Origin of the sequence: Vibrio ponticus, assembly GCF_009938225.1 — a bacterium.
Classification (GTDB): domain Bacteria; phylum Pseudomonadota; class Gammaproteobacteria; order Enterobacterales; family Vibrionaceae; genus Vibrio; species Vibrio ponticus.
In genome coordinates this window covers 2,075,617-2,132,920 of the sequence record NZ_AP019657.1, presented here as the reverse complement: position 1 = coordinate 2,132,920, position 57,304 = coordinate 2,075,617, and the positions used below count along the sequence as shown (strand labels likewise).

General features: G+C 45.1%; 58 protein-coding genes (2 of these 58 running past the window's edge). 22 read left to right on the top strand and 36 right to left on the bottom strand.

Translation table 11 applies throughout. The annotated features are described in order from the left end of the window. The 8 genes from GZN30_RS09445 to leuS form a co-directional block, all read right to left on the bottom strand. Positions 1–362, bottom strand: the start of a protein-coding gene (locus tag GZN30_RS09445; RefSeq protein WP_075651092.1) for a septal ring lytic transglycosylase RlpA family protein. The gene continues 496 nt to the left of window position 1, outside the view; only the first 362 of its 858 coding nucleotides appear in the window; it begins with the start codon at positions 360–362; its stop codon lies beyond the left edge, outside the window. A 3-nt stretch (positions 363–365) separates the two neighbouring features. Beyond that, entirely contained in the window at positions 366–1,487 is a 1,122-nt protein-coding gene (gene rodA, locus GZN30_RS09440) for a rod shape-determining protein RodA (RefSeq protein WP_075651094.1), read from the bottom strand. Beyond that, positions 1,487–3,379, bottom strand: coding sequence for a penicillin-binding protein 2 (gene mrdA, locus GZN30_RS09435; RefSeq protein ID WP_075651096.1), 1,893 nt, complete (start codon positions 3,377–3,379; stop codon positions 1,487–1,489). Before mrdA ends, rodA begins: the two co-directional genes overlap by 1 nt. 6 nt (positions 3,380–3,385) lie before the next feature. After that, positions 3,386–3,856 carry a 23S rRNA (pseudouridine(1915)-N(3))-methyltransferase RlmH gene (rlmH, locus tag GZN30_RS09430; RefSeq protein ID WP_075651098.1) on the bottom strand — a complete coding sequence of 157 codons (471 nt, stop codon included), beginning with the start codon at positions 3,854–3,856 and terminating at the stop codon, positions 3,386–3,388. Between the two features lie 3 nt (positions 3,857–3,859). Next, positions 3,860–4,177 carry a ribosome silencing factor gene (rsfS, locus tag GZN30_RS09425; protein WP_075651100.1) on the bottom strand — a complete coding sequence of 106 codons (318 nt, stop codon included), beginning with the start codon at positions 4,175–4,177 and terminating at the stop codon, positions 3,860–3,862. A 77-nt stretch (positions 4,178–4,254) separates the two neighbouring features. Further along, on the bottom strand, positions 4,255–5,268 hold the full coding sequence (gene holA, locus GZN30_RS09420; RefSeq protein ID WP_075651102.1) for a DNA polymerase III subunit delta: 1,014 nt from the start codon (positions 5,266–5,268) through the stop codon (positions 4,255–4,257). Positions 5,269–5,292: 24 nt separating this feature from the next. Then, positions 5,293–5,940 carry an LPS-assembly lipoprotein LptE gene (locus tag GZN30_RS09415; RefSeq protein ID WP_075651104.1) on the bottom strand — a complete coding sequence of 216 codons (648 nt, stop codon included), beginning with the start codon at positions 5,938–5,940 and terminating at the stop codon, positions 5,293–5,295. Positions 5,941–6,113: 173 nt separating this feature from the next. Next, on the bottom strand, positions 6,114–8,687 hold the full coding sequence (leuS, locus tag GZN30_RS09410; RefSeq protein ID WP_075651106.1) for a leucine--tRNA ligase: 2,574 nt from the start codon (positions 8,685–8,687) through the stop codon (positions 6,114–6,116). Between the two features lie 245 nt (positions 8,688–8,932). Between leuS and GZN30_RS09405 the strand changes: the two genes are divergently transcribed. Next, the gene (locus GZN30_RS09405) at positions 8,933–9,403 is read left to right on the top strand and encodes a zinc ribbon-containing protein (RefSeq protein WP_075651108.1); all 471 of its coding nucleotides are present in this window, start codon (positions 8,933–8,935) and stop codon (positions 9,401–9,403) included. A 45-nt stretch (positions 9,404–9,448) separates the two neighbouring features. Here the strand turns inward: GZN30_RS09405 and lnt are convergent, their stop codons facing one another. From lnt to miaB, 5 genes are all read right to left on the bottom strand, one after another. Continuing rightward, entirely contained in the window at positions 9,449–10,963 is a 1,515-nt protein-coding gene (gene lnt, locus GZN30_RS09400; protein ID WP_075651110.1) for an apolipoprotein N-acyltransferase, read from the bottom strand. Positions 10,964–10,992: 29 nt separating this feature from the next. Next, entirely contained in the window at positions 10,993–11,892 is a 900-nt protein-coding gene (corC, locus tag GZN30_RS09395) for a CNNM family magnesium/cobalt transport protein CorC (RefSeq protein ID WP_075651112.1), read from the bottom strand. 101 nt (positions 11,893–11,993) lie between these two features. Further along, the gene (gene ybeY, locus GZN30_RS09390) at positions 11,994–12,458 is read right to left on the bottom strand and encodes an rRNA maturation RNase YbeY (RefSeq protein ID WP_075651114.1); all 465 of its coding nucleotides are present in this window, start codon (positions 12,456–12,458) and stop codon (positions 11,994–11,996) included. Then, on the bottom strand, positions 12,458–13,552 hold the full coding sequence (locus GZN30_RS09385; protein ID WP_075651116.1) for a PhoH family protein: 1,095 nt from the start codon (positions 13,550–13,552) through the stop codon (positions 12,458–12,460). The genes ybeY and GZN30_RS09385 overlap by 1 nt, the downstream gene beginning before the upstream one ends. A 70-nt stretch (positions 13,553–13,622) precedes the next feature. Continuing rightward, complete coding sequence (gene miaB / locus GZN30_RS09380) at positions 13,623–15,047, bottom strand: tRNA (N6-isopentenyl adenosine(37)-C2)-methylthiotransferase MiaB (RefSeq protein ID WP_075651118.1); 1,425 nt, start codon at positions 15,045–15,047, stop codon at positions 13,623–13,625. Positions 15,048–15,339: 292 nt separating this feature from the next. Between miaB and GZN30_RS09375 the strand changes: the two genes are divergently transcribed. Next, entirely contained in the window at positions 15,340–16,488 is a 1,149-nt protein-coding gene (locus GZN30_RS09375) for a 2-octaprenyl-3-methyl-6-methoxy-1,4-benzoquinol hydroxylase (protein WP_075651120.1), read from the top strand. A gap of 67 nt (positions 16,489–16,555) precedes the next feature. Here GZN30_RS09375 and crr read toward each other — a convergent pair whose 3' ends face one another. From crr to cysZ, 5 genes are all read right to left on the bottom strand, one after another. Beyond that, positions 16,556–17,065, bottom strand: a complete 510-nt coding sequence (gene crr, locus GZN30_RS09370) for a PTS glucose transporter subunit IIA (protein ID WP_075651122.1) — start codon at positions 17,063–17,065, stop codon at positions 16,556–16,558. Between the two features lie 206 nt (positions 17,066–17,271). Beyond that, positions 17,272–18,996, bottom strand: a complete 1,725-nt coding sequence (gene ptsI, locus GZN30_RS09365; protein ID WP_075651124.1) for a phosphoenolpyruvate-protein phosphotransferase PtsI — start codon at positions 18,994–18,996, stop codon at positions 17,272–17,274. Positions 18,997–19,134: 138 nt separating this feature from the next. Continuing rightward, positions 19,135–19,392 (bottom strand): HPr family phosphocarrier protein, encoded by a 258-nt coding sequence (locus GZN30_RS09360; RefSeq protein ID WP_011078325.1) that lies wholly within the window; start codon positions 19,390–19,392, stop codon positions 19,135–19,137. A 303-nt stretch (positions 19,393–19,695) separates the two neighbouring features. After that, entirely contained in the window at positions 19,696–20,664 is a 969-nt protein-coding gene (gene cysK, locus GZN30_RS09355) for a cysteine synthase A (protein WP_075651126.1), read from the bottom strand. 258 nt (positions 20,665–20,922) lie between these two features. Beyond that, complete coding sequence (gene cysZ, locus GZN30_RS09350; RefSeq protein WP_075651128.1) at positions 20,923–21,660, bottom strand: sulfate transporter CysZ; 738 nt, start codon at positions 21,658–21,660, stop codon at positions 20,923–20,925. Between the two features lie 201 nt (positions 21,661–21,861). Between cysZ and zipA the strand changes: the two genes are divergently transcribed. The 4 genes from zipA (at position 21,862) to GZN30_RS09330 (ending at position 27,284) form a co-directional block, all read left to right on the top strand. Beyond that, positions 21,862–22,797 (top strand): cell division protein ZipA, encoded by a 936-nt coding sequence (gene zipA / locus GZN30_RS09345; RefSeq protein ID WP_075651130.1) that lies wholly within the window; start codon positions 21,862–21,864, stop codon positions 22,795–22,797. Between the two features lie 115 nt (positions 22,798–22,912). Continuing rightward, the gene (gene ligA / locus GZN30_RS09340) at positions 22,913–24,922 is read left to right on the top strand and encodes an NAD-dependent DNA ligase LigA (protein ID WP_075651133.1); all 2,010 of its coding nucleotides are present in this window, start codon (positions 22,913–22,915) and stop codon (positions 24,920–24,922) included. Between the two features lie 556 nt (positions 24,923–25,478). After that, on the top strand, positions 25,479–26,579 hold the full coding sequence (locus tag GZN30_RS09335) for a porin (RefSeq protein WP_075651135.1): 1,101 nt from the start codon (positions 25,479–25,481) through the stop codon (positions 26,577–26,579). A 72-nt stretch (positions 26,580–26,651) separates the two neighbouring features. Further along, entirely contained in the window at positions 26,652–27,284 is a 633-nt protein-coding gene (locus GZN30_RS09330) for a YccT family protein (RefSeq protein WP_075651137.1), read from the top strand. A 50-nt stretch (positions 27,285–27,334) separates the two neighbouring features. On the opposite strand, the gene GZN30_RS09325 is transcribed toward GZN30_RS09330, so the two are convergent. The 6 genes from GZN30_RS09325 to GZN30_RS09300 all read right to left on the bottom strand — a co-directional run bounded on the left by GZN30_RS09325 (position 27,335) and on the right by GZN30_RS09300 (position 32,216). Further along, positions 27,335–27,523 (bottom strand): hypothetical protein, encoded by a 189-nt coding sequence (locus GZN30_RS09325; protein WP_075651139.1) that lies wholly within the window; start codon positions 27,521–27,523, stop codon positions 27,335–27,337. Between the two features lie 232 nt (positions 27,524–27,755). Beyond that, entirely contained in the window at positions 27,756–28,208 is a 453-nt protein-coding gene (locus GZN30_RS09320) for an NfeD family protein (RefSeq protein WP_075651596.1), read from the bottom strand. 8 nt (positions 28,209–28,216) lie between these two features. Continuing rightward, positions 28,217–29,131, bottom strand: a complete 915-nt coding sequence (locus GZN30_RS09315) for an SPFH domain-containing protein (protein ID WP_075651600.1) — start codon at positions 29,129–29,131, stop codon at positions 28,217–28,219. A gap of 152 nt (positions 29,132–29,283) precedes the next feature. After that, the gene (locus GZN30_RS09310; RefSeq protein ID WP_075651594.1) at positions 29,284–30,138 is read right to left on the bottom strand and encodes a co-chaperone YbbN; all 855 of its coding nucleotides are present in this window, start codon (positions 30,136–30,138) and stop codon (positions 29,284–29,286) included. Between the two features lie 286 nt (positions 30,139–30,424). Beyond that, positions 30,425–31,252 carry an SDR family oxidoreductase gene (locus tag GZN30_RS09305; protein WP_075651592.1) on the bottom strand — a complete coding sequence of 276 codons (828 nt, stop codon included), beginning with the start codon at positions 31,250–31,252 and terminating at the stop codon, positions 30,425–30,427. Positions 31,253–31,301: 49 nt separating this feature from the next. Beyond that, a complete protein-coding gene (locus tag GZN30_RS09300; RefSeq protein ID WP_075651590.1) occupies positions 31,302–32,216 on the bottom strand; it encodes a TIGR01777 family oxidoreductase in 915 nt (304 codons plus the stop codon). Positions 32,217–32,547: 331 nt separating this feature from the next. Between GZN30_RS09300 and GZN30_RS09295 the strand changes: the two genes are divergently transcribed. From GZN30_RS09295 to yfcE, 5 genes are read left to right on the top strand one after another with little or no spacing between them, the layout of a single operon-like run. After that, complete coding sequence (locus GZN30_RS09295) at positions 32,548–33,252, top strand: DUF1538 domain-containing protein (protein ID WP_075651598.1); 705 nt, start codon at positions 32,548–32,550, stop codon at positions 33,250–33,252. Next, positions 33,249–34,040, top strand: coding sequence for a DUF1538 domain-containing protein (locus tag GZN30_RS09290; protein WP_075651588.1), 792 nt, complete (start codon positions 33,249–33,251; stop codon positions 34,038–34,040). Before GZN30_RS09295 ends, GZN30_RS09290 begins: the two co-directional genes overlap by 4 nt. Next, the gene (locus GZN30_RS09285) at positions 34,030–34,380 is read left to right on the top strand and encodes a P-II family nitrogen regulator (protein WP_075651586.1); all 351 of its coding nucleotides are present in this window, start codon (positions 34,030–34,032) and stop codon (positions 34,378–34,380) included. Before GZN30_RS09290 ends, GZN30_RS09285 begins: the two co-directional genes overlap by 11 nt. Continuing rightward, a complete protein-coding gene (locus GZN30_RS09280; RefSeq protein WP_075651584.1) occupies positions 34,377–34,784 on the top strand; it encodes a CBS domain-containing protein in 408 nt (135 codons plus the stop codon). The genes GZN30_RS09285 and GZN30_RS09280 overlap by 4 nt, the downstream gene beginning before the upstream one ends. 47 nt (positions 34,785–34,831) lie before the next feature. Further along, positions 34,832–35,380 carry a phosphodiesterase gene (gene yfcE, locus GZN30_RS09275; RefSeq protein WP_075651582.1) on the top strand — a complete coding sequence of 183 codons (549 nt, stop codon included), beginning with the start codon at positions 34,832–34,834 and terminating at the stop codon, positions 35,378–35,380. A 71-nt stretch (positions 35,381–35,451) separates the two neighbouring features. Here yfcE and GZN30_RS09270 read toward each other — a convergent pair whose 3' ends face one another. The 4 genes from GZN30_RS09270 to GZN30_RS09255 form a co-directional block, all read right to left on the bottom strand. Further along, entirely contained in the window at positions 35,452–35,730 is a 279-nt protein-coding gene (locus GZN30_RS09270; protein WP_075651580.1) for a SelT/SelW/SelH family protein, read from the bottom strand. Positions 35,731–35,749: 19 nt separating this feature from the next. Beyond that, complete coding sequence (locus GZN30_RS09265; protein WP_075651578.1) at positions 35,750–36,505, bottom strand: sulfite exporter TauE/SafE family protein; 756 nt, start codon at positions 36,503–36,505, stop codon at positions 35,750–35,752. Between the two features lie 61 nt (positions 36,506–36,566). Continuing rightward, positions 36,567–37,082, bottom strand: a complete 516-nt coding sequence (locus tag GZN30_RS09260) for a regulatory protein ToxS (RefSeq protein ID WP_075651576.1) — start codon at positions 37,080–37,082, stop codon at positions 36,567–36,569. A gap of 8 nt (positions 37,083–37,090) precedes the next feature. Next, positions 37,091–37,957: a winged helix-turn-helix domain-containing protein gene (locus tag GZN30_RS09255; protein WP_075651574.1), complete on the bottom strand. Its 867-nt coding sequence runs from the start codon at positions 37,955–37,957 to the stop codon at positions 37,091–37,093. 260 nt (positions 37,958–38,217) lie between these two features. On the opposite strand from GZN30_RS09255, the gene htpG reads away from it, so the two are divergent. The 3 genes from htpG (at position 38,218) to hemH (ending at position 42,190) form a co-directional block, all read left to right on the top strand. Next, positions 38,218–40,122 carry a molecular chaperone HtpG gene (htpG, locus tag GZN30_RS09250; RefSeq protein ID WP_075651572.1) on the top strand — a complete coding sequence of 635 codons (1,905 nt, stop codon included), beginning with the start codon at positions 38,218–38,220 and terminating at the stop codon, positions 40,120–40,122. 311 nt (positions 40,123–40,433) lie between these two features. Beyond that, the gene (adk, locus tag GZN30_RS09245) at positions 40,434–41,078 is read left to right on the top strand and encodes an adenylate kinase (protein WP_075651570.1); all 645 of its coding nucleotides are present in this window, start codon (positions 40,434–40,436) and stop codon (positions 41,076–41,078) included. 149 nt (positions 41,079–41,227) lie between these two features. Further along, positions 41,228–42,190: a ferrochelatase gene (gene hemH / locus GZN30_RS09240; RefSeq protein ID WP_075651568.1), complete on the top strand. Its 963-nt coding sequence runs from the start codon at positions 41,228–41,230 to the stop codon at positions 42,188–42,190. 55 nt (positions 42,191–42,245) lie between these two features. On the opposite strand, the gene GZN30_RS09235 is transcribed toward hemH, so the two are convergent. Continuing rightward, a complete protein-coding gene (locus GZN30_RS09235) occupies positions 42,246–42,689 on the bottom strand; it encodes a DUF411 domain-containing protein (RefSeq protein ID WP_075651566.1) in 444 nt (147 codons plus the stop codon). A gap of 8 nt (positions 42,690–42,697) precedes the next feature. Then, positions 42,698–45,403 carry a heavy metal translocating P-type ATPase gene (locus GZN30_RS09230; protein ID WP_075651564.1) on the bottom strand — a complete coding sequence of 902 codons (2,706 nt, stop codon included), beginning with the start codon at positions 45,401–45,403 and terminating at the stop codon, positions 42,698–42,700. A gap of 222 nt (positions 45,404–45,625) precedes the next feature. Here GZN30_RS09230 and gltX point away from each other — a divergent pair, with 222 nt between their 5' ends. Together gltX and GZN30_RS09220 are read left to right on the top strand one after the other, a co-directional pair. After that, positions 45,626–47,050, top strand: coding sequence for a glutamate--tRNA ligase (gltX, locus tag GZN30_RS09225; RefSeq protein ID WP_075651562.1), 1,425 nt, complete (start codon positions 45,626–45,628; stop codon positions 47,048–47,050). A gap of 361 nt (positions 47,051–47,411) precedes the next feature. Further along, complete coding sequence (locus tag GZN30_RS09220) at positions 47,412–48,374, top strand: OmpA family protein (protein WP_075651560.1); 963 nt, start codon at positions 47,412–47,414, stop codon at positions 48,372–48,374. A 103-nt stretch (positions 48,375–48,477) separates the two neighbouring features. On the opposite strand, the gene GZN30_RS09215 is transcribed toward GZN30_RS09220, so the two are convergent. Both GZN30_RS09215 and GZN30_RS09210 read right to left on the bottom strand, forming a co-directional pair. Next, positions 48,478–48,984: a Fe3+-citrate ABC transporter substrate-binding protein gene (locus tag GZN30_RS09215; protein ID WP_075651558.1), complete on the bottom strand. Its 507-nt coding sequence runs from the start codon at positions 48,982–48,984 to the stop codon at positions 48,478–48,480. Positions 48,985–49,442: 458 nt separating this feature from the next. Then, positions 49,443–50,579, bottom strand: coding sequence for a flagellar assembly protein FlgT (locus tag GZN30_RS09210; RefSeq protein ID WP_075651556.1), 1,137 nt, complete (start codon positions 50,577–50,579; stop codon positions 49,443–49,445). Between the two features lie 161 nt (positions 50,580–50,740). Here GZN30_RS09210 and GZN30_RS09205 point away from each other — a divergent pair, with 161 nt between their 5' ends. Beyond that, entirely contained in the window at positions 50,741–51,376 is a 636-nt protein-coding gene (locus GZN30_RS09205; protein WP_075651554.1) for a FlgO family outer membrane protein, read from the top strand. Positions 51,377–51,384: 8 nt separating this feature from the next. Continuing rightward, on the top strand, positions 51,385–51,816 hold the full coding sequence (flgP, locus tag GZN30_RS09200; protein WP_075651552.1) for a flagellar assembly lipoprotein FlgP: 432 nt from the start codon (positions 51,385–51,387) through the stop codon (positions 51,814–51,816). 67 nt (positions 51,817–51,883) lie between these two features. Here flgP and GZN30_RS09195 read toward each other — a convergent pair whose 3' ends face one another. The 3 genes from GZN30_RS09195 to flgA all read right to left on the bottom strand — a co-directional run bounded on the left by GZN30_RS09195 (position 51,884) and on the right by flgA (position 53,501). Further along, on the bottom strand, positions 51,884–52,309 hold the full coding sequence (locus tag GZN30_RS09195) for a flagella synthesis protein FlgN (RefSeq protein WP_075651550.1): 426 nt from the start codon (positions 52,307–52,309) through the stop codon (positions 51,884–51,886). A 12-nt stretch (positions 52,310–52,321) separates the two neighbouring features. Continuing rightward, complete coding sequence (gene flgM / locus GZN30_RS09190) at positions 52,322–52,636, bottom strand: flagellar biosynthesis anti-sigma factor FlgM (RefSeq protein WP_075651548.1); 315 nt, start codon at positions 52,634–52,636, stop codon at positions 52,322–52,324. A gap of 118 nt (positions 52,637–52,754) precedes the next feature. Then, positions 52,755–53,501, bottom strand: coding sequence for a flagellar basal body P-ring formation chaperone FlgA (gene flgA / locus GZN30_RS09185; protein WP_075651546.1), 747 nt, complete (start codon positions 53,499–53,501; stop codon positions 52,755–52,757). Positions 53,502–53,575: 74 nt separating this feature from the next. On the opposite strand from flgA, the gene GZN30_RS09180 reads away from it, so the two are divergent. Next, complete coding sequence (locus GZN30_RS09180; RefSeq protein ID WP_075651544.1) at positions 53,576–54,502, top strand: chemotaxis protein CheV; 927 nt, start codon at positions 53,576–53,578, stop codon at positions 54,500–54,502. Between the two features lie 10 nt (positions 54,503–54,512). Next, positions 54,513–55,340 (top strand): protein-glutamate O-methyltransferase, encoded by an 828-nt coding sequence (locus GZN30_RS09175; protein WP_075651542.1) that lies wholly within the window; start codon positions 54,513–54,515, stop codon positions 55,338–55,340. Positions 55,341–55,383: 43 nt separating this feature from the next. Here GZN30_RS09175 and GZN30_RS09170 read toward each other — a convergent pair. Beyond that, a protein-coding gene (locus GZN30_RS09170; protein ID WP_408646766.1) for an IS3 family transposase occupies positions 55,384–56,621 on the bottom strand; the annotation gives its coding sequence in 2 pieces (ribosomal slippage) (positions 55,384–56,247 and positions 56,250–56,621; 1,236 coding nt in all). A 272-nt stretch (positions 56,622–56,893) separates the two neighbouring features. Between GZN30_RS09170 and flgB the strand changes: the two genes are divergently transcribed. Together flgB and flgC are read left to right on the top strand one after the other, a co-directional pair. Then, positions 56,894–57,289: a flagellar basal body rod protein FlgB gene (gene flgB, locus GZN30_RS09165; protein WP_075652495.1), complete on the top strand. Its 396-nt coding sequence runs from the start codon at positions 56,894–56,896 to the stop codon at positions 57,287–57,289. Between the two features lie 5 nt (positions 57,290–57,294). Then, a protein-coding gene (gene flgC, locus GZN30_RS09160) for a flagellar basal body rod protein FlgC (RefSeq protein WP_075652496.1) crosses the window boundary here: on the top strand, positions 57,295–57,304 show its beginning. 407 nt of this gene lie beyond the right edge of the window; 10 of the gene's 417 nt are visible here — the first part of the coding sequence; the start codon lies at positions 57,295–57,297; its stop codon lies beyond the right edge, outside the window.

Sequence of the window (57,304 nt, the reverse complement as noted above, 5' to 3'; positions counted from 1 at the left end):
AAGTGACCATGAAATTTTTTACCATACCAAGACGCTTGTCCTTTTTCTTTAAAGCCTTTCGGATCTTTAATCACTTGGTAGCTCTTGCCGCGAACGGTGTAATTTCTATTACCGCCTCGGCTGTATGGTTCATATTGCGGTGTAATTTCTTCAATATGTTCCACCGACATCGGTTTTTCGGGTGCGACATCATTTTTGAGTTCGTAACGCTCTTCTTGGTAGCGATCAGAATCAGAAAGCGGTGGCGTTGTTGGTTCCGTTGGAGTCGTAGGAGCTGTCTCCGGTTCTGAAGGCGAAGAGGAACAACCAACCATAACGCTACTGATGAGTGCTAGGGCTGCGAGTTTATGGATTGTATTCATTAATTAGTTTGCCTTCGAGAACGCTTTTCTATGTGTGTGTATAGACATTAAAATACCAAAACCGGCCATTAAGGTAACCATTGAGGTACCGCCGTAACTGACTAATGGTAGGGGTACACCAACCACTGGGAGGATACCACTAACCATACCTATGTTTACAAATACGTAAACAAAAAAACTTAATACAATACTGCCTGCCATCATGCGACCAAATGCACTTTGGGCACGGCTAGCGAGGACTAAGCCCCGCCCAATTATAAACAGATAGAGGCAGAGTAGTATTAAAATTCCGATTAATCCCCACTCTTCAGCGATAACCGCAAAGATAAAGTCAGTGTGGCGTTCGGGAAGAAATTCCAACTGCGACTGAGTGCCTTGGAGCCAACCTTTACCACCGACACCACCGGAGCCAATCGCGATTTTACTTTGAATAATATGATAACCCGCGCCAAGCGGATCGGATTCTGGATTAAACAGTGTACGCACTCGTACCTTTTGATACTCGCGCATCAAGAAAAACCACAGTACTGGGAGAAATGCGCTCAGAGTTATTAATGCTGCTGTGATGATTTTCCAGCTAATGCCTGCCAGGAAAATCACGAATATTCCCGATGCGGCAATTAGGATAGAGGTGCCGAGGTCGGGTTGTTTGGCAATTAATATGGTTGGCACCATGACCATGACAAGCGACATAACGATGGTTTGAAAGGTCGGAGGCAAAGAGCCTCGACCGATATAGCGCGCAATCATTAATGGCACGGCAAGCTTAAGTAATTCTGATGGTTGGAAACGAACAAACCCGAGGTTTAACCAACGCTGCGCCCCCTTAGATGCTTCACCAAAAAAGAGCACCCCAAGTAGCAGCAACACACCAACAAAAAACATTAATGGCGCTAACGATTCATAGGTTCTTGGCGGTATTTGCGCGAGTAAGATCATGACACCAAGCGAGAGTCCCATGCGCATCGCTTGGCGATCCATCATAGCGAAGCTTTGCCCACTTGCGCTGTACATCACCACTAAGCCAAACCCCATTAAAACTAGGATTCCTAGTAATAGGGGTAAATCGATGTGAAAACGTTCAAACAGCGATCGGTTTTGGCCTGTGGGGTGGGCAAAGTCCATTACTCTTCCTTGTTTTTAACTATATTCTTCTCAACTAACATGCGATCAAATACTTTACGAACCACTGGCGCACCATTGCTTGAACCGCCACCGGCGTTTTCAAGTACCACGGTGACGATCAACTGAGGATCGTCAATCGGTGCAAATCCAGTATACAAGGCATGGTCGCGTAGGTGCTCGGCAATTTCATCGGCGTTGTATTCTTCATCTTCGCCTAGACCAAATACCTGGGCAGTACCCGATTTACCCGCCGTCATGTATGGCGTACCAGCAAATGCACGGCGCGCAGTCCCTTTTCTACCGTGGTTAACTAATCGCATACCTTCGATGGCAATATCCCAATACTGATCTTTGACACCAGTAATAGGTGGATAAGTGACGATTTCTGCCATTGAGTTGGTAGTGAAATCAGCACCGTTATCAATGGTAGCTCGCAATAGGTGGGGAGCGATCACCTTACCATGATTGACGACAACAGAGGTTGCTTTGGCAATCTGCATTGGGGTTGCTGTCCAGTAGCCCTGACCAATACCTACGGGAATGGTGTCACCTTGATACCAAGGAGTACGGTGACGTGCCATCTTCCAATCGCGGGTTGGCATGTTGGCTTTACTTTCTTCATGAATGTCGATGCCAGTATAGTCACCGAAACCAAACATCATCATCCATTGCGAAATGCGGTCGATTCCCATGTCATAAGCGACTTGGTAGTAGAAAGTATCGACCGATTCTTCAATCGATTTAATCACATCCACTTTACCATGTCCCCAGCGTAGCCAGTCGCGGAATGGTTTGGTCTTTGAATTTGGAATCTTCCAGTAACCCGGATCGTTTCGGGTGGTGTTTGGTGTTATCACCCCTTCCGTTAGCGCCGCGACTGCCATCATAGGTTTGATTGTCGAAGCGGGCGGGTAAATGCCCAGCGTTGCGCGGTTTACCAGTGGACGGTTTTTGTCGTTAAGTAATGCGCGATAAGCTTTACCAGAAATACCGTGAACAAAGGCGTTCGGATCGTAACTTGGGCTTGAAACCATGGCGAGCACGCCATTATCGTGTGGGTCGAGCACAACCGCACTGCCGCGGCGACCTGCGAGCAGTTTGTGAACGTACATCTGCAAGTCGATATCAAGGTTGAGAACCAAATCTTTACCAGGGATTGGCGGCACGTATTTCAGAACACGGATAATGCGCCCGCGGCTGTTGACTTCGACTTCTTGATAACCGGCCGTGCCATGGAGCAAATCTTCATAGTAACGCTCGATACCCAACTTACCGATATCGCGAGTGGCTTGATAGTTCGCGTCTTTTTCTTCACGGACCAGACGCTGCATATCGCGGTCATTGATGCGGGATACGTAACCAATAACGTGCGTTAATACTTCGCCGTAAGGGTAGTAACGTTTGAGGTTAGCATTGACTGCAACCCCAGGGAATTTATGTTGATTGACTGAGAACTTAGCCACTTGCTCTTCAGTCAACTGGTTCAGGATTGGCACAGATTTAAAGCGTCGCGTTTGGCGACGCTCTTTTTGAAAGCGCTCAACTTGCTCTGGAGTGATTTCGAGGATCTCTTGGAGACGCGCAATCGTGTCATCCATATCTTTGATTTTCTCAGGTGTGATCTCAAGGCTAAAAACCGGACGGTTTTCAGCTAAAAGTACCCCATTACGATCGTAGATAAGACCACGGTTGGGTGCAATAGGCACCACTTTAATGCGGTTATCGTTAGAGCGAGTTTTGTAGTCTTGATATTGGTTTACTTGTATGTTGTACAAGTTAGCCACTAACAGTCCCATCATCACGACAATACCAAGAAAAGCGACAATTGCACGGCTGGCGAACAGACGTGATTCCGCTTGGTAGTCTCTGATTTTGGTGCGCTTCCTTAACATGTACGCTTATTCTCGATGGTATGGGTGGTTAGCGGTAATACTCCAAGCGCGATATAGGCTTTCTGCCATAACGATTCGCACAAGTGGATGAGGTAGGGTCAAGGCTGAAAGTGACCAGCTTTGGTCTGCGGCAGCTTTACAAGCTGGAGCGAGACCTTCAGGGCCGCCAATTAAAATTGATACGTCACGACCATCGAGCTTCCAACTTTCAAGTTGTTCAGCGAGCTGTGGTGTGTCCCACTTCTTACCCGGTATGTCGAGAGTAACAATTCGATTGCCTTTAGGCACGGCTGCAAGCATTGCTTCGCCTTCTTTTTGCAGAATTCTTGCAATGTCGGCATTTTTACCGCGTTTACCTGCTGAAATTTCAATCAACTCTAGTGGCATGTCATGTGGAAAGCGGCGTTTGTATTCTTGAAAGCCTTCTTCGACCCACTTTGGCATCTTAGTGCCGACGGCAATTAACTGTAACTTCATTGCTTAGCCCCATAGCTTCTCAAGCTGGTACATTTCGCGTTGTTCTTCTTGCATCACATGCAGAATGGTATCGCCCATATCAACTACCACCCATTCCCCTTCAACTTCACCGTCGATCGCGAGTGGCTCAAAGCCTGCGAGTTTTGCTTCACGAGCAACGTGATCAGCAATGGAAGCAACGTGACGCTTAGAAGTACCGGTACATACGATCATGAAATCTGTGATGCTTGATTTGCCTTGCACGTCGATAGTTTGAATATCTTGTGCTTTCATATCGTCTACTTTGTCTACTAAAAATGCGTTGAGTTGTTGGTGTTGCAAGTTGATATCCTCAATGACACTCAGCTTGGTGTCGTAGTTGTTAGAACAAAAATGGGTGGCGGATTATAGCACGCTTTTTAGAGCTTAACTTGTGGCAAGCAAAGCTCGACACTTAGTTGGTGTAATAGTGGCCAGCTTGGTTGATCATATTGCGTCTTAGTTAAGATTTCTGCTTGTGCTAAAAGTTGCATTAATTTTTGCAGGCGCAGAATGTTTAAACGTTGCAATGCCGCTGAGTAGAGGGGGCGTTTACTTTGCCAGATACGATAGCTATCGAACACTTGGGCTATCGAACTCTGTTGCGCCTGTTGCTGCATTTGTAACAACTGGGTGAGTTCTTTTTGTATCGTTCTCACTAAGATCACCACTTCAACCCCTTCGGCTTCCAATTGACGCAAAATACGCTGGGCACGGTTGCCTTTGCCCGCGAGCAAAGCATCAACCCAATGGAATGCGGTAAAGTGATTGTGACGGCTTAGAGATTCCTCCAAGCGCACTAATGTCAGTTGCCCGTCAGGGTAGAGCAGTACTAATTTTTCTAGGCTTTGGCTAAGGGCAAACAAGTTACCTTCATGCCATTGCGCTAGCATTTGCACGGCTTCTGCGTCAGGTTTAAGCCCTAACGCTCGGCAACGTGCTTGGACAAACTGAGGTAGGCGCTGCAGATCTGGTGATAAGCAGTTTACCCAACAGCCTTGGCTGCTTAATGTTTTAAACCACTTAGCACTCTCTTGTGCTTTGGTCAGCTTAGTACCAATCACAACCAAGAGAATGTCAGGGTGAAGCATTTCAGCGACGTTGACCAGTTCTTTAGCAATTGCCGCATTGACGCCGGCTTCAGGCAGTTCAAGCTCAATCATCTGACGCGAAGAGAATAAACTCAAAGCTTGGCAGCAATCGTAAACTTGGTTCCAATCAAAGCTGGCATCGATGGCAAAGCGATGCCTTTCTTCAAAACCTTGTTGCTTGGCTGTCTGTTGAATGGCTTGACGTGATTCTTGTAGAAGCAGAGGTTCATTGCCAAACAACAGATAAATAGGGTGGAGCTGTTTGCTCAGTTGATCCGCGAGGCGGTCAGCAAAAATACGCATTTATAACTCTTTTGGCTTAAGCGGTTATTGCTCAAGCTCTGGTTGTTCTAAATCAATAGAGTTTGTTTCATTTTCAATGGTTTGAATTTGGTATTGCTCTTTGCTTTGTGCACGTTCAAGGGCTTTCTGCTTATCAAGCTCTTGACCTGTTAGCATCGTACCCGCTTCAAGATCGGCTTTTAAACGTCCCATTTGACGCACAATTTGTGTCGCAGCCAGTTTGCGCATTTCATCTTCAATCATGTCACGCTCAACCGATTTTGCCAGTGCGGTGAGTGGGTTATCTAAGTAACTACGCGTCACGCTAGTCGAGAATTGGCGCGAACCTAACTCTGGAATGGTTACTCGATAAGCGGCTTGGTAAGTGAGCTCTTTTTCTGCGGCGCGAGTATTTTGATAAAGCGACAGAGTGCGTTCGTCGACGCTTTCACCCAATAGGTGCAGATTCGCTACGTTTGATGCTGGAGGGACAATCTTTACGTCATTCATACGCAATTGTGCCTGCATCATGCGCGTTAAGGTGCTGTATTGGTCATAACTGGTCAAAGACATGGTGTCGAGTTCTTCCGGAATGGAATAGTCGCCTCTTAAATGAAAACCACAGCCACTAAGAAGGGTTGCGGCTAGTACAACACTAGTCAATTTAATTGAGGATAGGGAAAATAGGCGCATTGACGTACGACTCTCTGTTATTGGTTATTTATCTAAAACCACTTGAAAAATGGCTTGAGATAAATAAACAGGGTAGAAACGCTACCCTGTTTGTTATCTTAACGTGCTTATCGAAACGATGCTGAATCAGCTCTGCAAGATAGGCACTCGCTCACTAAATCACCCGTAGAGGATTAGTTCGCTACGATGTTTAGCAGTTTACCTGGTACGTAAATCACTTTACGGATAGTTAGACCGTCAGTGAACTTAGTGACGTTTTCATCGTTTAGACCAAGCTCTTCTACTTGTTCTTTTGATGCGTCAGCTGCCACAGTCAGTTTCGCACGCAGTTTGCCGTTAACTTGAACAACGATAGTCTTCTCGTCTTCAACCAGAGCTTTCTCGTCGAACGTTGGCCATACAGCATTGTCGATATCAGCTTCACCTAGCGCAGCCCATAGTTCATATGAGATGTGCGGAGTGATTGGGTAAAGCATAGCAACAACGGCTTTTAACGCTTCATCAAGGATTGCACGGTCTTGCGCAGATTCTTGCGGCGCTTTCGCTAGCTTGTTCATCAGTTCCATGATTGCAGCGATTGCTGTGTTGAACGTTTGACGACGAGCGATATCATCAGTCACTTTCGCGATCGTTTTGTGAACGTCGCGACGAAGTGCTTTTTGATCACCAGACAGTGCTGCTGCATCTACTGCTTCTGCGGCACCTTTCGATGTGTGCTCGTTCACTAGTTTCCAAACACGTTTTAGGAAGCGGTTTGCCCCTTCTACGCCAGACTCTTGCCACTCAAGTGTCATGTCTGCTGGAGACGCGAACATCATGAATAGACGTACTGTGTCAGCACCGTACTTGTCTACCATCTCTTGAGGGTCGATACCGTTGTTCTTCGACTTAGACATTTTGATCATGCCTGAGTGCTCAACGTTGCGACCTTCGCTGTCAACCGCAGAAGTGATGCGACCTTTACCGTCACGTTCTACTTTCACGTCTGTTGGAGCAACCCATTCTTTGCCACCTTTTTCGGTTTCAAAGTAGAACGCATCCGCTAGAACCATGCCTTGACATAGTAATTGCTTGAACGGTTCGTCAGAGGTTACGTAACCCGCGTCACGTAGCAGTTTGTGGAAGAAGCGCGAGTACAATAGGTGCATACAAGCGTGCTCGATACCACCGATGTACTGGTCTACAGGTAGCCAGTAGTTTGCTTTTTCTGGATCTAGGATATCGTCTGCTTGTGGTGAACAGTAACGCGCGTAGTACCAAGAAGATTCCATGAAGGTATCAAAGGTATCGGTCTCACGTAGCGCAGGTTCGCCGTTGAAAGTGGTCTTCGCCCACTCTTTATCCGCTTTGATTGGGCTCGTTACGCCATCCATTACCACGTCTTCAGGTAGAATAACAGGCAGTTGGTCAGCGGGTACTGGGTGAACTTGACCGTCTTCAGTGGTTACCATTGGGATTGGCGCACCCCAGTAACGTTGACGAGATACACCCCAGTCACGTAGACGGAAGTTAACTGTCTTAGTGCCTTTGCCTTCTGCTTCTAGTTTCGCTGCGATAGCATCGAACGCTGCTTGGAACTCTAGACCATCAAACTCACCAGAATCGAATAGCACGCCTTTTTCTGTGTAAGCCGCTTCAGAAACGTCTAGCTCGCTACCATCAACCGGTTTGATTACTGGGACGATATCTAGACCGTACTTAGTTGCGAACTCGTAGTCACGTTGGTCGTGTGCAGGCACGGCCATTACAGCGCCTGTGCCGTAATCCATTAGCACGAAGTTAGCCACGTATACAGGTACTTCACGACCGTTCAATGGGTGAATAGCAGTAAGGCCAGTCGCCATACCTTTCTTCTCCATTGTTGCCAGTTCAGCTTCTGCAACTTTGGTGTTCTTACACTCATCAATGAACTTAGCCAGTTCAGGGTTGTTCTCAGCCGCTAGTGTTGCAAGAGGGTGACCTGCTGCGATACCGACGTAAGTCACACCCATTAGCGTGTCAGGACGTGTCGTGTACACTTCAAGGTCTTGTTGACCTTTTACTGCAAACTTGAGTTCAACACCTTCAGAGCGACCGATCCAGTTGCGCTGCATGGTTTTAACCATTTCAGGCCAGCCTTCTAGCTTGTCTAGGTCGTCTAGTAGCTCTTGAGCGTATTCAGTGATCTTGATGAACCACTGTGGAATTTCTTTTTGCTCTACTGGAGTATCACAGCGCCAGCAGCAGCCATCTTCAACCTGTTCGTTGGCTAGAACAGTTTGGTCGTTTGGACACCAGTTAACCGAAGAAGTCTTCTTGTAAACCAGACCTTTCTGGTAAAGCTTGGTGAAGAACTCTTGTTCCCAACGGTAGTACTCAGGTGTACATGTTGCGAATTCACGATTCCAGTCGTAGCCAAAACCTAGCAGTTTAAGCTGGTTTTTCATGTATTCGATGTTTTCGTATGTCCAAGGCGCAGGTGCAGTGTTGTTTTTTACTGCTGCGTTTTCTGCTGGTAGACCAAACGCATCCCAACCGATAGGTTGCATTACGTTTTTGCCTTGTAGACGTTGGAAACGAGATACCACATCACCGATAGTGTAGTTACGCACGTGACCCATGTGCAGTCGACCACTTGGGTAAGGGAACATTGATAGACAGTAGAATTTTTCTTTATTTGGGTCTTCACTTACAACAAAGGTCTTGTTGTCGTCCCAGTGCTGTTGAACCTTCTGTTCAATATCTTGCGGGTTATATTGCTCTTGCATCGATGATATCCGGTTATCTTGGAAAGTGTGAGTTCAGTTAGAACAGACAATAATAGATCGTCATAGAATACATAAAGGAGCAAGGTTCAACAATAGCCAACGCTCTTCATCATAGAGTTTGCGGCAATGTTGGCGGCTTTATCTCTCTTCCAGAGCTATTGAGAGTCAATGTTCGGGGGCTTGTTCAACGTTGAACGAGCTGAATGAAAAACTTTCAGCTTATCGAGAACCATTAGGGGGTGACTATGGCTAAACACAAAACAGGTTATGAAGATATGTTTGAGGATGTGGTTGAAGCGCTCAAACATAGTCCGGATGAGGTTAACCATGTGCTAGAAACCTCAGGGAAATATGTCGATGCAGCTAATGATATGACCAAAGATGAGTTGGCTCTCATATCGGCTTATGTAAAATCGGATCTGAAAGAGTTTGCTGATAACTATGAAGAGTCGAAGAAAGGTCCGTTCTATTTGATGGTGGCAGATTCGATTTGGCAAGGTTTACTCGAGATCACCGACCGAACCAAAGTAGAGTGGGTGGAACTGTTTGCGGATTTAGAGCATCAAGGGCTTTATGAAGCGGGTGAGGTGATTGGATTGGGCACCTTAGTGTGTGATGAATGTGGTCACCAGACTCAATATAACCACCCAACGGTGATCATCCCTTGTACCCAATGTGGGCATAAGGCGTTTTCTCGTCGAGCACTTAAACCATAGTGATTGGTTGATACAGTAAAGGGCTCATCTGAGCCCTTTGTCTGTTTAGTTTGATTTTCTCATGCGCCAAGTGAGCAAGGCACAGATAACCACCCAGATATAGAGCGGCCAACTTCCCAAACCATGATAAGGCGTTTGACCAGTGGTCGAAGTCACTTGGGTACGCAGCACGCCAGTCTCGAATTGCGGCAGTTTCGCCGTGATATTGCCTTTAAAGTCAGTCACAGCAGTAACGCCGTTATTGGTGGAGCGAATCACAGGTTTACCAAATTCCAGCGCGCGCATGCGGGCGATTTCCATATGCTGTAGTGGTCCAATAGAGTGACCAAACCACGCATCATTAGACAGCGTTAGAATGAAGTCTGTCTCGTCAGTGATATTCTCACGAACCTGTTCACCAAAAATGATTTCATAACACAACGCTGGCGCTAGTTGTTTACCGTTGGCATCAATGTTGTTTTGGATGAAATCACCACGGCTAAATGATGACATCGGCAAATTGAAGAATGGCGCGATTGGGCGCAAGATGTCTTCAAATGGCACAAACTCACCAAATGGCAGCAGGTGATGTTTGTGATAGCGTTTGTCTAGGTCGTAGCTGTAATCACCATAAGCGGTTGCGCCAAGCGATAGAATGCTGTTGTAGAAACGGCGGTTCTCATCTTGGTTAACGACCCCTGTGATCACTGCGCTGTTATGCGCTTTGGCATTGCTATCGAGATTGCTCAGAAATGAACTGATTTCAAACTCAAACGCAGGAATAGCTGCCTCTGGCCAGATGATGATATCGGCATCCCAGTTTTGGCGCGTGAGATCGATATATTTCATGATGGTTGGCCAGCGTTCGCTAGGTACCCATTTCAGGGCTTGCTCGATATTGCCTTGAACCAGCGCGATCTTAGTCGTGCTATCAGGATTGGGAGTGACCCAGTTGATGTTTCTCAAGCCAAAACCAGTGGCAAGCACAACAGCAGGCACAACGAGTGTGAGCCAGTGTTTATTGAGCAGTGCGTAGCTTATTGCAGCTGCACTGACTACGACCAGTAAGGTGATCAGCTCGACCCCACCAATTGGGGCAAAACTAGCTAATGGAGAGTCAATTTGGCTGTAGCCAAGCCAAAGCCACGGAAAGCCCGTCATTACCCAGCCGCGTAACCAGTCACAAACGAGCCACAAAGCAGGAGCAAGAATAAAAAATCGGGTACGGTTATTGTGTGGCGCAAATCGATTCAGTAAGCCAGAAAAAAGCGCAGAATAAACCGCTAGGTAACCGACTAGCAGCGCCATGAGAAACAGGCTAGCAATCTTTGGCATACCGCCAAAATTGTCGATACTGACGTGGACCCAGCTAATACCGGTTGCGAACTGACCGAGCCCCCAAGCATAGCCAATCCAAGCGGCTTTTTTAGCGGTTTGTCCGTGGATTAAACACAGTAGAGCAGCGACACTGACAAAAGCCAGCGGCCAGATTTGATAGGGTGCAAATGCAAAGGTTGTTAACGCGCCAACAAAAGCGGCCCCTAGGGGCCGCTTGAGGCGATGAAATAGATTACTAATCATCGTATATTCTTATAGAGAAGAATGGTGGATTATTCTTCGATAGGTTGAGTAACTTGCTCTTCGTCTGGCACAGTAACTTGCAGTTGAACAACGCGACGGTTGTCTGCTGCCGTTACTTTAAAGCTGTAGCCTTCAATATCTACTACTTCACCACGAGAAGGAAGATGACCAAATGTTGTCATCACAAGACCACCTACCGTATCCACTTCTTCATCACTGAACGAAGTCCCGAAGGTTTCGTTGAACTCTTCAATAGTGGTTAGGGCTTTGACAGCAAATGTGTGCTTGCTTAGCTTGCGGATATCCAGTTCTTCTTCGTCGTCGAATTCATCTTCGATGTCGCCAACGATCTCTTCCAAGATATCTTCAATGGTTACAAGACCCGATACACCACCAAATTCATCCACAACGATCGCCATATGGTAGCGTTCTTCACGGAATTCTTTGAGCAGACGGTCTACACGTTTGCTTTCAGGTACAACAACCGCAGGGCGGATCACTTGTTCAATGTCGAACTCTGCGCTGTTTGAACCAAGGTACTTAAGTAGGTCCTTCGCTAGTAGAATGCCTTCCACATGGTCTTTGTCTTCGCTGATCACTGGGTAGCGAGAGTGTTGAGCGTCAGTAAGTAGAGCGACAAGCGCATCTAGGTTATCTGTGCGTTCAACCGTAACCATTTGCGAGCGTGGGATCATGATGTCGCGCACACGCATTTCGGCGATTTCCATAACACCCTCAAGCATGTCGCGAGTGTCGTGGTCAATCAGGTCATTGATTTCAGAGTCGCGAATTACATCGACGAGCTCTTGGCGATCTTTTGGTTCACCTTGAAATAGTTGACCTAGGCGTTCAAAGAAGGACTTTCTACTCGGACCTTCAGATTTTTCTTTCTTACCTTCTACAGATGAGGGCGAATTGTCTTCGTTCATTGTGTCTCATTACAATAACGCTATCAGAAGTGTGATAGCACACGTTGGAAGACGAAACGGCGAAGGTTATCGCGGTCTTGCCTTCCACCAAGTAACTTAAGTTACTCTTTTTCTGCAATATATGGGTCTTCAAATCCCATCTTTTGCATGATTTCTGTTTCGAGCGACTCCATCTCTTCAGCTTCGTCGTCTTCGATATGATCATAACCTAGCAGATGCAGGCTGCCATGTACAACCATATGAGCCCAATGTGCTAATAAAGGCTTATCTTGCTCAATCGCTTCTTGCTCTACCACCTGACGGCAGATGATTAAATCGCCAAGTAGGTTAATCTCAATACCAGGAGGAGCTTCAAATGGAAAAGACAACACATTAGTTGGTTTATCTTTACCACGGTACTCCAAGTTAAGCTGGTGGCTTTCCGCTTCATCAACGATGCGTACGGTTACTTCCGCGTCTTGTTGGAACAGTGAAATCGCGTTGTTTAACCATGAGTGAATTTCATCGAAACTAGGCAAGCCTGCTTCATCTTCGACTGCCAATTGTAGATCGAGTTCGATTGTCATTACTCTTTATTCTCCGGTGCTGAAACTAGCTCAGCTTTTTGTGCTTCCAGGAGCTTCGCCTCGCGCTCTTCACGGCGGCGTTTTTCAAACTCTTTACGTTCTTTTTGATCTTGTGCTTCCCACTTCTCATACGCGTTTACAATGCGCGCAACCACAGGGTGGCGAACCACGTCATCAGATTGGAAGAAGTTGAAACTGATCTCATCAACTTCGTTCAGCACTTCAACGGCATGGCGTAGACCCGATTTTGCACCGCGAGGTAAGTCAATCTGGGTTACGTCACCAGTAATCACCGCTCGTGAGTTAAAGCCGATACGCGTGAGGAACATTTTCATCTGTTCTACGGTGGTGTTTTGGCTCTCATCGAGAATGATAAAGGCATCGTTAAGTGTACGACCACGCATGTAAGCCAGAGGTGCCACTTCAATCACGTTGCGCTCAATCAGTTTTTCGACGCGCTCGAAACCGAGCATTTCAAACAATGCATCATAAAGAGGGCGTAAGTAAGGGTCGACTTTTTGGCTCAAATCACCCGGCAAGAAACCCAGTTTCTCACCCGCTTCTACCGCTGGGCGAGTCAGCAAAATACGGCGAATTTCTTGGCGCTCTAGTGCGTCAACAGCTGCCGCCACCGCAAGGTAGGTTTTACCAGTACCTGCAGGACCAATACCAAAAGTGATGTCGTGCGTTACCATATTCACTAAGTACTGAGCTTGGTTTGGCGTGCGCGGTTTGATCACACCTTTTTTGGTCTTTACGAATACTTCTTTGCCATGCTCGAAGCTCGCTTGAGCGTCTTGCTCAAGGACACCCGACTCTTTGATTGCCAGATGGATCTCTTCTGGTTCAATGTCTGGGATATTGCCACGAACAGGGGCGGTGTTTACGTAAAGAGTTTTAATAATTTCAAGCGCGGCAGCTGAGGTATGAGGTTTACCCACGATAGTGAAGAAGTTGCCTCGGTAGCTGATTTCGACACCTAAACGGCGCTCTAAATGCTTGATATTGTCATCAAATGGACCGCATAGGCTTGCTAAACGGCGGTTGTCGGCAGGTTCTAGATTAATTTCTAGAGTTACGATTTTATTGCTCAAAGTTACCTCTCATTGTTGCCATACAGTGGAGAGCTGATAACGACCAGCTCTCCGATGGCTTTATACGAGCTTATGGCGTAAAGGTTGCAACACCTAGCTCGTCTTCGCGACGAGTTTTCGCCATCATTTGCATTGGCGAAATCACGCTACGAAGATCCATATCTTTTTCTGTGCGCACTAGCTCACCACGGAGTGAGTTAGCAAATACGTCAACAATCTTAACGTCAACAAACTGACCGATCAGATCCGCGCTGCCTTCAAAGTTAACTACGCGGTTGTTTTCAGTACGTGCACGAAGCTCCATTAGGTTTTTCTTCGATGGACCTTCAACTAACACGCGTTGCTCAGTGCCTAGCATTAGGCGAGAGTAACGCATCGCTTGCGCGTTGATGGTTTGTTGTAGTTCGTATAGACGCTCTTTCTTCACATCTTCAGCTAGATCACATGGGTAATCAGCCGCAGGTGTACCAGGACGAGGTGAGAAGATAAAGCTAAAGCTCATATCAAAATCAACGTCTTTGATAAGCTTCATTGTGTCTTGGAAATCTTTATCTGTTTCACCTGGGAAACCAACAATAAAGTCAGAGCTGATTTGGATATCAGGACGAGCTTTACGCAGTTTACGGATGATAGATTTGTATTCGATCGCCGTATGAGGACGCTTCATCATCGTCAGTACGCGGTCACTACCACTTTGTACTGGTAGGTGTAGGAAGCTCACTAGTTCTGGAGTGTCTTCGTACACAGCGATGATGTCATCAGTAAATTCTAGTGGGTGGCTAGTCGTAAAGCGAATACGGTCGATACCATCGATGGATGCCACAAGGCGTAGCAGTTCAGCGAATGAACAAATATCGCCTTCATGTGTTGGACCGCGGTATGCGTTTACGTTTTGACCCAGTAGGTTTACTTCACGTACGCCTTGCTCTGCAAGTTGAGCAATTTCGTACAGAACGTCGTCCATTGGGCGACTCACTTCTTCACCACGAGTGTATGGTACTACGCAGTAAGTACAGTATTTAGAACAGCCTTCCATGATTGAAACGAATGCCGTTGCACCTTCAGCGCGCGGCTCTGGCAGACGGTCAAACTTTTCAATTTCAGGGAACGAGATATCCATAACAGGCGCTTCGTTGGTTTGCGACTGTTTAATCATCTCTGGAAGACGGTGCAGCGTTTGCGGACCAAAGATTACGTCAACAAATGGTGCGCGTTCACGGATGTGATCACCTTCTTGAGTTGCTACACAGCCACCCACACCGATCACTACACCCGCTTTTTTATCTTTAAGTGTTTTCCAACGACCGAGTTGGTGGAACACTTTTTCCTGTGCTTTTTCACGGATCGAACAGGTATTAAGTAGAAGTACATCTGCTTCATCAGGGTCTTCTGTTAGCTCATAGCCATTTGCAGCGTTAAGCAGGTCGGCCATTTTCGATGAATCGTATTCGTTCATCTGGCAGCCCCAAGTTTTAATTAGCAGTTTCTTACTCATCTCACTTTCGCTCGTGTTAAATCTTAAAATTGGTTGAACTACTCTTAAAGCTATAGTTCAAATTATCTACCCAAGTAACTTTAATTTAGCACTTGAGCGTGCCGCCTTCACGGCGGTAAGCGGCGTATTGTACTGCTTTAAAAAGCACCTGACTAGTGTTGGAGTAAAATCAGTCAAAGCCCGAATATATAAGGGCTTTGCCCCTGATGCAGTTAAGGTTTTTAGTTACATTTTCGTAATCAATACGTACAATAAAAATTCACCCACAAATCAAGATGATGACGTGTAAAAAATGAACAAGTTTGATATTGCAGTGATTGGTGGTGGCATGGTTGGTGCTGCCGTCGCGCTTGGTTTTGCCAAGCAAGGAAGACAAGTTGTGATGGTTGAAGGTCAGGCGCCGAAACCCTATTCAGCTGAGCAACCAATGGATATCCGCGTCTCAGCAATTTCTCATCACTCAGTGCAAATTCTTGAAGAGCTTGACGCATGGCAAGCGATTCAAGCGACTCGAGTGTGTCCGTATCGCCGCCTTGAAACTTGGGAACACCCTGAGTGCCGTACACGTTTTCACTCTGATGAATTAGGTCTAGAGCAACTGGGTCACATTATCGAAAACCGATTAATTCAACTTGGTTTGTGGCAGCAGTTTGATCAATACCCCAATTTAACCGTGATTTGTCCTGACTCGTTGGCATCACTTGAGTTTGCTGAGAGTGTTGAGATTGAACTGACCTCCGGTGCGCGAATTTCTGCTGAGTGGGTAGTCGGCGCAGATGGGGCTAATTCGCAAGTGCGTCAGCAAGCTGGGATTGGGATAACGGCTTGGGACTACCGTCAACATTGTATGTTGATTAACGTGGCGACTGAGCTCGAGCAGCAAGATATTACTTGGCAACAGTTTAATCCGACGGGACCGCGTTCATTTTTACCGCTGTGTGGTCAGCAAGGTTCACTGGTTTGGTATGACTCACCAAAACGCATTAAGCAGCTAAGCGCTATGTCGAACGAACAAATGCGTGAAGAAATCTTACTTAATTTCCCCGCAGAGCTTGGTGACATTACAGTTATTCAGCATGGTTCATTTCCTTTGACTCGCCGCCACGCTCAGCAATATGTCAAAAATCGTTGTATTTTGGTCGGGGATTCTGCTCATACTATTAACCCACTTGCAGGGCAGGGGGTGAACTTAGGCTTTAAAGATGTCGATGCGCTATTAAAAGTCACGCAAGGTGAATCATTAAGCGCTGAATTGTTAGCCGGTTATGAACGTAAGCGTCGCGCTGACAACTTGTTGATGCAGTCGGGAATGGATGTGTTTTACAAAGGGTTTAGTAATGACGTCGCGCCACTGAAATTGTTGCGTAATGCGGCACTTAAGATTGCGGATAAAACCGGACCGTTGAAACAGCAAGTGTTGAAATACGCGCTTGGCTTGTAAGTTTTGATTGCTCCAGAGACAAAAAACGCTGCCATTGGCAGCGTTTTTTCGTTTAGCTAAGTAATAATTACTTAGTTACACGTAGTACTGGAGTTTCACCAACAGTTACTGCACCAGAAAGCTTGTTCAGCTCTTTGATTTCGTCCATGTTAGAGATAACAACAGGAGTTAGAGTAGACTTAGCTTTCTCTTCTAGAAGTGCTAGATCGAACTCAATGATAGTGTCGCCAGCTTTAACTGTTTGACCTTCTTCAGCGATACGCTTGAAGCCTTCGCCTTTTAGTTCAACAGTGTCGATACCGAAGTGAACGAATAGCTCAACGCCGTCGTCAGATTCGATAGAGAACGCGTGGTTAGTTTCAAAGATCTTACCGATAGTACCGTTTACAGGAGCTACCATCTTGTCGCCTGCTGGTTTGATAGCGATACCGTCACCAACGATTTTCTCAGCGAAAACTACGTCTGGCACATCTTCGATGTTAACGATTTCACCAGATAGTGGTGCGATGATCTCGATTGCACCAACATCAGCGCTGTCATCAGATACTAGCTTCTTAAGTTTGTCAAACAGACCCATTGTGTCATGCTCCTAACGTTTAGTTTTATTCTTTCGCAATATAGTATACCAATCTAGTCGAATAGACGAATGGTTTTAGCGCTACAGAGCGCTAATAACGATGCTTCCACCTGGTCATTAATAGGTTAAGAATAGACTATTCTCAACCTATTAAGTGGTAACTCTCGTTGCCCTTGGTCTTTACTCGAGCAGATTAGCTATGCAGATTATTGAGTTTTTTCTGCAATGAATTTTTCTACAACTGCTTCGATTTCTGCTGCTGTTGGTAGAGAAAGTGCTTCTTCCGCCATCGCTTTAACTTCTGCGAAGTTAGAGTTACGGATTACTTTCTTAACCACAGGGATAGAGATGCCGCTCATAGAGAACTCATCTAGACCCATACCTAGTAGTAGCAGAGTAGCACGCTCGTCGCCTGCTAGCTCACCACACATACCAGTCCACTTGCCTTCAGCGTGAGAAGCGTCGATCACTTGCTTGATTACTGTTAGTACAGCAGGTGATAGTGGGTTGTATAGGTGAGAAATCATTTCGTTACCACGGTCTACAGCCAATGTGTATTGGGTTAGATCGTTAGTACCGATTGAGAAGAATGCAACTTCTTTTGCTAGGTGGTGAGCAATCGCAGCCGCAGCTGGAGTCTCAACCATCACGCCGATTTCGATGTTTTCATCGAATGCTAGGCCTTCTTCACGAAGTTCTGCTTTGTACTCTTCGATTGCCGCTTTCAGCGCACGGATTTCTTCCACAGAGATGATCATTGGGAACATGATACGTAGTTTACCGTGTGCTGATGCACGTAGGATACCACGTAGCTGGTCACGAAGAATTTCACGACGATCCAAGCTGATACGAACTGCACGCCAACCAAGGAATGGGTTCATCTCTTTTGGTAGATCCATGTATGGTAGATCTTTGTCACCGCCGATATCCATAGTACGGATGATTACCGCTTGACCTTCCATTGCTTCTGCAACTTCTTTGTAAGCTTGGTACTGTTCTTCTTCTGTAGGAAGAGCATCACGGTCCATGAATAGGAATTCAGTACGGTACAGACCAACACCTTCACCACCGTTACGGATGATGCCGTCACAGTCTTTAACTGTACCGATGTTACCGCAAACTTCTACACGGTGACCGTCTAGAGTTTCTGCGTGTAGGTCTTTAAGTTGCGCTAGCTCTTCTTTCTCAGCAAGGAATGCAGCTTTCACTGCTTTTGCTTCTGCTAGTGCTTCTTCTGATGGGTTGATAACAATTTTGTTATTCATCGCATCAAGAATTAGCATGTCACCGTTCTTCACTTTCTTAGTGATGTCGTTAGTACCAACGATAGCTGGTAGCTCAAGAGAACGTGCCATGATTGAAGTGTGTGAAGTACGACCGCCGATGTCACAAGCAAAGCCTAGTACGTAGTCTAGGTTGATTTGTGCAGTTTCAGATGGCGTTAGGTCGTAAGCAACTAGGATAACTTCTTGGTCAATATCGCTTAGAGAAACGATGTTGATGCCTAGTGCGTTTTTAACGAAACGAGAGCCGATATCGCGAATGTCAGTTGCGCGCTCTTTTAGGTATTCGTCATCTAGAGATTCTAGAGCACATGCTTGCTCTTCGATAACGGTGTGAATTGCGTTATCTGCAGACAGCTTGTCATTCTTGATCAGCGCTAGGATTTCTTCTTCTAGCTCTTCATCTTCAAGAAGCATGATGTGACCTTCAAAGATCGCTTCTTTCTCTTCACCGAAAGTTTCCAGTGCTTTTTGCTTGATTGTCTCAAGCTGAGCTGATGACTTGTTACGAGCGTCAAAGAAGCGTTGAACTTCTGCTTCTACTTGATCGTCTGAGATAGTGTTTGTGTTTAGGACAATTTCATCTTCTTGAAGTAGTAGTGCTTTACCAATAGCAATACCAGGAGATGCTAGGATGCCTGAAATCATAGCCTTACCTTAAATTGGTCAACTTTAAACTGGAGAAAAATTTGGATGCGCTAACGTTAATGTTTAGCTTATGTTAGGGCCTATTTCCAACAAAGCCATTCTGTTTTCACAAAATGGCTTTGAAAATAGGAGACCGAATTAGTGTAGTTGGTCCATTAGAGCAACTAGGTGGTCAACAGCTTGCTGAGCTTGTGGGCCTTCAGCAGAGATTGTAACTACAGTACCTTTAACTAGGCCAAGAGTTTGTAGTTTGAATAGGCTTTTTGCGCTAGCGCTTTTGCCGTTTGAAGTCACTGTGATGTCAGCATCGAAAGCTTTTGCTTCTTTAACGAACTGTGCAGCAGGACGAGTGTGAAGACCATTTTCTGCAGTGATTTCAACTTGCTTCTCGTACATTTTGTATACCCCAATTAATTTATATTTTAGATAGTATTTAAACCAAACCTAGCTTAGTGACGTTTGCTGGCTGCTTCTAGTAAAACTTGCCGGCAATGTGGTCCGAAGTTGGCACTGGTTACAATTTTTGCAGTAACGACTCTACCATCGAGTAAAAGTCATCACCAGCTTGAATACTGATTTGGCAATATTATTTTGAAGCCAAAAATAAAACATTGCTGATATTACCAAAGGTAGGAGCAGGATCAACAAAAAAGCCCCTGTATGGGGCTTTTTTAAACGAAAAATTGATTTCGATACGTATTACTGTTGGTTCTCTTTCTCAGTAAATAGGCCGGCAAACAGCGCTGTACTTAGGTAACGTTCACCAGAGCTTGGTAGTACAACAACAATAGTTTTTCCTGCAAATTCAGGTAGTTCTGCAATTCGGTTGGCTGCAACAACAGCGGCGCCTGAAGAAATGCCAGCGAGGATACCTTCCTCTTCCATTAGGCGGCGAGCCATCTCAATAGCCTCATCTGAAGTCACTGCTTCAACACGGTCTAAAAGCTCTAAATCTAGGTTGCCAGGGATGAAACCTGCACCAATACCTTGGATTTTGTGTGGAGCTGGTTGAATCTCATCACCAGCCAGTGCTTGTGCAATCACTGGCGATTCCGCTGGTTCAACGGCAACAGAAGTAATCGCTTTCCCTTTTTCACCTTTGATGTAACGGCTGGTACCTGTAATGGTGCCACCTGTACCAACACCTGCGACGATAACATCCACTTCGCCGTCTGTTGCATCCCAAATTTCTGGGCCGGTAGTCTTTTCGTGGATCTCTGGGTTAGCAGGGTTATCAAACTGTTGGAGTAGCAGGTATTTGTCAGGGTTGCTTGCAACAATCTCTTCCGCTTTAGCAATCGCGCCTTTCATGCCTTTTGCTGCTTCAGTTAGCTCAAGGTTAGCGCCAAGTGCTTTAAGCAGCTTACGACGCTCAAGGCTCATTGATTCAGGCATGGTTAGCGTTAGTTTGTATCCACGAGCGGCAGCAACGAATGCTAAAGCCACACCTGTGTTACCACTGGTTGGTTCAACCAACTCGACACCTGGTTTTAGTTTGCCTTGCTTTTCCGCATCCCAAATCATGTTTGCGCCAATACGACATTTCACGCTGAAGCTAGGGTTACGTGCTTCAATCTTTGCAAGTACATTGCCTTTCGCGACTTTGTTGAGGCGAACTAGAGGCGTGTTACCGATAGTTAGAGAGTTATCTTCGTAGATTTTGCTCATTGTCTGGTCCTTCATAAGATGGCTATTTGCTCGTATGTCAGGTGTTGACCGCGCAAACATGGTAGAGTGATGTACAACCTAAACTGCTTTCTTGCTGCCTAGTTGATGTTTGATGAAACAAGATTAGGGCTTTTACAAAAAGCAGAGAAGGATTAAAAAGTTATATCTTATTAAATACAAGTAATTTGGACTCTCATCATAATTGCTTGGATTGTCTTAGAAGAGAGTCACAATCTTACCGGGTGTTAAGGGGCTGCGTTATTTCTTAAACTCACTGACCCACATTGATGTCGCGCCACATACCGCAACAGGCATTATAATCAGGTTTAGAATCGGGATAGTGGTAAATACGCTGACCAATACACCGAAACCATAAGCCTTACCCTGTTTTTGTTTCAAATTGTAACGCATGTCATTAAAGCTGACTTTATGGTTATCAAATGGATAGTCACAATATTGAATAGCTAGAATCCATGCAGTAAAGATGAACCACAATACAGGACCAATGGTTTGTCCAAGAACTGGAATCAATAGCAGTAAAAATAGACCAATTGCTTTAGGCAACACGTACACCAATTTACGCCATTCTCTGGCGAGTATTCTAGGTGTGTCTTTGACTACCGCTAGCATACCGTCTTCATTGACCTTTTTTCCCGTCAAATGCTCTTCAACTTTTTCTGCTAGCAAACCGTTGAATGGTGCAGCAATGAAGTTAGCCAAGGTACTAAAGAAATAGGAAAACGTAGCAAGTATAGTGAGCACCAATAGTGGCCAGAGCAAATAGCTTAGCCAAGAGAGGAATTCGGGAAGTTGTCCGACCCATTGGGTAATCCAACTATCTAAGTGAGAAAATAGATAGAAGAGGGCACCACCGACCAAAATAATGTTGGCAAGTAGAGGCATAAGGACAAAACGTCGAATACCCGGGCTTAATGCGAGCTCGATGCCGTGAAAGAAATATCCAAAGCCAGAACGAGATGTTGTGTAATTTGTCATAGAACTCTATCTGTGTATAAAACGACCTTTTTCTATCTTAACAAGAAAGAAGCGTGTCCAAAATCACAAGATTGTGGGAACTTCTCACATTAATTTGTTCTAAAACCTAGGATAGTTTTGGTAAAGTTATTGGCAAACAGGTTTAATCGACTTAGAGATGGGCGGCAAATTCGCTTATCGCTGAGCAAATGAGAGCAGAAAATGCAGGAATTGCGATTCGTACTTATCGTGGTGGGCGCACTCGCCATCGCCGCGCTATTGTTCCACGGTCTATGGACGAGTAAAAAAGAAGGCAAATCAAAATTTAGTGATAAGCCACTAGGGAAGCTTGATGTGGACAGTGATGAGATCTCAGATCGCAGTGCTGAACGCGGTTTTGCTCCAGAAGATGATTTCGAGATTATTCGCAAAGATCGTAAAGAGCCTGAGCTAGCAAGCGAGATGGAAACCAATGCGTTTGCAGGCGATCCTTTGCTTACTGATCCATTAGTTGCAGACCCACTGACTGGCGATTATCCAGACCAAGAGCTGCAAAAAGAGCCTCGTGAAGAGGTGAAGGTTATCGTTGATGAGGTACCGTCTATGTCAGCACTTGATGAGCGTGACATTGAGGTTGAACCCGTAGCCCAAGCTGTTGTAGAAGACGTTCATTCTGAACTTACCGCTGCGAAAGTCGTGGACGAGGTCGAAGAGAGCCAACCAGAGCCAGAGCCTGAACTAGAAGTGATTGTGCTTAATGTCCATTGCGCTGGTGAGGAGCCGTTTATCGGCACTAAGCTTTTCGATAGCATGCAGCGCCATGGTTTGAGTTATGGTGAGATGGATATCTTCCATTGCCGCACAGAGGAAACGGAAGCCGGTCGAGTTCTGTTTAGCGTGGCGAATATGATGCAGCCAGGTACACTGAAACATGATGATCCAGCTGAGTTCACCACAAAAGGCATCTCGTTTTTCATGACGCTACCTTGTTATGGTGATGAAGAGCAAAACTTTAGACTGATGCTGAGAACGGCTCAGCAAATAGCCGATGACATGAGTGGCCGTGTACTGGATGACGCGCGCAATTTGCTTACCCCAACGCGAATTGATAGCTACCAGGCACAAATTAAGCAATTTAAGGCGCGACAAGCGAGTTAATTGACTCTCTACGAATTAGCAAGGCTCCTCAATCAAGGGGCCTTTTTTATTGGGCTTGAACCGAATCAATCACGCGTTCATTATTAGCCAAAATTTATCGAAAACTGAGTGAAATATGTCGACAGAAATTCAACAAAAACTCGAACAGTTACGTGAAACACTTCACTACCATGCAGTACGTTACTATGTGGAAGACAGCCCGGAGATCCCGGATGCCGAGTATGACCGTTTGATGCGTGAGCTGTTGGACTTAGAGCAACAACATCCAGAGTTGGTGACGATAGATTCGCCAAGTCAGCGAGTTGGTGGTCAGCCTCTTGACGGTTTTGCTACCGTCAAGCATGAAATTCCGATGCTTTCACTCGACAATGCGTTTGATGACAGCGAGCTGAATGGTTTTCATAAGCGTATGATCGATCGACTGCCAGCAGCAAAATTCGACCTATTTTGCTGTGAGCCTAAGTTAGACGGTTTGGCGGTAAGTCTGCTTTATGTTGATGGCGTTCTGGTTCAAGCGGCAACCCGTGGTGATGGTACAACAGGTGAAAACATCACAGAGAACGTACGTACTATTGCGGCTATTCCACTTAAATTGCGTGGTGAAGGTTGGCCTCAACGTATTGAGGTGCGTGGTGAAGTGTTTATGCCGAAAGCTGGCTTTGACAAGCTCAACGAGATGGCGCTGAAAAAAGGGGAAAAGACCTTTGTTAACCCACGTAACGCCGCGGCAGGCAGTTTACGTCAGCTTGACTCTCGTATTACCGCTACGCGCCCTTTGAGCTTTTACGCATACAGCGTTGGTGTCGTTGAAGGAGGCGCGCTTTCTTCCAGCCACTACGAACGATTCTTGCAGCTAAAAGGTTGGGGACTACCTATGTGCCCAGAGACCAAGCGTGTTGATTCACTAGAGGCAGTGAAAGCGTACTACCAAGACATTTTGGCTCGTCGTGATGGGTTAGCGTACGAAATTGATGGTGTGGTTATCAAGGTCGATGATATTGCCTTGCAAGAGCGCTTGGGTTTTGTTGCTCGTGCGCCACGTTGGGCAATTGCGTACAAATTCCCTGCACAAGAAGAGATAACTGTACTTAATGACGTTGAGTTCCAAGTCGGGCGTACTGGCGCGATTACACCAGTTGCGAAACTGGAACCGATTTTTGTTGGCGGTGTAACGGTTAGTAACGCAACACTGCACAACGCGGATGAAATTGCTCGTCTGCAAGTGAAGATTGGCGATAGTGTGATTATCCGCCGCGCAGGTGATGTAATTCCACAAATTGTCTCAGTGGTCCTAGATAGACGCCCAGCTGAAGCGAGAGAGATCGTATTTCCAGAGCAGTGCCCGGTGTGCCGTTCAGCCGTTGAACGGGTGGAAGGCGAGGCAGTTGCTCGTTGTACTGGTGGTCTAGTGTGTCAGGCGCAACGTAAAGAAGCACTTAAGCATTTTGTGTCGCGTAAAGCACTGGATGTCGACGGCTTAGGTGAAAAAGTGATTGAGCAACTTGTTGACCGTGAGATGGTTGAGACTCCAGCCGACCTATTTAAGTTAAGTGCCGGTGTACTCACGGTATTGGAACGTATGGGACCTAAATCGGCGCAAAATGTGGTCAATGCCCTAGAAGCCTCAAAGCAGACTACGTTACCTCGTTTTCTTTATTCATTGGGCATTCGTGAAGTGGGTGAAGCCACCGCAGCAAATCTAGCGGGGCACTTTAAGTCGCTTGAGGTTGTGATGAGTGCTACTCATGAACAATTAGTGGAAGTACCTGATATTGGCGGCATAGTTGCGAGTCATATCACATCATTTTTCGCGCAAGACAAAAACAAAAATGTCATTGCAGAGTTGATCGAACAAGGTATCCATTGGCCAGCAATTGAGGAGCGAGACGAAAATGTACCGCAACCTTTGGCGGGTAAAATCGTGGTGTTGACTGGGTCGTTATCCCAACTATCACGTTCTGATGCCAAAGCTGCTTTAGAAGCTCTTGGTGCAAAAGTGACCGGAAGTGTTTCAAAGAAAACGGATATTTTGTTTGTCGGTGAAAACGCAGGTTCTAAATTAGCTAAAGCTCAAGAGTTAGGAATTGAAGTTCAAACTGAACAAGACTTGATCGATTTAATGTAAAAAAATGTGTCTTATTCTGCTTATTGTCGTCGGTTATAGATGACTAAAAATTGAGCCAGACAGAGAGCAAGCGAGCGCCTATTTTCATAATAGGCGCTTTTTTTATGAGGGAAAATATTTAACTAAATCTAGACAGAAATGTAGATTTATTTTTGAGTGATCGTGATCTTACTTTTGAGTTGTTGATTATGATGTTGAATTTTAATGCGGCGAGCTTCAAAGTTTGCTGTTGTTGATTGCTTATAAGTAATTGTTTTATTTTGGTTTGTATTTTTTCTAGATAAGTTCAAATATATTAAGTGATCTGTGTCACTAGTTTTTAGAAAGTATGTTTCACGTCATATTTTTTTATAAAGAAATTAAGTTCTGATTGATGTTTTACCCCGCGAAGTTAGTCTTAAGTACATGGATACACGAGGTGTATGCAGCAAAATTAAAATCGATGATTTCTAACTTTTAGTTTTTGAGATTTTATGAGGTAAAACTTTTCTCTTCGGCGGCCAACTTAAGGGAAAAGTAATACAACAGCTATATCTATATTTTTAGGAGTTTTTCCATGGAAAAAATGTTTAAGCGCACTCTTCTAGGTGCGGCAGTAGCATCAATCGCAATGGCAGGTTCTGCTACAGCAGCAAGTCTAACTGACAACGTAGATCTATACGGTCAAGCCGCAGTATCTGTATGGTACGGTGTCGATGTACCTGAAGGTTCGGACAACGATCTAAACATTGAAAATGAATCACGCATTGGTCTACGCGGTACTCAAGAGTTCAAAAACTTTGATCCAGCAATTATTTGGCAGATCGAATCTGGCAACGTTGGTGATGACGGCAGCGACGGTAAATTAGGTGCACGTGACACCTTTATCGGTATGCAGTTTGACGCTGGTAAATTCCGCTTCGGTCGTTTAACAACGCCAGCATACGATATTGTTGACTGGCCATACACTAACCCAGGTTTAGGTAACGTGTTCGATTGGAACACTGATATCGCAGGTGGCGCGCACATTGACCGTACTGGCGATCATTTCCGTTGGGACTCTAAAAACTACAATGGTTTCACTTATGCACTATCAACAGGTGCAGGCACTGCTGATGTAGGTAACATGTTCTACTCTGCTGCGGTTCATTACACCACTGGTGGTTTAACACTACACGCTGGTTATCAAGATGAAGGTGAAGCAGCTGTAGATAAGAAAGATGCTGCAGATAAAAACTCTCTAGCAAAAGCTGAAATTGGTGAGCGTTCATTCTACATTCTAGGTGCTGAGTATAACTTTGGTAATGGTTTCCACATTACTGCAGCAGTTAAAGAAATGCAGAGCAAGTACTCAGGCAAACGTGAGCTTGCTTTAGCTGATGTTTCTAAGCAGGAACAACGTGCTTACTCTGTAACAGCGCAATACGATACAGCTGAGTGGCAATACAAACTAGGTTATGCAATGACTAATGACCTAAAAACAACTGGTGGTGCAGTTAATGATGACGACACTGGTGACACTGCGGTAACAGCTCGCGTTCTTTACAAACTCGATCCATCAGCGGTTATCTATGCTGATATCCGTTCATACGATATGGGGCGTGATACTTACGAAGATAAAGGCGATAAAGCCGCTGACCGCACTAACTTTGGTATCGGTGTAGAATACTACTTCTAATTTATAGAATTAGATAAAAAATTCAGGGTGGCGTTAAGCCACCCTTTTTCTTCGATGAGACAGGTATAAAATATGAAAAAAATAATAGCTCTTTCTCTAGCTCTATTGAGCTACCCTACTTTTGCTGAGGTGACAGTCAATTTTGCACCTGAAGTGGAGATTTTAGCAATCAATGGGGTCGATGATATTAGTAGCGGATTTGGTCATGAAGATACCATTACATTAGAAAACGGACGCAATCAGTTACTCGTGCGGGTCGGCACTCTAATTCGTCGAGATGCGCAAAAAGTGAAGTACAAGTCTCAAGCAATGGTATTGTTATTTGATGCACACGATACTACGTTGGATATATCAGCTGGTAAACAAATTAGAACAGGTATTGATGGGGACGAATTCAATAAAAATCCATCATTTTTGGTGACGGAGAATGGTAAACCATATGAAGTTAAAAGCGATTTACTGTTAGGCGGTGCTCTTGGCTTTATTCGTGATTACGAGTCTGAGTTATTTACTTACAATAAGCGCGAAGCTCCAGCGTCTACTTTTATTTATGACCAAGCTGAGAAAGCCAAAGCGACATCTGTGCAAAAAGTCAGTAAAGAATCTCTATCGCCAGAACAAGCAATGATTATGCTCAAAGCGGATTTCTTACGCCTAGATGAAGCTAAGAGAACAGATTTTATCAAGTGGGCTATCGATCAATAACTGAATAAAACTGAAGCCAGTTTTGATTAACTGGCTTCTTCGGATCGAAGTTAGTTCCAATAAAGGATTTTACCTTCGTGAGCTTTACAGATTTCACTAGGAATGTATTCAACGTTGCCATTAGGTAGCTCACAAGTCACTCGTGGACCCATAGCAGAAGAGTTACCTGCAGAGTTATAGTCAGCGTGAGCGGCAAAAGAAAATAGCGCAGTACACATTAAAGCAATAATCTTTTTCATAATGATATCCCCGTAATTTGTGATTCATCTCAAATATCTGAGATAGTTTTAGTATGAAACAAGATCGATAAAGATCAAAAAAAAATGATATTTTCATGTAACAAATAAGCTAAATTTATGTTTTTAGATTAATTTTTAGATGAAAAATTAGCTTTTGTGTTGGGTAGTGAACGAGAGACAAAAAAAAGGTCTAAAAACATCAGTTTTTAGACCTTTTTTCGTTATAAATCGGCTACTTTTTTTCTTCAATAAATAATACTATTCCCTTGATAGCCGTGACCTCAACTAAGGTGCCAGCTGGTAGAGGATAGTCTGAAAATGCAGACCAAGTGGTATCCGCGATTTTGATGCGAGATTTGCCTGCCGGAAGGTCATATTCAAGCTGAACCGTTTGCCCAATCAATTGTTTGGATTTTTGATTTAACTCGCGCTGCTCATCTGATTGGCGATCGCTTTTTAGTTGTCTGCGCCACCACAACCAAGTGGTGGTAAGCGAAAATACGCCAAACGAGACCCATTGCAATTGCCAGCTTATTGGCAGCCAAGTCAGGATAACACCCACGAGTAACGCTGAGATACCCAACCAAAGCAGGTAACCAGCTGCCCCGAGCAGTTCGGCGGCTAATAGTGCAAGACCTAGCCCTATCCAATGCCAATGGTTAATACTATTGAGAAATTCTACCACTCAATCCTCTATTTTTTATCGTGTTTGAACATTTCGGCAATGCCTGCGACTGACCCCATCAGCCCAGAGGCTTCTAGCGGCAACATAATTATCTTACCATTTTCAGCTTGACCAATAGTTTTCAGTGCCTCGGTGTAGCCTTGAGCAATGAAATAGTTTACAGCTTGCATATCACCTTTGGCGATTGCATCGGAAACCATTTCAGTTGCGCGAGCTTCCGCTTCTGCGGCACGTTCACGTGCTTCTGCTTGCAAAATAGCGGCTTGTTTCTCACCTTCTGCTTTGAGGATCTCTGACTGTTTTTGACCTTCCGCTCGAAGAATTTCTGCTTGTCGGATACCTTCTGCCTCTAAAATTTCAGCCCGCTTATTACGTTCCGCTTTCATCTGAGCATTCATTGCGGCGGTCAAATCTGATGGTGGCTGAACATCTTTTATTTCAATACGCGTAACCTTTACGCCCCAAGGATTGGTTGCTTCATCGACAATTGCCAGTAGCTTAACGTTGATCATATCTCGTTGACTGAGCATCTCATCCAGCTCCATTGAGCCAAGAACTGTCCGGATATTGGTTAGCGTGAGGTTACGAATCGCATGTTCCAAGTCGTTGACTTCATAGGCTGCTTGAGCTGCATTGATCACCTGCACAAAGCAGACGGCATCAATGGTGACATTAGCGTTATCACGTGAAATCACTTCTTGAGCAGGGATATCAAGCACGCGCTCCATCATATTGATCTTATGACCAATTTTATCCACAAAAGGGATGATAAAGTTCAGACCGGGTTTCAGTGTGTGGGTATAACGTCCGAAGCGCTCTACCGTCCAGTGGTTACCTTGGGGGACGGTTTTCACTCCAGCAAAAATAAACGCGACAGCGACAATAACAAAGATCGCCGTGGTGATCAGGGAGTCGAGCGGCAATGCAGTATCGATAGGCATAAAAATCTCCTTATTCAGTTGATTTCATTGTTGCCTAAAGTTTGTGCAAGCTCAAATGCAGGAGTGAGATATGTTCCACTAAATGGAACGAAGAAAGGTCGGTTATTCCGACCTTTCGATTCGATATAGCCAGATTAGTAGAGGATAGAGTATAGCTGGCGACGATATTTCGCTGCGACAGGATTGCCTTGACCAAGTGCGCTTAGGATATCCATAAAGGACTTTTTCATCTCGCCATCCAGACAATTAAGGTCGCGGGAGATAAATTGCCAAATCAAGTCTAAAGCTTCTTCGTCACGATTAACTTGGTGGTAGTTAAGTGCGAGTTCTTGTGCCAATTTCGCGTTATCTGGCTGTTGTGTTAGTTGCTGTTCAAGCGACTGAATTTCAGGGCTGTTTGCCGCTTGGTGGTGAATTTCTAATTTAGCAATTAAGCCTTTGTAGTAATTATCTTGATACTCCAGAGGAATGCTCTGCAGCAGCACTTCTGCTTGTTCAAAGTTCTGCGCGGCTAGGTAGCAATCGGCAAGAGCTAGCTTAACATCACCACGACGGCTTAGATCTTCAGATAGAGCGAGTAATAGCGGCATGGCTTGGGAATGTTGACCTGCTGATACTAATTCTAACGCTTTGGTTAAACTCAGCTCTTCTTGGCTTGGCAAATGCTTAGCTAGCATTGCTTCAACCGCTTGGATTGGTTGAGGACCACCAAGACCATCAACAGGCTGCCCATTGATAAATAAAGCGATGGTTGGCAGCGCTTGCACGCCAAATTGTGCCGCGATGGATTGTTCTTGCTCACAGTTAAGCAATGCTAACGTCATCGCGCCATTGTAGTTTTGAGCGAGTTGTTGAAGTTGCGGGATGATCTCACTGCTTTCTTGACTAACAGGCGCCCAGAAGTGGATCAACAATGGTGTTTGCTGTGAGCTTTCCAGAACTTGCATAAAGTTCTGTTGGTTTAATTCGGTGATAAAAGGTGATTGCATGCGACATATCCTTGGCCAATGTCTTTATCTATTGATTAAGTATGGTCGACACGAGAATAAATCAAGCTTACAAACAAAAACACCACGCAATAACGTGGTGTTTTCAATGGCAAAAGTGCAAGCGAAGGTGTTTAAAAAAAGATAAACAGCGTTAGCGCAACACTCACACATAGCCAATTTAATTGATTTAATGACATGTACGGGCACCGAATGTGACGCTTATAAATTTTGTGTAATGCTATTTCACCCTGTCATTATGCTGATGATTTATGACGTTTATATGACGCTATGCAGCTTTTGCTAAAATTTTATCAAGCCAACGTCCGGGTAGCAGCCTCTTCAATATCGCAAACACTTTGGTCGGTTGCGTAATGCGGTAGCGAAGTTTGGGTTTTTCGGCTTCGAGCGCATGGATGACAGGTTTGATGCACGCTTCTGCAGGCAATACAAATGCGTTGTTGGAAGACTCTTTAGCTAAGCGCGCAATTTGCTGCTGATATTGGGCTTTATGGGCACTCGATTCGATATTGATCCATTGATTAAATGCTTGCAGAGCATTGGCACGAAATTGCGTTTCGATTGGTCCTGGTTCAATCAGAGATATTTTGATATTGGTGTCAGCGAGTTCTAAACGCAGTGTATCGCTCCAACCTTCAATGGCAAATTTGGACGCGTTATAAGCGCCGCGGTATTTCATTGCAGCAAAGCCGAGTACCGAACTATTTTGCACAATCCGCCCTTCACCTTGTGCGCGCATAACTGGTAGAACTTCACACACCAATTGATGCCAACCGAAGAAGTTAGTTTCAAATTGTGCCCGCAATCCAGCTACGGGAAGGTCTTCCAACGCACCAGGTTGCCCATAAGCGCCGTTATTAAACAGCGCATAAAGCTTGCCATCAGTCAGTGTTAAGGTTTGTTGTACTGCTTTGGAAATACTGCTAGCTGAGTTTAAATCTAATTGGATGCAAGTCAGCCCTTCGTTTTGCAAACGCTCAACATCTTCAGCTTTGCGACAAGAGGCAATCACTTGATAGCCACGCTGATGTAATGCATGGGCAGTCACGTAGCCAATGCCGGTTGAACATCCGGTAATAAGAATGGCTTTGGTCATGAAATCCTTCTCTTTAATTCTCTGAAATGACGCGACTCAGAGTAAAGGATTATTCATGATGTTGTAAGAGATTTTTTAATGCCGGTTCGAGTCGTGAGTAGCTGAAACGAAAGCCTAATTCTGTCAGTTTTTTGGGCTTCGCGCGGATACTATCGAAGAGTAATACTGAACTTTCTCCCATGAGTATTTTCATCGTCCATTTGGGCGTGAAAAGGAAGTGGGGGCGTTTTAACGTGCGGGCTAAGGTGCGACTAAATTGCTTATTCATGACGGGATGAGGGGCACATAAGTTGAACTCACCATGAGCGTGTTCAGTTTCCAGTAAGTAAACGATGGCACGAACCATATCGAGTTTGTGTATCCAGGGCATATATTGGCTACCACAGCCGATTGGTCCGCCAACCCCCATCTTGTAGGGAAGTAACATCTTCGCCAGCGCGCCGCCATCGCAGCCCAAGACAACGCCAGTACGTAAAAGACAGACGCGGGTTTGTTCAGAGCGTGCTCGGTTTGCTATCTCTTCCCATTTAGCGCAAACATGATGGGGGAAATTATCGGCATGAACATGCAAGCTTTCATCAAAGGGGTGCGCTTGTTGGTCGCCATAGTAGCCCACCGCCGAACCACTAATAAATACACTCGGTGGTGTGGTGCTAGCGTGAATGAGCTCAACTAACTGCTCGGTCAGCTTCCAGCGACTGTCACAGATTTGCTGCTTTTGCTCCGCGCTCCAGCGTTTATCTGCGATGGGTTCACCTGCAAGATTGATAACCGCATCATAGTCATTCAAGTCGTGGAAGTCGCTTAATGTTGCGATATAGGTGATGTTGCCTAAATCAGCATGACTCAGTGCAAGCTGTGCTGCCTCTGGTGAGCGTGTTAATACCACCACGTCATGAGTGGTTAAATGTTTGACCAGTTCTCGACCAATAAAGCCAGTGCCACCAGTTAACAGAATCTTCATACTACTCTCCTTGTATAACCACAATTATAGCGATTACACGCTCATTCGGATCAGATAGTCCGTTAAATGCTGAAAGAATGCCAATGCGATATAAGGTGAAACCAACTCAAAGTGATTGTTAGCAGTGTGTCTTCACAGAAATTACATTTTGTAACATTTATCGATTGGGATGCAATTAGTGTCACATATTAGCAAGCGATGCTTTGGCAAGATAGCTTTAACCTAGCAGTAGAGCGTGTCTGAACTGTGGGGATGGGCTGTTTTGGCTTGGAAACCACTCATGGAAGGGAGGTGAACAGTGCAACAAGCATTTACCGCATTATTACGAGCAATGTTAGGCAGTCTACGCGATTTAATGCCGATTGTGCTCGTGATTGCGTTTTTTCAATTGGTGGTGCTGCAAGAGCCACTGCCGAATCTGACCTCGATAGCCTTAGGGCTGCTCTTTGTTGTGACCGGTTTAACCTTCTTTATTTTTGGTTTGGAGATGGGGCTCTTTCCCATTGGTGAGACGATGGCTCAAGCTTTCGCTCAGAAGGGAAGTGTCTTTTGGTTACTGTTATTTTCGTTCTGCTTGGGCTTTGGTACCACTGTCGCAGAGCCAGCATTGACCGCAGTGGCCGCGGAGGCGGCTGACGTTGCCGCTGAAGGGGGGATGATAAAGCGTGATGAGCAGAGCCGTGAAGCGTATGCCGATGGCTTGCGTTTTACTGTAGCCTTGTCAGTGGGTTTTGCGATTGTGCTAGGGGTTATTCGCATACTCAAAGGTTGGCCGATTCAGTACATGATTATCGGTGGGTACTTAGGGGTTGTGGTGCTGACCGGTTTTGCACCAGAGAGCATTATTGGCGTTGCCTATGATTCTGGCGGCGTGACCACGTCGACCATCACTGTGCCATTAGTGACGGCTTTAGGTGTCGGCTTGGCTTCGTCGATCAAAGGGCGTAACCCAATGATTGATGGCTTTGGTTTAATCGCCTTTGCCTCTTTATTGCCGATGATGTTTGTTATGGTTTACGGCATGGTGATCGCATGATAGTGACGCAATTTTTTGACACTTTCATTGATACCATCGGTGATGTGATCCCAATAGCGACCATCATCTTCGGTTTTCAGTTTGCGGTGCTTAGGCGACCGGTCGCTAATCTTTCTAAAGTGATACTGGGCTTTTTCTATGTGGTGCTTGGGTTGTCGCTTTTTTTGCTAGGGTTGGAAATGGCGCTGTTTCCACTTGGGGAAACTATGGCGCAGCAACTTACCGCACCGCAATTTATTGAGCAGGTAAGGTTGAGCGCTGAGTCTCGATTAACTTGGGCGGATTATTACTGGGTCTATCTGTTTGCTTTTTGTATCGGCTTTAGCACCACCGTCGCTGAGCCTTCTCTGATTGCGGTGGCAATCAAAGCCAATCAAGTCTCGGGTGGTAGCATTCGGGTTAATGGTCTGCGTATCGCGGTCGCGCTAGGCGTCGCTTTTGGTATCTCTTTGGGGAGCTATCGTATCGTGGTAGGCGATCCCATCCATTACTACATTATCGTTGGCTACATTGTTGTCGTCATCCAAACCTTTTTCGCGCCCAAAATGATTGTGCCACTGGCCTATGATTCTGGAGGCGTGACCACATCAACCGTGACGGTTCCTTTAGTGGCGGCACTTGGTTTAGGGTTAGCGTCGACCGTTCCGGGTAGAAACCCAATGATAGACGGTTTTGGGTTGATCGCCTTTGCCAGTTTATTTCCGATGATCTCAGTGATGGGATACGCACAAATTACTCAATGGTTGAATCAACGACCGCAAAAAGAGGATAAAGAAAATGCGCTTTAAGTTGCTGTTAGCCTTTGTCGAAGATAGTAAAACCGAACAAGTGCTGGATGCCGCCCGTAGCGCCGGTGCGACCGGTGCCACGGTGATTAATAATGCCAGAGGCGAGGGGCTCAATCAGAAACGTACCTTTTTTGGCTTAACGTTAGAAGTACAGAAAGATGTCTTGCTGTTTGTGGTGGAAGAGCACCTTGCGCGGCAGATATTGGAGACGATCAGTGAAGTTGGCGAGTTTGATCAAGAGTCAGGGCAAGGGATCGCAATTCAAATCGATATCGAGGATGCGGTGGGGGTCGCTCACCAAGTGGAAAAACTGACGAAAGTGGTTGGGGATGAATTATGAATACACAATCAATAGTCCGAGTAAGGGATGTTATGGCGGCAACCTATGTCATGATTGATGGTTTAAGCACAGTGCAAGAAGGGATACGCATTGCGCGAGAACACCAAGTCAAAGCTTTAGTGATTAATAAGCGCAATCACGATGATGAGTATGGCATTGTATTGATGAATGACATCGCCAAAAAAGTCTTAGCTAAGAATCGTTCGCCAGAGCGCACCAATGTGTATGAAATCATGACTAAGCCTGCTTTGTGCGTTGATCCTAATATGAACGTGAAATATTGTGCGCGATTATTTGAACGCTTTGGTATCAGTCGAGCGCCGGTGATCGAAAATGGTGTGGTGATCGGTATGGTTAGTTACAACAATATCGTGATCAACGGTATGGCACGGGATGACGTCTAGTAACCAATTGAGTAAAATGACCTCAATGAAGTTGAGGAGAATCTATTGTGAAACTATTTTTTGCTTCGGATTTGCATGGTAGCTTACCTGCAACTGAGCGTGTTATCGAAGAGTTTGAACGCTCTGGTGTCGAAACTCTTGTGCTGCTTGGTGATGTACTCAACCATGGCCCACGCAACCCTGTGCCGGAAGGCTACAATCCACCCGCAGTGGCTGAATTGTTGAATCAATACGCAGAGCGAATTATTGCGGTGCGTGGTAACTGTGACAGTGAAGTAGACCAAATGCTACTGGCGTTTCCTATGATGAGTGATTACGCCTGGGTATTGCTGCCTACAGGGCAAAGACTGTTTTTGACTCATGGTCATCTGTACAACAGTGAAAAACGTCCAGCGTTAAGAGAAGGTGATGTGATTGTGCACGGACACACGCACATCCCACTAGCAGAAAAAAATGGCGCACAATTCATTTTCAATCCGGGCTCGATTACTTTCCCACGTAATGGTTTTGAAGCAAGTTACGGTTTGTATGCCGATAACATGATTAAAGTGATGAGCTTTGGTGGTGATACCTTGCTCGAAAAAGCGATCTGCTAATTTAACGCATCTTAGTTCGATAAACATAGTTCGGTAAAAGCACATCGAGAAAGGCACCACTGGTGCCTTTTTTATCGCTTATCAGAATGACCTAAGTCGCGTTCTGGGTCGATAATGTCGCGAACACGTTGTTTTAAAACCTTAGCTTCAGGAAAGCCGCCATCGCGTTTGCGCTCCCAAATTAAGTGACCATTGCAGTGAATTTCAAACCGCCCACCAGTATCAGGGTGCAGGGATACCGTTTCTATCTCTTCACTAAAGGTGTGTAATAGCTCTTGTGAAAGCCACGTCGAGCGCAACATCCAATTGCATTGACGACAGTAATAGATGTCGATAATTGCTTTTTCCATTGTATTCTCATCCCTATCTTTAAATAAGTAGTTTAAGCCCAACCAATAAGGTCAGAACTTCAAAGCATTGTTTGATGATTTTGTTGCTAAATCGGGTCGATAGATAGGCGCCTGCCGCGCCACCCAAGAAAGAACCCGCAAGTAGAATAGGTAGCCAAGGCCAATAAATCGAAGCGCCGGCTTGGACGACGGCAATTCCGCCAATGCCATTCCAAAAGAGCCCTACACATATCATGGTGAGTGCGACGGCTTGTTTATAGCTATAGCCAAACCACCTGACTAGAAAGAGTGTCACCAATAGCCCTGAGCCTGCCGTGAGTGAACCATTAATAATGCCAATAAATATCAGTCCAATGCCACCGAGTATATAGCCAGATAAGTGACGGTTAATTGGCGTGGCTTGTTGCCCCAGCTGCTTTTTGAAATGGGAATAGATACCAAGCGCTAAGATCATCGCACCGAGTAATCGTTCCGCTATCACATCAGGGACATAAAGAATGAGATTGGCACCGACGACAACGCCAATGCAGCCGACAAGGGTAATGTAGCAAGCTTCTTGTCGGGTAAAACTCTTTTGTTTGATGTGCGTTGCGGCGGCGCCTAAACCAAGAGCGACACTCGCGACTTTGTGCGTGGCAAGGGCGATAGAAAACGGCAGACCAAAAAATAGCAATAGCGGGAATTGCAACAAGCCTGCGCCCCCGCCTGATAAAGAGGCTAAGGTATTAGCGAAAAGTGAGCCGATAAATAGGCCGAAAGAGTTTATCCAGTCCATGGTTAAACAACATCCATAAAAAAGGGGAGCATCTTGCTCCCCATTATCAAATTGAGATCAACTAGTTAGAGAAAAGTACCGTAGAACCGTGGCTTAAGCTAGTCAGTAGTAGAGTATTTTCATTGACGATATCAATGCGACGGCTTTGCTGAGCATCCATCTTAAACAGTTGCTTAATCAACTGCAGTTGCTGATCAGAAAAGTCTTTGCTGTTTGGTGAAGAGACATCTTTGAACTCGATGGGAGAGATCAACAAATAGTTGTCACTGATTTCCCAGTGCCCAGTTTCCGAAATATTGATCACGCTATCGCTTTGATCACTGTTGGCAAAAAGACGCACTGTGGCAACACGAATGTAGGTACCATTTGGTAAGTACTTGACGTTCGAAACCACATCAACTTTGCTCAATGGTCCCACTGACGCTTCGCGCATTCCGTCTGTGATGACACTGACCATTTTAGATTGCCACTCTTTGGCCGTGATGGCTTTCTCAAGTTGTATATCACTGCCCCAATATAGCCAGCCACTAAACACAGCAGAAATAGCCAATAGTAGTAATGCTTTTGTTTGGTTCATAACCCCTCCTATTGGCAAATGTGTTCGATGTTGTTTTGGTCAGAAAAAATACGCACAGTAATATTTTCACCAGAATGTTTCAGCTGGTGGATATAGTTGAGTACCAACTTGTTGTTTTGCCCACCAGTCGCAATGACTTCAACAGGAGCAGTTTCGCCGGAGTGATTGTTCTTATAACGAATCACACATTGCTCTATTGCTGGCAACCAATGGCTAAGATCAGGATGGTTTGCAGGTGTTTTTACCACCACATTTGAGAACGTCGCCAATTGACGAAACTCAGAAGAGGTCGGTTTATTGATTGATAGCGCGAGTAACGGCAATAGCAAAGCAAGGACAAGTGCGAGTTTAGACAGCCAATTAAGAGATGTTTTTGGTTCTTCGACTCTCGGTTCTGATGCGCTCGTAGTAGTCGCAACTTCAATTTCGCGTTCAATTTCAGGCGATAAATCGATTTCAGGCTCTTGAGCGGTTTCTTCTACCATCTCAGAAGAGCTAAAAGAAACTAAGTTGTCACCGTTACTCAGTGGTGCAGAACGTTCCACATTACAGATCAATTGATAGCCACGTTTAGGAACTGTTTTGACAAATTCAGGCGACTTAGTTGAGTCGTTGAGGAGCTTTCTTAAGGTAGAAATAGCTTGAGTTAAGCTTGAATCATCAACCTCAAACCCTTGTTCGCGCCACACAAAATCATACAGTTCGTGGCGGCTGACTACCTGATTTGGTTTTTCAGATAGGAAAAGAAGAATTCGACTCTCATTGCTCCCTAGGCGAATAACTTCATTGTTATTCAGAATATCAACCAGAGAGTTGGTGTTCGGATCAAATGTAAATTTATTAGCAAGGTTAAACTTGGTACCTATGTTACTCATGCAATTGGCCTTAGGTTAAATAGGTCACAGGCATCGCTGCTGCGATGATTTCGGTCGATTTACATTTTTATAAAATGTACCGACTCATTTGATATGTTTTGCGGGCAGGATAGACAATCTAAAATCAAAAAAACATTGTTTTTATAATTCTTGACCTTGATTTTACATTTGTCACCCACATGTTATGTAGCAGTCATCATATAAACCTCTTACCAAACATATGATAGAGGTTTGATAAGTATAGATGTTATGGAGTAAACATGAGCGAAACTGCCACTCAAAATAAAGAAACTCGCGGCTTTCAGTCCGAAGTAAAACAGCTGCTTCACTTAATGATCCACTCACTGTACTCAAATAAAGAGATATTTTTACGTGAGCTGATTTCTAATGCTTCGGATGCGTCAGATAAATTGCGCTTCCAAGCTCTATCAAACCCTGACCTTTACCAAGGTGATGCGGATTTAGGTGTAAAGCTCGCTTTCGATGAAGCGGCAAACACGCTAACTATTTCCGACAACGGTATCGGTATGAGCCGTGAAGATGTGATTGAACATCTTGGCACCATTGCGAAGTCAGGCACGGCTGAATTTTTCTCAAAATTATCGGAAGACCAAAGCAAAGATTCTCAACTGATTGGTCAGTTTGGTGTTGGCTTCTACTCGGCATTTATTGTCGCGGACGCTGTCACAGTACGTACACGTGCGGCTGGCTTGAACGCAGATCAAGCGGTGCAATGGCACTCGGCGGGTGAGGGTGAATACACCATCGAAGATATCCGCAAAGAATCGCGTGGTACCGATATCGTGCTGCATATGCGCGAAGAAGGTAAAGAATTCCTCAATGAATGGCGTCTACGTGATGTGATCAGTAAATATTCTGATCATATTGGTATCCCTGTGTCGATTCAAACTGCTGAGCGTGATGAAGAAGGCAAAGAAACGGGTAACAAGAAGTGGGAGCAGATCAACAAAGCTCAAGCACTTTGGACGCGTAATAAGTCAGACATCAGCGACGAAGAATACCAAGAGTTCTACAAACACGTCTCACACGACTTTGCTGATCCACTGGTGTGGAGTCACAACCGAGTTGAAGGTAAGAACGATTACACGAGCTTGCTCTACATTCCAGCAAAAGCGCCGTGGGATATGTTCAACCGTGACCATAAATCAGGTCTAAAACTTTACGTGCAGCGCGTATTTATTATGGATGACGCAGAACAGTTTATGCCGTCATACCTGCGCTTTGTACGTGGTTTAATCGACTCAAATGATTTGCCACTTAACGTATCGCGCGAAATTCTTCAAGACAATAAAGTCACTCAATCGCTGCGCAATGCTTGTACTAAGCGTGTGCTAACAATGCTTGAGCGCATGGCGAAAAATGATGAAGAGAAATATCAATCATTCTGGAAAGAGTTTGGTTTGGTATTGAAAGAAGGTCCGGCGGAAGATCATGCGAACAAAGAAAAAGTCGCAGGACTACTGCGCTTTGCTTCAACAGAAGTCGATTCAGAAGAGCAGACCATCAGCCTAGCGTCTTACGTTGAACGTATGAAAGAAGGTCAAGATAAGATCTACTACTTGACGGCAGATAGCTACGCGGCAGCGAAAAACAGCCCACACTTGGAGCAGTTCAAAGCAAAAGGCATTGAAGTGGTGCTGATGTTTGATCGCATCGATGAGTGGCTGATGAACTACTTAACCGAGTTTGATGGCAAGCAATTCCAATCGATCACTAAAGCGGGTCTGGATCTGAGTAAGTTTGAAGACGAAGCTGAGAAAGAGAAGCAAAAAGAGACCGAAGAAGAGTTTAAATCTGTGGTTGAGCGCACCAAAGAGTACTTGGGTGACCGAGTAAAAGAAGTGCGTACTACCTTTAAGCTTGCAACCACCCCTGCGGTTGTGGTGACGGATGACTTTGAAATGGGTACTCAAATGGCGAAGCTGTTGGAAGCAGCCGGTCAAGCGGTACCAGAAGTGAAATACATCTTAGAAATTAACCCAGAGCACGAGCTAGTGAAACGTATGGCTGATGAAGCTGACGAAGTAGCATTTGGTCGCTGGGTTGAAGTGCTACTTGGCCAAGCAATGTTGGCTGAGCGCGGTTCACTACAAGATCCATCTCAATTCCTTGGTGCAATTAATACGCTTTTGACTAAGGGCTAATGCGCTAAAATCGATGAAAAGCTCGCATCTTGCGGGCTTTTTATTTTAAAAATGGTCAAAATGTTTTGATTTGACCAGTTATGCAAAGCTTGACCTATGCTGGTCAAGCAAATCGCATTCTTTAGTCTTATTTGAGTCGAAGAAACGACAAATTATGTTAGAATCTGCGACTTGAATATGAGAAATACCGCGAGTTTCTTAACTCGCCAACCCCAATCTGATGGTGATATACCGAAACTTACCGTTTGCAATGGCATAGTCGTCGGATTGTGAGCTTCGGTATAAATTTCTAATCTTAAAGAGGATAAATCATGCGCATCATTCTTCTAGGTGCTCCAGGTGCAGGTAAAGGCACGCAAGCAAACTTCATCATGGAAAAATACGGTATTCCACAAATCTCTACTGGTGACATGCTACGTGCAGCTATCAAAGCGGGTACAGAACTTGGCAAACAAGCTAAAGCTGTAATCGACGCTGGTCAGCTAGTATCGGATGAAATCATCCTTGGTCTAATCAAAGAGCGTATCGCTCAAGATGACTGTGAGAAAGGTTTCCTACTAGATGGTTTCCCACGCACAATTCCTCAGGCTGATGGCCTAAAAGAGATGGGCGTAAACGTAGACTACGTTATCGAGTTTGATGTAGCGGACAGCGTAATCGTTGAGCGTATGGCTGGTCGTCGTGCTCACCTTCCTTCAGGTCGTACTTACCACGTAGTGTACAACCCACCTAAAGTTGAAGGTAAAGATGACGTAACAGGTGAAGACCTAGTAGTTCGTGATGACGACAAAGAAGAGACAGTACGTGCTCGTCTAGGCGTTTACCATGAGCAAACTGCGCCACTTATCTCTTACTACGGTAAAGAAGCAGAAGCAGGCAACACTAAGTACCTTAAATTCGATGGTACTAAGCAAGTTGCTGAAGTAAGTGCAGACATCGAGAAAGCACTCGCTTAATTCTCTCACTGAGAAAAAATTGCTATAGTAGAAGCGACCTTAGGGTCGCTTTTTCTTTTCTGCTCAAGTAAAAAAGTCATGCCAATACTGAACTAAAATTTTCGGTATTGCGTAAGCAACAGCTTGGCCAACTAAATTGATGGGATGCAATGAACAAAAATAAAAAACAAGGCGTATTGCTGGTCAACCTAGGTACACCCGATGAGCCGACTGCACCAGCAGTTAAGCGCTTTTTAAGCCAATTTCTTCATGACAAACGTGTGGTGGATACAACGCGTTGGCTATGGTGCCCGGTCTTACATGGCATCATTTTACCTATCCGTGCGCCTAAAGTGGCAAAGCTTTATCAATCGGTGTGGATGGACGAGGGTTCGCCATTGATGGTCTATTCACAAAGACAAGCGGCTAAACTTGCCGAGCAGCTTGATATTCCTGTGGCACTTGGTATGACTTATGGCAATCCAAGTGTGCTATCTGGAGTCACTCGCCTGGTGGAACAAGGTGTTGAAGAAGTGATTGTACTGCCGCTTTACCCACAGTATTCAGCCACGACCACCGCCGCAGTGTCAGATGCACTGACACTAGCCTTTAAGCAAATGGCTGAGATCCCAGCGTATCGCTTTATTCGTGATTATCACGATCACCCTTTGTATATTAAAGCACTGGCAGAGAGTGTTCGTCGCTCTTGGCAAGAGAAAGGACAGTCTGAGTATTTGGTTTGTTCGTATCACGGCATTCCGAAGCGTTATGCTGATAATGGGGATGTTTATCCGCAGCACTGTGAGCAAACCACGAAATTACTGCAGCAAGAACTTGGGCTGAATGACGATCAAATTGGCATGACCTACCAATCGCGTTTTGGTCGAGAAGAGTGGCTACAGCCTTATACCGATAAGACGATTGAAACGTTGCCAGGCAAAGGCATTAAGTCGCTCGACATTATGACACCCGCGTTCGCCGCTGACTGTTTAGAGACGCTAGAAGAGATCTCTGGCGAAGTGCAAGAACTGTTCAAAGAACATGGTGGCGAGAGCTTTAACTTTATTCCATGCCTAAATGAGGATCAGCTCCATATAGATATGATGGTTGAGTTAGTTAACCAGCATCGCTAGTAAGCGGCAAGATTACAGAGATAAAAAAGCCTCGCAATTGCGAGGCTTGATTTTATTAGCGGTTGCCTTGGTAGTGGCGGTATTCAAATACCTGACCACGCTCATTGTAGGCGTAGACTGAGTACGAGTCTTTCTCGTTGCCATATTCCATACCTGGTGAGCCCATTGGCATCCCTGGTACTGCAAGACCTTTCGCATTCTTTGGCGGATTGGCTAGGAAGGCTTTGATATCGTCTGCAGGGATATGACCTTCAAATACAAAGCCACCAATTTCTGCGGTGTGGCAAGATGCCAGTTTAAGATCTAAACCTAGCTTCTGTTTTACTGCATTCATATCATCATGCAGCTTCTCTTCTACTGTGAAGCCTGCATCTTGCATATGCTTAGTCCACTCAGTACAGCAACCACAGTAAGGGGATTTGTGGTTGATGACATCTGCAGCCCAAGCGCTTGCTGTTGTACCCATCAGTAGAGCAAAAGTAATAGTTTTAAGAGTCATAGATACCTCTAGGAACGATGCGTCGTTTCAAATAATCGTAGTCGGTTTGCATTGCTCACCACAGTAATTGATGAGAGTGCCATTGCTGCTCCCGCCACTACCGGGCTGAGTAAAAAGCCAAATGCTGGATATAAAACACCGGCAGCAATTGGAATGCCTAGAGAGTTATAAATAAACGCTCCAAACAAATTCTGTTTCATATTTTTCACGGTCGCTTTAGACAGCTCGATAGCTTTTACGACCGCCAGTGGTGACGAGTTCAATAGTGTCATTTGCGCACTCTCGATGGCGACGTCACTGCCGCTGCCCATCGCGATACCAATATCGGCAAGCGCCAAAGCTGGCGCATCATTTACCCCGTCGCCAATCATGGCGACGGTTAATCCCTGCGCTTTGAGCTTTTGAATATGGTTCGCTTTTTCATCAGGAAGGACCTGAGCGATAACCTGTTCAATACCGAGCTGCGTAGCAATCGCGTCGGCAACAGTTTGGTTATCACCCGTTAACATCACAGGCGTGATGCCCATTGATTTGAGTGCTGAAATTGCGGCGGCGGCATCATATTTAATTGGGTCAGCAATAGCAATCACACCTTGCGCAATGTCACCTTTAGTTACAATAACGGTTGTCCAAGCATTGTTTTGGCATTGTTGCAGTTCTGTAGCAAATGGTTTGAGGTCAATACCAATGTTTTGTGCATACGGTAGTGAGATGACAGAGATTTGTTGCCCCTGCCATTCGGCTCGTACGCCACGACCGCGCATATTATCGAAATTATCGACGCTAACTAGCGGTGCACCTTGAAGTTTGGCTTGCTCGACAATCGCTTTTGCCAGTGGGTGCTCGGAGTGTTGCTCTAAGCTGGCTGCTAGGGATAGTAAGCTGTGTTGATCATCATTAATGGCAAAGACCTGCTCGACACTCGGAGCGCCTTGCGTCAGTGTGCCTGTTTTATCAAACACCACACAATCCAGTTTACTCGCCGATTGCAGTACATCTGCATCTCGGATCAAGATACCCATTTCAGCCGCTTTACCCACCCCAACAGTGACAGAGAGTGGCGTTGCTAAGCCTAAAGCACAAGGACAAGCGATGATCAGTACCGTGGTTGCCACGACTAACATGTAACTTGCTTTGGGATCAGGACCGACGGCATACCAAACTAATGCGGCGACAATCGCAATTACCACTACGACCGGGACAAAGACCGCTGAAATTTGGTCGGCAAGTTTGGCGATAGCCGGTTTGCTGCTTTGTGCTTGGCGTACCAAACTGATAATGCGCGCCAACATGGTATCGTGCCCGACGCTGGTGGCTTGAATCACTAAGCTGCCGTCTTGGTTAAGCGTGCCGGCAGAGACTTCGCTATCGACTTGCTTATCAACGGGCATCGGCTCACCAGTGAGCATCGACTCGTCAATGTACGAATGCCCGGTGATAACTAGACCATCAACAGGTACTTTTTCACCCGGTTTAATGCGCAAATGCATCCCTTGTTCAATCAGTTCTACGGCAATCTCTTGGTCGCCACTGTCGGTGACTAATGTTGCTGATTTGGGCTGTAGGTCGATCAGCGCTTGCAATGAGCGAGTGGTGTTGGCTTTGGCTTTCGCCTCAATATAGTGACCCAGCGAGATCAAACCGATGATCATGGCGCTGGCTTCAAAATAAACATGGCGAGATGCAGCTGGAAACCAATCTGGTAGTAGCACGATCAGCATTGAAAACAGCCATGCTGCACCGGTGCCTAATGCCACGAGCGTGTCCATGGTGGCACGACCGTGTTTTAGTGCGAGCCAAGCGTTGGTGAAAAAGCTGCGACCAGCCGTCGCCAGCAGCCATAAGCAAATCACGCCAATTAACCCCCAAACCCATTGATCGCTGCTATTGCGGATCATCATATTACCGCCGAACACACCCCATGCCATCAAAGGTCCGCCCACGGCGAGTCCAATCCAGGCGCTGCGTTTGTGGTGAGCTTGAATTTGCTGTTGTTGCTCTAACTGTTTTTGCTGCTGAGTCTTAGGATCATCAATGATTTGTGCGCTATAGCCAGCGTTCGCCACTGCCTGGATCAGCGCTTGCGAACTAAGCTCGGTGTCAGTGGTAAACACAATCGCACTTTGCTCGGCTAGGTTGACTTGTGCTTTGCTGACACCGTCAACCGCAAGTAAGGTTTTTTCTACCGATGATACGCAACTGGCACAAGTCATACCGCTGATGAGTAAATTGATGCTGCTCACGGTAGTTGCAGTGGCATCGTTGTTCGCTAGGCTATGATTGTCTTGTGCTATTTCAGGCTTAGCGGATTGTTCAAACTCTCTATTTAGGGGCTCAATTGAGGCTTGATAGCCAACTTCAGCAACCAACTCGATGATGCGTTGATCAGAGAGTAAGGTGTAAAGTGAAAGCTCGGTTTTGCTCACCGATAGATTGCTTATCGCATCGTTGTTGGCAAGGTGGTCGGTGAGTTTCTTGACGCACTTACCACAGTTGAGCCCGCTAAGGGCAAACTGTTTATGTACACCTGCGTGATAACCTAATGATTCTATTTGTTCAGCAATGGCATGAAATGAAGCCTCTGATTTTAGACTGATTGAGGTCGGCGAAAGATCCAATATCGTCACGTCAAGATGGTCATTGAGCTGTTTTTCCACTTTGCGTGCACAGCCCATACAGTTTAAACCCTGTAGTGGTATATCGAATGTGTTCATCGCCAATCCTCAATAATTACTGTGATTGAGGATAAACCTTCCCTCAAGGGCAAGGTCAAGGCTTTGTGGCAGGATTTTATGGCTTCACTTCTTGTTGAGGAGTGTCTTGAGTAAAAAACATGGTGACACCCTAGCACGCAGGCGCACTTGCGTATAAAATAACGCCCAATTTTGGCACTGAAATTCTCTAGTGCAGTCATTTAGACAATCAAGGTATTTTACATGACGGTTAAAACTCGTTTTGCACCAAGCCCAACAGGCTACCTTCACGTAGGTGGTGCTCGTACAGCACTATATTCTTGGCTATATGCTAAACACAACAAAGGTGAATTCGTTCTACGTATCGAAGACACGGATCTTGAGCGTAACTCTCAAGAAGCGGTTGATGCGATCATGGAAGGTATGGAATGGCTAGGTCTTGAGTGGAACGAAGGTCCTTACTTCCAAACTCAACGTTTTGACCGTTACAACGAAATGGTTGATGTGCTACTGGCACAAGACAAAGCTTACAAATGTTACGCATCTAAAGAGCTGCTAGACGAAGTTCGCGCAGAGCAAGAAGCGAACAAAGAGATGGCGCGTTACGATGCGAATCATCCAAAGATCAAAGCAGCGAACGAAGCGGCAAAAGATGGCGATCCATGCGTTATCCGTTTCCGTAACCCGAAAGAAGGCAGCGTTGTATTCGAAGACCAAATCCGTGGTCGTATCGAAATCAGCAACACGCAAATGGATGATCTTATCATCCGTCGTACTGATGGCGCGCCAACATACAACTTCTGTGTAGTAGTTGATGACTGGGATATGGGTATCACGCACGTAATCCGTGGTGAAGACCATATCAACAACACGCCTCGTCAAATCAACATTTACGAAGCGCTAGGTGCACCAGTACCAACATTCGCTCACTGTGCAATGATCCTTGGCGATGACGGTGCAAAACTGTCTAAACGTCACGGCGCGGTATCTGTAATGCAATACCGTGATATGGGTTACCTACCAGAAGCACTAAATAACTACCTAGTGCGTCTAGGTTGGTCTCATGGCGACCAAGAAATCTTCTCTCAAGAAGAGATGATTGAGTTCTTCAGCCTAAATGCAATCTCTAAATCAGCGTCTGCATTTAACACTGATAAGCTACTTTGGTTGAACAACCATTACATCAAGACCTCTGAGCCTGAGTATGTAGCGAAACACCTACAATGGCACCTTGATCAACAAGGTATCAACAAAGACAACGGTCCAGCAATTACTGAAGTGATCAAGCTAGTAGGCGAGCGTTGTAACACGCTAGTAGAGCTTGCTGAGCAAATCCGTTACTTCTACGAAGATTTCTCTGAGTTTGAAGCTGGCGCAGCGAAGAAGCACCTACGCGGCGTGGCTAAAGAGCCACTAGAAGCGGCACTGGCAAAAGTAGAAGCAATCACAGAATGGACGACTGAAAACCTTCACCAAATGATCGCAGACGTGTGTGCAGATCTAGACATCGGTATGGGTAAAATCGGCATGCCACTACGTGTAGCAGTGACTGGCGGTGGTCAATCTCCATCAGTTGATGCTGTAATGCAGCTTGTTGGTCAAGAGCGTTGTGTTGCTCGCATCAAGATGGCACTAGAGTTTATCGCTGAGCGTGAAGCAAACGCGTAATTCATTCTAACTCGCGAATTTAGTGACAGAGACCGCAGCTATTGAGCTGCGGTTTTTTTTGCGCTGCGTATTTTTGGCATTTCGTAACTTATTGTTCTACGTTTAACCTTGTTGATTGCAAATAGTTGCAAAGAAATGCGATCACATATTCGTTATAACCGTGGGGTAATGTTATTTTTCACTTATGAAACAGAAATTTGTTTTTGTTTCAGCGATAATAAGACTGTGATCATCCTAGCATTTTTCTCGTTCTGAAATTCGGAGCAAACCGTTTAGGTGTCATTTTCGACGCGTTTGGTACGGGAGTAATGGCAGAGATGATGGATAACAAACTATAAGACAGTGGATGAAGGATTTAAACATGAAAAAACTAGCAGTGGTAATTTCAGCAACGCTTGCGATGACAGCAGGTGCAGCAAACGCAGCGCCATACCTTGGTGCAAAAGCCGGTTACTCATGGCTCAACGATGAGTGCGTAGCAGGTCAAGCGTGTAGTGATGACGATTCTGCATCAGGCGGTATCTTCGGTGGTTACGAATTTAATGACTTCCTAGCACTAGAAGCGGGTTGGGACTACCTAGGTAAATTTACTGCAGCGGGTCTGAATGATGACAGCGTGGATGCATTTACTCTGGCACCAAAACTCACGTTTGGTTTGACTGACGCAGTAGATGTGTACGGTAAGTTTGGTGGTGCATACGTTAACTACGGCGACGAGAGTGACGAGTCTTTCCTTGGCGCACTAGGTGTTGAATTTGATGTGATGGAAAACGGTAAAGTACGCGTTGAATATCAAGCTCTGACTGATATTAACAATGACATTACTCGTGCTTTTGCCAACACAGCATCGATTGGTTTTGCTTACAGCTTTGGCGGTAACGATGAAGCTCAGCCTGAGCCAGTTGTTGAAGAAGAAGTGATGGTTGAAGAAGTGGTTGAAACCGTTGTCATGACCAAAACTTTTGATGCAACCCTACTAGATACCGAAACCTTTGCGCTGAATAGCAGCAAGCTTAAGCCAGGCAGCGAGTCTAAACTGGACGAGCTAGTACAACTACTAAACCAGTATCCACAAGCTCAAGTTGAGATCGTTGGTTACACTGACTCTTCAGGTGCCGCTGAGTACAACCAAAAACTGTCTGAAAAACGTGCCCAGTCTGTTGCGGCAGTACTGGCTGACCGTGGCATTGATTCAAATCGTATGACAGTAAGCGGTGAAGGTGAGAATAACCCAATCGCAAGTAACGAAACGAGCGAAGGTCGTTCGCAAAACCGTCGCGTAGAGATCTCTGTTCCTGAGTTTGAGTACACAGTAGAGCAGTAATTGATATCGCAGAGTCATTAAACTCGATATAGCGACAAAGCCTTGGTTTACCAAGGCTTTGTTATTTGTAGTGCATCATAATGGCTACGTTATCTGAGAGGTATTATTTCAGGTCAATACTGCTTAATCTGCCCATAAACTCGAGGATTTCGAGATTATCTTTATTCGCCTCAAGCAGTGCTTTTTTGGTCTTGCTATAGGCAGCTAACCGTCCGTGCTTGTTGATTGAGCAAACTACGCTTTTATAGATTAACTTGCCATTTTCATCATAATTTCGCCAAGCCGCGATATAGCATTCATCTTTAGCGTCTGGGTTGTCCTTAGTCGGGCGGGGCTTATAGATGATTTTCGGTTCCAATGAGTGGGGCAGGCGGGTCATTAGGTAGGGATCTTTAAGCAAGCGGCGCCAAAATTTTCCCCACATCTCACTGCCAAGCTCATTGCGGAGCTTGATGGCTTTTTGCAGACCTTTCTTCTCCCCCAATTTGATAAAACCGACAGAACGATGCAGCACGGTATCTTCCGGGGTGTGAATATGAATTTTGTAGGCAGTCTTAGCTTTGGAAATAAACCGGTGTCCGGTGTTTGTTGTTAAATTGCTCTTTGGCATAGTTCTTATTTGATATATTTGTTATTAGTTAAAGAGTAAGCAATTGTTACCAGATTTGAAAGTGCAGTGTCTCAATAAACATAGTTCATCGGGAAAATTCTTGCCCAAGAATCTGCCTGACTCACATTTTATCTTGTCGATAGAATTATCTTCATTACTCAGATTAATAGTGAAGTCCCTCGTAATTTAGCCTCTGAATAACCATAACTTCAAGTATAGAATTCGCGCAATCAGTCGTTGGTTATCACCAAATAATTCACGCTTAACTTGTGATGGAATTTATTCAAGGAAGAAACGCTGTTTATTTGTGGCAGTAGCGTGGCGAGAAATGATAAACAGGATTTATAAGCATTGCTGAGCGCTAAGGCAAAATAGTCAGTAGGTTGCTTATAGGTAGGTAAGCCTCCCCATTGGAGAGGCTACTGTTCAATGATAGAGCGTCGTGACGTTGTGTTTACTTAATGGATGATCTTATGCATCACATCGCCAATTTGAATGCTGTTGGCTAGCTCTGGCTGATCCACGGTCAGCTCCGCTTCACTTTCATAGACGCGAGAGACTGTCAGCGTGATATCGGTTTCGCTCACCTTATTGCGTGGCAAGCCGCGCTGATCAATAAATGAGCCGGTATGCCAAAGCTGTAGTTTATCGCCTTCGTGTACACCATGAAGACGACCAAGATTCATGGTTATGGTGTTACCCCATTTAGCGATAATCTCTGGCAGCGTGATCTTACAGGAGACTTCGGATTCTAAATCGAGCATCACGTTACGACTCACGCGCAACATCATCTCACCATAGGTAGAAGCCCAAAAGCGAGCACTGCGGGTATCCACTTGGCTGGTTTTTGGGAAAGGCCAGCGGGCAACTTCGCGGTAGTTACGAGTGTACACTTCGCTTCCTGTCTTACCGTCAAACACCGTGAGTTCCATGGCAAACTGACGGTTGATTACATCTGCTTTCAGCAAGTTTTGCTCAATCGTCGCGGTTAAGTCGGTAATATTGCCACCGATAATGTATTGCGCACCGGTATCTTCGGCAATCATCTTAAGACGCTCAGGATAACGCTTGCTGATTTCATAGTCTGTGGTGCCGACAGAGACAAAGCTGGTGGACTCTTGATCTAACTGTCGGTTGATTACTTGGGCAAAGTCGTCGCCGAGGCTATAAATTTGTCCCATTACCGCTTGCTGAGGTGAATCGAGGTCAATGTTGCCGACCAGAAACGTCTTTTTATATTGATCAACGTGGCAACCTGTTGCCGATGGATAAATATCAATGCGTGCTTTAACGAACATGACATCGTTATAGATCTTTTGTTGTTCAACGAGGATGTAGCGAACTTCATGGTTGGTAAACTGATACTCCTTACGACCATCTTCCAGTAGCGGACGTAAATTAGCGATACTGCCAATATCTGCGCCAGAGAAGTTCACCGCTTTATAAATAGCGTCTTCTAGCGCATGAATACGTGCCGCATCTTCAGAGGCAACAACGGTTGCCATACCAGTCACTTCATACCAAGCAGCGTGTGAGAGCGTAGAAGCTAGGCTCAGCACTAGGCTTAAAGAGAGACTGAAGATCGATTTTTTCATAGTGTATTACCAACTCGGTACAGTTTTTGCTTTGAGAATCATAGCGGATTTTGGCATTGATTTTCTAATAGATTGCACAGTTAGAAAAGCAAGGAGCGTTCCACTTTTGAAAGAGAGATAGAAATGGAATGCCAGTGCCTAAATGTATCGGAGATTAGAGAATGAAAAAATGGTTTGCGTTAGTGCCTGCGCTGTTTCTCACAGCGTGTGCCTACTCCCCAATTTATAATGGTAAAGAACCGTATCCTGGCAGTCAGTTTATGCTAATGGATAGCCCACGCCACACGTTGGACTTTTTTGTTGAGAGTATGACCGAGGATTTGGTGTTATCGAATACGAGCGTCTCAGCTCGCACTCCAATCGCCGTGACCTCATTTGTTGATCTACAGAATATGGATGCGACAAACTGGTTGGGGAATACGGTATCGGAAGGGTTTATTCATCAATTTCAGCGTCGCGGCTTTAAAGTGGTGGACTATAAAACCACAGGTAGTATTCAAGTGACGCAACAAGGTGACTTTGCCTTTAGTCGCGACTGGAAAGATTTGGCAAAAGAGCAAGATATTCAGTATGTGTTAACAGGCACAATGTTGCGTCAAGAAGGTGGTGTATTGGTGAATGCACGAGTCGTGGGTATGCAGTCACGCATCGTGGTAGCAACCGCGCAAGGTTTCTTGCCTGCTGATCGTATCGGTCGAGACTTAGATACGCTCAATAGTATCCGTACACAAGATGGTGTTTTGATTCGCTCTGACCCAACCATTCGTCAACCATATACTGTTATTCTTCGTCCCTAGGAGTTGAGATGAAAAAGTTACTGTTATTAATTGTCTCAATTGCAATGGTTGGCTGTCAGCCCTTAAGCCAAATGCGCCCAGATGATTGGTTGTCTGCGGTGGGTTATGCCAGCATCAGTGAACAGAAAGGTCGCGATGTTGAAGAAAAGCAAGTACGTGCGATGCGCGCTTCGAAAATTGATGCATACCGTGAACTGGCAGAACAAGTGTACGGGATGCGAGTGAGTGGGCGTGCTGATCTTAAAGATCAACGTTTAGGCACGGAATTGACATCTGGCGCAGTAGACGGCGTGATCCGCGGCGCAGAGGTGGTACGCAGTTACAAAGTTGGCGACACTTATGTGACTGAATTACGCCTGGATATTCAGAAAATGAATAAACTGCGTGACTATGGTGAAGTACAACAAGTGCCAGAAAAGCGACAACAGACCCTGTTTTAATTATTCTTTCTGATCTCTAGATACAAAAAAGCGGCAATTGTGATTGCCGCTTTTCTTTAGAATATTTTTAGGCTTTAAGATTGGTGCCAAGGGTAGACACATTATTAGTATGACCTTTGGCAGTGTAGGTCATGCCTGATTTCCCTTGGGTTTGTTTCATTAAGTTATTCAACTTATTGAAACTCAATTGCGCTCTTTGCAGTGCTTGACCATTCACGTCATTGACTTGCTGACAATGGGTGATAATAGTGCGGATTTGCTCAACCATAGGATGCAGTTCAGGGTCGGTCTTTAGGCTTTCTACGTCCGGGTGACGAGCGATCCTTTCATCCGTAGTTTGCAATTGCGCGACTAAAGTATTTTTCTGCAAAGCGACAGTTTCAATATCTTTAGAAATTCGTTGCGCGATAGCAACTTGTTCTTTCTGCAAAATATCAGAAAGCTCATTGGCATTTTTTAGCTGAAACTCAACTAAGCCTTTTAACGCTGCCATTCAACCTCTCAGTTAAAATCCACCCAGTTCCTTTTCGAACTTAAGCATATTATCTGCCAGTCTTTCCGCATCAACGGTATAAGAGCCGTTGCTGATCGCCTCTTTGATTGCCGCCACTTTGGCTTGATCAAAGCTTGGCTGACTGACCATTTGTTTATGCATCGCGTCGACCGCTTTGCCTTCAGAACTCAGAGAGACCGCATCTTGCTGTACATGGTTTGTTTTACCAGTACTCACCGGAGATGACGAATTATCGTAACTGCGTGATGCGCTGCGGGTACTCGTTGTGAGCGTTTGCCCTGCGCGTATGTTGTCTATACCTGCCATGTAGAAAGCCTTTTAACTTGAATAAATATTCCTGTACTGACCATATCGGCAGAAATAAAAGGATCTTTAATATTATTTACCAATAGATCGTAATCGACTTGAAATGCCTATCTCAAGCTTAGAAAATCACGGAAACTTCCGATATCCCGGTTACTTTTCCATCAATTATACGATTGGATTTACTATTTTTCACTTTTATCTGTTCGCCATGGGACCCATCTGAAAGTGCGACCCCCTTGGTGGTGATAGTCATTCCTGACTTTTGTGCTTTGATTGTGACAACATCATTGCGGCACACAATACAGATGTCACGTTGTTCAATAATTTCACCCGCTCTGAGGTTTTTCTTTACTTTTGCCCCAATAACGGAATTTATCGAGGAAAATCCTTGCCGCCTTAAGCGCTGCAAGTCTACCATACTGATGCTTACATCTTGAGCGGAGATAATTTCTCCGCGCGAGAGTGGCGTCGTTATTGAGACCTGTGGTCCAGTTCGGGTTAATCTAACCGGTACATAAATACGCCAGTCGTCTTGGTGACATTCAACTAACACGGTAATATTACTGGCGTTGGTGTTGGTTGATCTTGAAGAGGCGCTTAGGGGAACTGGACAATCAGTAGCGAAGATGCGGCTATCGATATTCGCGGATTCAGCTTGCAATGTTCCGTCAATCGGCTGTTCAACATTGTCGAGGATAAATTGCTCAGCTGCGGTTTGGATCGCCACTATTTGTTCTTGGGTTGCAGACGACGCTGAAAAACTAAAGAATAACGCTGATAAGCCGATAACAACTAACATGCTATCGTTGCACAAATTTTTTACGGTTGTGGGAATTGTAGAAATGTATGATTTAACGTGTATCATGCGGTTTCTCAGGTTTCATAGCCTTTACTAGATTACCACTTTTTCACTTGAAAGTTTGAAATGGAGATGAGCTTATGACGGGTATTCTTGATTCTGTGAATCAGCGTACACAACTCGTCGGTCAAAACCGATTGGAACTACTGACGTTTCGCCTAATGGGACGTCAACGTTATGGTATTAACGTGTTCAAGGTTAAGGAAGTTCTTCAATGCCCTAAGCTTACTTCGATGCCAAACCTTCATCCGCTCGTTAAAGGGGTGGCTCATATTCGTGGCCATACCGTGTCAGTTATCGATCTAAGTTTAGCGATCGGTGGGCGACCAACGACAGATGTTGATAAAGCTTTTGTCGTCATTGCAGAATTTAACCGCACAATCCAAGCCTTTTTGGTGACTTCGGTTGAACGTATCATCAATATGCATTGGGAAGCGATCCTGCCACCGCCACAAGGCTCAGGTAAAGCACATTACTTAACAGCAGTAACTAACATTGATAATGAGTTAGTTGAGATTCTCGACGTAGAGAAAATTCTTGCTGAGATCGCACCAGTTGATGAGACCATGGATAGTAATATTGGTCAGGAAATCGAAAAAGCACAGGCCGAAAAGCCAGTCGTACGTCGTATCTTGATTGCAGACGATTCAACGGTCGCGCGTAAACAAGTTGAACGAGCAATTAGTTCAATTGGTTTTGAAGTCGTGTCGGTTAAAGATGGCAAAGAAGCGTATGAGAAGCTACTTGAAATGTCATCTCAAGGTAGCATCTATGAGCAAATCGCTTTGGTCATTTCAGATATTGAAATGCCAGAGATGGATGGTTACACCTTGACTGCTGAGATTCGTCGTCATGCAGAGCTGAAAGATTTGTACGTTATTCTTCACTCTTCTCTGAGTGGAGTGTTCAACCAAGCAATGGTTGAACGTGTAGGAGCCAACTCATTTATCGCTAAGTTTAACCCGGACGAACTTGGCAACGCGGTGAAGACTGCACTAATCAAATAAAGAGAACTTAATGACAGCGATAACTATAAGCGATCAAGAGTATCGTGATTTTAGCCGGTTTTTAGAATCGCAGTGCGGTATTGTGCTGGGAGATAGTAAGCAGTATTTAGTAAGAAGTCGTTTAAGCCCGTTGGTAGTGAAGTTTAAGTTAGCATCACTGTCCGATCTTCTACGAGATGTTATCTCAGGTCGTAATCGTGAATTACGTGTGGCGGCGGTAGACGCAATGACTACTAACGAAACGTTATGGTTCCGAGATAGTTACCCGTTTACGGTTTTAGCCGATAAGATTCTGCCAGAGTTGGCGGCAAATAAACGCCCAATAAAGATTTGGTCAGCGGCGAGTTCTTCAGGTCAAGAACCATACTCAATGGCGATGACCGTGCTTGAAACTCAGCAGCGTAAGCCAGGTATGCTACCAAACGTATCGATCACGGCGACGGATATTTCTTCAAGTATGCTTGATATGTGTCGAGCGGGTGTTTACGACAGCTTAGCATTAGGTCGTGGTCTTTCACCGGAAAGGCGCCGTGCTTTCTTTGAAGATGCTGGCGATGGTCGTATGAAGATCAAAGACTCGGCAAAACGCTTAGTTAACTTCCGCCCACAAAACTTGATGGACAGTTATGCGCTATTGGGTAAGTTTGATGTGATTTTTTGTCGTAATGTCCTGATTTACTTTTCTCCTGAAATGAAATCAAAGGTACTGAATCAAATGGCAAACAGCTTAAACCCAGGAGGCTACCTGCTTTTAGGCGCATCGGAATCCTTAACCGGACTCACTGACCGTTTTGAAATGGTACGTTGTAATCCAGGCATTATTTACAAGCTCAAGTAAAGCCATCATCTGTCTCGTCCTAAAATACCTTGACAGTTTTATACTAAGCCAACTGCGTTAGCAGTTGGCTTTTTTCATGAACCTCATTTGGGGTTTTCATCCCGAGACTAAGATGCGGTCTCATATTGTTATAGATACTAATAGACTCTTTTACTAGTTGGTTGAGCTCTTTGATGTCTTGACACCTATCGAGTAGGAACTCTTGTTTTAGTATCCCGTTGACTCTCTCTGCTAACGCATTCTGGTAGCAGTCATACCCATCAGTCATGGATGGCTTTATGTGCCCACTTTTCAACTGCTCTTGATAAACTGTTGAGCAGTATTGAAGACCGCGGTCTGAGTGATGAATGCAAGAGCATCGATATTGACGTGCTTTTATCGCCTTGCGCAGAGCTTTTACAACATCTGTTGCTTTCATCTCATTACTCAACTCATACCCCATGATTTTTCGACTAAATGCGTCTGTCACAAGAGATAAATAGTGAACACCTTTATCCGATTGGACGTAGGTGATATCGCTGACCAATACTTCTTCGGGATGACTCGGCTTAAGCTCCTTCAGTAAGTTAGGGTGCTTTTGCATCCAGTGTCGGCTATTGGTTGTCTTTGTAAAACTGCGTTTTGGTCGAACAAGGAGTCTCTCATTACGTAAGTAGTCAAAGAGCGCATCCCGACCTAGTTTAATGCCTGCTTTTTCTAGCTTTGGCTTGAGTAAGAAATACAGTTTTCTTGTTCCAACTCGAGGCATATAACGTCGGAGCTCTAAAACCATTTGCTTTACGGGATCGAGCTTAATTTGACGGGCAGCTGCTCGCTTTTCTCTTTGGTAAACACTTTGTCTCGATATGCCACATAGGCGGCAAATTCTAGCTAAGCTGATCCCTTTCTGTTTTTGAAGGCTTCTCGCTCCTTGGCGAGATACTTTTTTCTTAGGCTTGTCCCATGCTCAGCGTCAAGAATATCAACCACTTCATTCAAGAACAGATTTCTTATTCGCTCATCTTCGAGTTCTTTTTCAAGACGTTTAATTTTTTGAGCGGGAGACTCACTAGGTTTGGTAGTCTCATGCATAGCGTTCTTCCTTGGGTTTTGCGTCCAATCCATTTTCCCGTGCTTCCTCAGCCAGGTTAAAACAGTTGAGCGACCTTGGATACCATAAATGGCTTGTGCTTGCTTGTAGGTCATTTCGCCTTTTTCTACAGCATCAACAACCTGCAATTTAAAGCCTAGTGTGTAATCACGCTGAGTGCGCTTAATGTAGAGTTTATTTGACGTGGTCATAATTCGTCCTCAATGTGTAAACACATTTCAGGACGGGACAATCGAATGAATCAAGCCCAGACATGTTTGTCTGGGCTTTTTTGTAATCGGCGGCGTTTCGGCATAAGCTAGGGATGACATTCCAAAATATCTAAGCTATTCAAACTAAAGTTGGCGTGGTTATTGCTGTTCTGATGACTAATAAAACAAAATCGAGTCATTAGTTTAGAAAGTGGTACGCATTTTGCTTTATTAATTGGTAGTAAAGGTCAGTTCTTTTAGTAGAGGCAAACATGGCTATTTCTTTTGACAAGGCATTAGGCATTCACCAACACACGGTGGGTGTACGTGAGCGTAACGCTGAGGTGATTTCCACCAATATCGCGCAGGCCAACACGCCAGGTTATAAAGCAAAAGGCATGGATTTTAAAAAGGCACTACAAGCGGCAAGTTCGGAGGCAAGCATTGGTCTTAGCCGTACCGATGGTCGGCATATTCCTGCCTCTACACAGGTCACGGGTGAAGTGCTATACCGACTTCCATCTCAACCTGACACCGGTGATGGCAATACGGTCGATGTGGATTTAGAGCGTAACTTATTTATGCAAAATCAAATTCGACATCAGGCATCGCTAGACTTCTTAGGAAGTAAATTCAAGAACTTAACCAAGGCAATCAAAGGGGAATAAATTAGATGAGCTTAT

What these genes read in the sequence shown, in the direction of transcription:
- flgB (WP_075652495.1), top strand. Translation starts at nt 56,894, where the DNA reads ATGGCTATTTCTTTTGACAAGGCATTAGGCATTCACCAACACACGGTG.
- gltX (WP_075651562.1), top strand. Translation starts at nt 45,626, where the DNA reads ATGACGGTTAAAACTCGTTTTGCACCAAGCCCAACAGGCTACCTTCAC.
- GZN30_RS09255 (WP_075651574.1), bottom strand. Translation starts at nt 37,957, where the DNA reads ATGAGTAACATAGGTACCAAGTTTAACCTTGCTAATAAATTTACATTT.
- hemH (WP_075651568.1), top strand. Translation starts at nt 41,228, where the DNA reads ATGAACAAAAATAAAAAACAAGGCGTATTGCTGGTCAACCTAGGTACA.
- GZN30_RS09175 (WP_075651542.1), top strand. Translation starts at nt 54,513, where the DNA reads ATGACAGCGATAACTATAAGCGATCAAGAGTATCGTGATTTTAGCCGG.
- holA (WP_075651102.1), bottom strand. Translation starts at nt 5,268, where the DNA reads ATGCGTATTTTTGCTGACCGCCTCGCGGATCAACTGAGCAAACAGCTC.
- GZN30_RS09330 (WP_075651137.1), top strand. Translation starts at nt 26,652, where the DNA reads ATGAAAAAAATAATAGCTCTTTCTCTAGCTCTATTGAGCTACCCTACT.
- lnt (WP_075651110.1), bottom strand. Translation starts at nt 10,963, where the DNA reads ATGATTAGTAATCTATTTCATCGCCTCAAGCGGCCCCTAGGGGCCGCT.
- htpG (WP_075651572.1), top strand. Translation starts at nt 38,218, where the DNA reads ATGAGCGAAACTGCCACTCAAAATAAAGAAACTCGCGGCTTTCAGTCC.
- GZN30_RS09405 (WP_075651108.1), top strand. Translation starts at nt 8,933, where the DNA reads ATGGCTAAACACAAAACAGGTTATGAAGATATGTTTGAGGATGTGGTT.
- GZN30_RS09285 (WP_075651586.1), top strand. Translation starts at nt 34,030, where the DNA reads ATGCGCTTTAAGTTGCTGTTAGCCTTTGTCGAAGATAGTAAAACCGAA.
- adk (WP_075651570.1), top strand. Translation starts at nt 40,434, where the DNA reads ATGCGCATCATTCTTCTAGGTGCTCCAGGTGCAGGTAAAGGCACGCAA.
- cysK (WP_075651126.1), bottom strand. Translation starts at nt 20,664, where the DNA reads ATGAGCAAAATCTACGAAGATAACTCTCTAACTATCGGTAACACGCCT.
- GZN30_RS09180 (WP_075651544.1), top strand. Translation starts at nt 53,576, where the DNA reads ATGACGGGTATTCTTGATTCTGTGAATCAGCGTACACAACTCGTCGGT.
- GZN30_RS09295 (WP_075651598.1), top strand. Translation starts at nt 32,548, where the DNA reads ATGTTAGGCAGTCTACGCGATTTAATGCCGATTGTGCTCGTGATTGCG.
- ptsI (WP_075651124.1), bottom strand. Translation starts at nt 18,996, where the DNA reads ATGATTTCAGGCATCCTAGCATCTCCTGGTATTGCTATTGGTAAAGCA.
- rodA (WP_075651094.1), bottom strand. Translation starts at nt 1,487, where the DNA reads ATGGACTTTGCCCACCCCACAGGCCAAAACCGATCGCTGTTTGAACGT.
- mrdA (WP_075651096.1), bottom strand. Translation starts at nt 3,379, where the DNA reads ATGTTAAGGAAGCGCACCAAAATCAGAGACTACCAAGCGGAATCACGT.
- GZN30_RS09290 (WP_075651588.1), top strand. Translation starts at nt 33,249, where the DNA reads ATGATAGTGACGCAATTTTTTGACACTTTCATTGATACCATCGGTGAT.
- GZN30_RS09215 (WP_075651558.1), bottom strand. Translation starts at nt 48,984, where the DNA reads ATGCCAAAGAGCAATTTAACAACAAACACCGGACACCGGTTTATTTCC.
- GZN30_RS09300 (WP_075651590.1), bottom strand. Translation starts at nt 32,216, where the DNA reads ATGAAGATTCTGTTAACTGGTGGCACTGGCTTTATTGGTCGAGAACTG.
- GZN30_RS09260 (WP_075651576.1), bottom strand. Translation starts at nt 37,082, where the DNA reads ATGAACCAAACAAAAGCATTACTACTATTGGCTATTTCTGCTGTGTTT.
- miaB (WP_075651118.1), bottom strand. Translation starts at nt 15,047, where the DNA reads ATGAGTAAGAAACTGCTAATTAAAACTTGGGGCTGCCAGATGAACGAA.
- GZN30_RS09305 (WP_075651592.1), bottom strand. Translation starts at nt 31,252, where the DNA reads ATGACCAAAGCCATTCTTATTACCGGATGTTCAACCGGCATTGGCTAC.
- GZN30_RS09210 (WP_075651556.1), bottom strand. Translation starts at nt 50,579, where the DNA reads ATGAAAAAATCGATCTTCAGTCTCTCTTTAAGCCTAGTGCTGAGCCTA.
- flgA (WP_075651546.1), bottom strand. Translation starts at nt 53,501, where the DNA reads ATGATACACGTTAAATCATACATTTCTACAATTCCCACAACCGTAAAA.
- GZN30_RS09230 (WP_075651564.1), bottom strand. Translation starts at nt 45,403, where the DNA reads ATGAACACATTCGATATACCACTACAGGGTTTAAACTGTATGGGCTGT.
- GZN30_RS09335 (WP_075651135.1), top strand. Translation starts at nt 25,479, where the DNA reads ATGGAAAAAATGTTTAAGCGCACTCTTCTAGGTGCGGCAGTAGCATCA.
- GZN30_RS09235 (WP_075651566.1), bottom strand. Translation starts at nt 42,689, where the DNA reads ATGACTCTTAAAACTATTACTTTTGCTCTACTGATGGGTACAACAGCA.
- flgM (WP_075651548.1), bottom strand. Translation starts at nt 52,636, where the DNA reads ATGGCAGGTATAGACAACATACGCGCAGGGCAAACGCTCACAACGAGT.
- GZN30_RS09310 (WP_075651594.1), bottom strand. Translation starts at nt 30,138, where the DNA reads ATGCAATCACCTTTTATCACCGAATTAAACCAACAGAACTTTATGCAA.
- GZN30_RS09280 (WP_075651584.1), top strand. Translation starts at nt 34,377, where the DNA reads ATGAATACACAATCAATAGTCCGAGTAAGGGATGTTATGGCGGCAACC.
- GZN30_RS09205 (WP_075651554.1), top strand. Translation starts at nt 50,741, where the DNA reads ATGAAAAAATGGTTTGCGTTAGTGCCTGCGCTGTTTCTCACAGCGTGT.
- GZN30_RS09375 (WP_075651120.1), top strand. Translation starts at nt 15,340, where the DNA reads ATGAACAAGTTTGATATTGCAGTGATTGGTGGTGGCATGGTTGGTGCT.
- GZN30_RS09265 (WP_075651578.1), bottom strand. Translation starts at nt 36,505, where the DNA reads ATGGACTGGATAAACTCTTTCGGCCTATTTATCGGCTCACTTTTCGCT.
- GZN30_RS09270 (WP_075651580.1), bottom strand. Translation starts at nt 35,730, where the DNA reads ATGGAAAAAGCAATTATCGACATCTATTACTGTCGTCAATGCAATTGG.
- leuS (WP_075651106.1), bottom strand. Translation starts at nt 8,687, where the DNA reads ATGCAAGAGCAATATAACCCGCAAGATATTGAACAGAAGGTTCAACAG.
- rlmH (WP_075651098.1), bottom strand. Translation starts at nt 3,856, where the DNA reads ATGAAGTTACAGTTAATTGCCGTCGGCACTAAGATGCCAAAGTGGGTC.
- GZN30_RS09325 (WP_075651139.1), bottom strand. Translation starts at nt 27,523, where the DNA reads ATGAAAAAGATTATTGCTTTAATGTGTACTGCGCTATTTTCTTTTGCC.
- zipA (WP_075651130.1), top strand. Translation starts at nt 21,862, where the DNA reads ATGCAGGAATTGCGATTCGTACTTATCGTGGTGGGCGCACTCGCCATC.
- GZN30_RS09220 (WP_075651560.1), top strand. Translation starts at nt 47,412, where the DNA reads ATGAAAAAACTAGCAGTGGTAATTTCAGCAACGCTTGCGATGACAGCA.
- flgP (WP_075651552.1), top strand. Translation starts at nt 51,385, where the DNA reads ATGAAAAAGTTACTGTTATTAATTGTCTCAATTGCAATGGTTGGCTGT.
- GZN30_RS09195 (WP_075651550.1), bottom strand. Translation starts at nt 52,309, where the DNA reads ATGGCAGCGTTAAAAGGCTTAGTTGAGTTTCAGCTAAAAAATGCCAAT.
- corC (WP_075651112.1), bottom strand. Translation starts at nt 11,892, where the DNA reads ATGAACGAAGACAATTCGCCCTCATCTGTAGAAGGTAAGAAAGAAAAA.
- cysZ (WP_075651128.1), bottom strand. Translation starts at nt 21,660, where the DNA reads ATGACAAATTACACAACATCTCGTTCTGGCTTTGGATATTTCTTTCAC.
- GZN30_RS09360 (WP_011078325.1), bottom strand. Translation starts at nt 19,392, where the DNA reads ATGTACGAGAAGCAAGTTGAAATCACTGCAGAAAATGGTCTTCACACT.
- ybeY (WP_075651114.1), bottom strand. Translation starts at nt 12,458, where the DNA reads ATGACAATCGAACTCGATCTACAATTGGCAGTCGAAGATGAAGCAGGC.
- ligA (WP_075651133.1), top strand. Translation starts at nt 22,913, where the DNA reads ATGTCGACAGAAATTCAACAAAAACTCGAACAGTTACGTGAAACACTT.
- GZN30_RS09415 (WP_075651104.1), bottom strand. Translation starts at nt 5,940, where the DNA reads ATGCGCCTATTTTCCCTATCCTCAATTAAATTGACTAGTGTTGTACTA.
- crr (WP_075651122.1), bottom strand. Translation starts at nt 17,065, where the DNA reads ATGGGTCTGTTTGACAAACTTAAGAAGCTAGTATCTGATGACAGCGCT.